53 protein-coding genes and 1 riboswitch (1 of these 54 only partly in view) are annotated in these 56,247 nt (G+C 64.3%); of the genes, 11 read left to right on the top strand and 42 right to left on the bottom strand.

The window, feature by feature from the left end; genetic code table 11:
* From PVU19_RS06050 to PVU19_RS06035, 4 genes are all read right to left on the bottom strand, one after another.
* A protein-coding gene (locus PVU19_RS06050; RefSeq protein WP_050661097.1) for a putative PEP-binding protein crosses the window boundary here: on the bottom strand, positions 1-555 show its beginning. It extends 1,986 nt beyond the left edge of the window; only the first 555 of its 2,541 coding nucleotides appear in the window; its start codon is at positions 553-555; the stop codon falls past the left edge of the window.
* Positions 556-750: 195 nt separating this feature from the next.
* Positions 751-3,021, bottom strand: coding sequence for a glycine--tRNA ligase subunit beta (glyS, locus tag PVU19_RS06045; protein ID WP_050661096.1), 2,271 nt, complete (start codon positions 3,019-3,021; stop codon positions 751-753).
* A 5-nt stretch (positions 3,022-3,026) separates the two neighbouring features.
* Complete coding sequence (locus tag PVU19_RS06040) at positions 3,027-3,551, bottom strand: DUF6446 family protein (protein ID WP_050661095.1); 525 nt, start codon at positions 3,549-3,551, stop codon at positions 3,027-3,029.
* Positions 3,551-4,480, bottom strand: coding sequence for a glycine--tRNA ligase subunit alpha (locus tag PVU19_RS06035; RefSeq protein WP_050661094.1), 930 nt, complete (start codon positions 4,478-4,480; stop codon positions 3,551-3,553). The genes PVU19_RS06040 and PVU19_RS06035 overlap by 1 nt, the downstream gene beginning before the upstream one ends.
* A 168-nt stretch (positions 4,481-4,648) precedes the next feature.
* Here PVU19_RS06035 and PVU19_RS06030 point away from each other — a divergent pair, with 168 nt between their 5' ends.
* Positions 4,649-6,418: a serine protease gene (locus PVU19_RS06030; protein WP_050661093.1), complete on the top strand. Its 1,770-nt coding sequence runs from the start codon at positions 4,649-4,651 to the stop codon at positions 6,416-6,418.
* 132 nt (positions 6,419-6,550) lie between these two features.
* A complete protein-coding gene (locus tag PVU19_RS06025; protein ID WP_050661092.1) occupies positions 6,551-6,835 on the top strand; it encodes a hypothetical protein in 285 nt (94 codons plus the stop codon).
* Positions 6,836-6,983: 148 nt separating this feature from the next.
* On the opposite strand, the gene PVU19_RS06020 is transcribed toward PVU19_RS06025, so the two are convergent.
* From PVU19_RS06020 to metZ, 6 genes are all read right to left on the bottom strand, one after another.
* Positions 6,984-8,432, bottom strand: a complete 1,449-nt coding sequence (locus PVU19_RS06020) for a TrkH family potassium uptake protein (protein WP_050661091.1) — start codon at positions 8,430-8,432, stop codon at positions 6,984-6,986.
* Between the two features lie 65 nt (positions 8,433-8,497).
* The gene (locus PVU19_RS06015) at positions 8,498-8,725 is read right to left on the bottom strand and encodes a hypothetical protein (protein ID WP_050661090.1); all 228 of its coding nucleotides are present in this window, start codon (positions 8,723-8,725) and stop codon (positions 8,498-8,500) included.
* Positions 8,726-8,900: 175 nt separating this feature from the next.
* Positions 8,901-9,125 (bottom strand): hypothetical protein, encoded by a 225-nt coding sequence (locus PVU19_RS06010; RefSeq protein ID WP_050661089.1) that lies wholly within the window; start codon positions 9,123-9,125, stop codon positions 8,901-8,903.
* Between the two features lie 126 nt (positions 9,126-9,251).
* Positions 9,252-10,001: a hypothetical protein gene (locus PVU19_RS06005; protein ID WP_274789898.1), complete on the bottom strand. Its 750-nt coding sequence runs from the start codon at positions 9,999-10,001 to the stop codon at positions 9,252-9,254.
* A 191-nt stretch (positions 10,002-10,192) separates the two neighbouring features.
* Complete coding sequence (gene folE2 / locus PVU19_RS06000; protein WP_050661087.1) at positions 10,193-11,293, bottom strand: GTP cyclohydrolase FolE2; 1,101 nt, start codon at positions 11,291-11,293, stop codon at positions 10,193-10,195.
* A gap of 123 nt (positions 11,294-11,416) precedes the next feature.
* Complete coding sequence (metZ, locus tag PVU19_RS05995; protein ID WP_050661086.1) at positions 11,417-12,601, bottom strand: O-succinylhomoserine sulfhydrylase; 1,185 nt, start codon at positions 12,599-12,601, stop codon at positions 11,417-11,419.
* Between the two features lie 57 nt (positions 12,602-12,658).
* Positions 12,659-12,737: riboswitch (SAM riboswitch) on the bottom strand.
* Positions 12,738-12,850: 113 nt separating this feature from the next.
* Here metZ and PVU19_RS05990 point away from each other — a divergent pair.
* Both PVU19_RS05990 and PVU19_RS05985 read left to right on the top strand, forming a co-directional pair.
* Positions 12,851-13,792 (top strand): alpha/beta fold hydrolase, encoded by a 942-nt coding sequence (locus PVU19_RS05990; protein WP_050661085.1) that lies wholly within the window; start codon positions 12,851-12,853, stop codon positions 13,790-13,792.
* A 29-nt stretch (positions 13,793-13,821) separates the two neighbouring features.
* Positions 13,822-14,481 carry a glutathione S-transferase N-terminal domain-containing protein gene (locus PVU19_RS05985; protein ID WP_050661084.1) on the top strand — a complete coding sequence of 220 codons (660 nt, stop codon included), beginning with the start codon at positions 13,822-13,824 and terminating at the stop codon, positions 14,479-14,481.
* 93 nt (positions 14,482-14,574) lie between these two features.
* On the opposite strand, the gene PVU19_RS05980 is transcribed toward PVU19_RS05985, so the two are convergent.
* Positions 14,575-15,183 carry an inner membrane-spanning protein YciB gene (locus PVU19_RS05980; RefSeq protein ID WP_050661083.1) on the bottom strand — a complete coding sequence of 203 codons (609 nt, stop codon included), beginning with the start codon at positions 15,181-15,183 and terminating at the stop codon, positions 14,575-14,577.
* Positions 15,184-15,224: 41 nt separating this feature from the next.
* Positions 15,225-16,127 carry an EamA family transporter gene (locus tag PVU19_RS05975; RefSeq protein ID WP_050661082.1) on the bottom strand — a complete coding sequence of 301 codons (903 nt, stop codon included), beginning with the start codon at positions 16,125-16,127 and terminating at the stop codon, positions 15,225-15,227.
* Between the two features lie 66 nt (positions 16,128-16,193).
* Here PVU19_RS05975 and PVU19_RS05970 point away from each other — a divergent pair, with 66 nt between their 5' ends.
* Complete coding sequence (locus PVU19_RS05970) at positions 16,194-16,673, top strand: MgtC/SapB family protein (protein WP_235575647.1); 480 nt, start codon at positions 16,194-16,196, stop codon at positions 16,671-16,673.
* A 24-nt stretch (positions 16,674-16,697) separates the two neighbouring features.
* Here the strand turns inward: PVU19_RS05970 and ftsY are convergent, their stop codons facing one another.
* Together ftsY and PVU19_RS05960 are read right to left on the bottom strand one after the other, a co-directional pair.
* Positions 16,698-17,909 (bottom strand): signal recognition particle-docking protein FtsY, encoded by a 1,212-nt coding sequence (gene ftsY, locus PVU19_RS05965; protein ID WP_050661081.1) that lies wholly within the window; start codon positions 17,907-17,909, stop codon positions 16,698-16,700.
* Between the two features lie 69 nt (positions 17,910-17,978).
* The gene (locus PVU19_RS05960; RefSeq protein WP_050661080.1) at positions 17,979-19,664 is read right to left on the bottom strand and encodes an NAD(P)H-dependent oxidoreductase subunit E; all 1,686 of its coding nucleotides are present in this window, start codon (positions 19,662-19,664) and stop codon (positions 17,979-17,981) included.
* Positions 19,665-19,989: 325 nt separating this feature from the next.
* Here PVU19_RS05960 and PVU19_RS05955 point away from each other — a divergent pair, with 325 nt between their 5' ends.
* Entirely contained in the window at positions 19,990-20,373 is a 384-nt protein-coding gene (locus tag PVU19_RS05955) for a hypothetical protein (protein WP_050661079.1), read from the top strand.
* A 175-nt stretch (positions 20,374-20,548) separates the two neighbouring features.
* Positions 20,549-21,943 (top strand): helix-turn-helix domain-containing protein, encoded by a 1,395-nt coding sequence (locus PVU19_RS05950; RefSeq protein ID WP_050661078.1) that lies wholly within the window; start codon positions 20,549-20,551, stop codon positions 21,941-21,943.
* Here the strand turns inward: PVU19_RS05950 and PVU19_RS05945 are convergent.
* Genes PVU19_RS05945 through gspD form a run of 3 tightly spaced genes read right to left on the bottom strand, consistent with a single transcriptional unit; the run spans position 21,940 to position 26,484 of the window.
* Positions 21,940-23,151 carry a type II secretion system F family protein gene (locus PVU19_RS05945; RefSeq protein WP_050661077.1) on the bottom strand — a complete coding sequence of 404 codons (1,212 nt, stop codon included), beginning with the start codon at positions 23,149-23,151 and terminating at the stop codon, positions 21,940-21,942. The two genes, PVU19_RS05950 and PVU19_RS05945, sit on opposite strands and share 4 nt — an antisense overlap.
* Complete coding sequence (locus PVU19_RS05940) at positions 23,148-24,602, bottom strand: GspE/PulE family protein (protein WP_050661076.1); 1,455 nt, start codon at positions 24,600-24,602, stop codon at positions 23,148-23,150. The genes PVU19_RS05945 and PVU19_RS05940 overlap by 4 nt, the downstream gene beginning before the upstream one ends.
* A gap of 1 nt (position 24,603) precedes the next feature.
* Entirely contained in the window at positions 24,604-26,484 is a 1,881-nt protein-coding gene (gspD, locus tag PVU19_RS05935) for a type II secretion system secretin GspD (RefSeq protein ID WP_235575646.1), read from the bottom strand.
* A 394-nt stretch (positions 26,485-26,878) separates the two neighbouring features.
* On the opposite strand from gspD, the gene PVU19_RS05930 reads away from it, so the two are divergent.
* On the top strand, positions 26,879-27,328 hold the full coding sequence (locus PVU19_RS05930; protein WP_050661074.1) for a tetratricopeptide repeat protein: 450 nt from the start codon (positions 26,879-26,881) through the stop codon (positions 27,326-27,328).
* Between the two features lie 22 nt (positions 27,329-27,350).
* Here the strand turns inward: PVU19_RS05930 and PVU19_RS05925 are convergent, their stop codons facing one another.
* The 8 genes from PVU19_RS05925 to gspG are packed head-to-tail and all read right to left on the bottom strand — an operon-like array spanning position 27,351 to position 32,659.
* A complete protein-coding gene (locus PVU19_RS05925; protein WP_152911562.1) occupies positions 27,351-28,115 on the bottom strand; it encodes a hypothetical protein in 765 nt (254 codons plus the stop codon).
* The gene (gene gspM / locus PVU19_RS05920; protein ID WP_050661072.1) at positions 28,115-28,630 is read right to left on the bottom strand and encodes a type II secretion system protein GspM; all 516 of its coding nucleotides are present in this window, start codon (positions 28,628-28,630) and stop codon (positions 28,115-28,117) included. Before gspM ends, PVU19_RS05925 begins: the two co-directional genes overlap by 1 nt.
* Positions 28,627-29,829 (bottom strand): type II secretion system protein GspL, encoded by a 1,203-nt coding sequence (gene gspL / locus PVU19_RS05915; RefSeq protein WP_050661071.1) that lies wholly within the window; start codon positions 29,827-29,829, stop codon positions 28,627-28,629. Before gspL ends, gspM begins: the two co-directional genes overlap by 4 nt.
* Positions 29,826-30,749, bottom strand: a complete 924-nt coding sequence (gspK, locus tag PVU19_RS05910; RefSeq protein WP_050661070.1) for a type II secretion system minor pseudopilin GspK — start codon at positions 30,747-30,749, stop codon at positions 29,826-29,828. The genes gspL and gspK overlap by 4 nt, the downstream gene beginning before the upstream one ends.
* A complete protein-coding gene (locus PVU19_RS05905; RefSeq protein WP_050661069.1) occupies positions 30,746-31,363 on the bottom strand; it encodes a type II secretion system protein GspJ in 618 nt (205 codons plus the stop codon). The genes gspK and PVU19_RS05905 overlap by 4 nt, the downstream gene beginning before the upstream one ends.
* Complete coding sequence (locus PVU19_RS05900) at positions 31,360-31,731, bottom strand: type IV pilus modification PilV family protein (protein WP_050661068.1); 372 nt, start codon at positions 31,729-31,731, stop codon at positions 31,360-31,362. The genes PVU19_RS05905 and PVU19_RS05900 overlap by 4 nt, the downstream gene beginning before the upstream one ends.
* Positions 31,728-32,216 (bottom strand): prepilin-type N-terminal cleavage/methylation domain-containing protein, encoded by a 489-nt coding sequence (locus tag PVU19_RS05895; RefSeq protein WP_082237288.1) that lies wholly within the window; start codon positions 32,214-32,216, stop codon positions 31,728-31,730. Before PVU19_RS05895 ends, PVU19_RS05900 begins: the two co-directional genes overlap by 4 nt.
* On the bottom strand, positions 32,204-32,659 hold the full coding sequence (gene gspG / locus PVU19_RS05890) for a type II secretion system major pseudopilin GspG (protein ID WP_369038140.1): 456 nt from the start codon (positions 32,657-32,659) through the stop codon (positions 32,204-32,206). The genes PVU19_RS05895 and gspG overlap by 13 nt, the downstream gene beginning before the upstream one ends.
* A gap of 126 nt (positions 32,660-32,785) precedes the next feature.
* Here gspG and PVU19_RS05885 point away from each other — a divergent pair, with 126 nt between their 5' ends.
* A complete protein-coding gene (locus PVU19_RS05885) occupies positions 32,786-33,529 on the top strand; it encodes a prepilin peptidase (RefSeq protein ID WP_050661065.1) in 744 nt (247 codons plus the stop codon).
* 62 nt (positions 33,530-33,591) lie between these two features.
* Here the strand turns inward: PVU19_RS05885 and PVU19_RS05880 are convergent, their stop codons facing one another.
* Together PVU19_RS05880 and PVU19_RS05875 are read right to left on the bottom strand one after the other, a co-directional pair.
* A complete protein-coding gene (locus PVU19_RS05880; RefSeq protein ID WP_050661064.1) occupies positions 33,592-35,280 on the bottom strand; it encodes a cytochrome c family protein in 1,689 nt (562 codons plus the stop codon).
* Positions 35,280-35,891, bottom strand: a complete 612-nt coding sequence (locus PVU19_RS05875; protein WP_160316334.1) for an SCO family protein — start codon at positions 35,889-35,891, stop codon at positions 35,280-35,282. The genes PVU19_RS05880 and PVU19_RS05875 overlap by 1 nt, the downstream gene beginning before the upstream one ends.
* On the opposite strand from PVU19_RS05875, the gene PVU19_RS05870 reads away from it, so the two are divergent.
* Positions 35,871-36,212 carry a hypothetical protein gene (locus PVU19_RS05870; protein WP_160316333.1) on the top strand — a complete coding sequence of 114 codons (342 nt, stop codon included), beginning with the start codon at positions 35,871-35,873 and terminating at the stop codon, positions 36,210-36,212. The genes PVU19_RS05875 and PVU19_RS05870 overlap by 21 nt on opposite strands.
* Here the strand turns inward: PVU19_RS05870 and PVU19_RS05865 are convergent.
* The 5 genes from PVU19_RS05865 to PVU19_RS05845 all read right to left on the bottom strand — a co-directional run bounded on the left by PVU19_RS05865 (position 36,209) and on the right by PVU19_RS05845 (position 43,357).
* Positions 36,209-38,101 carry a hypothetical protein gene (locus PVU19_RS05865; protein ID WP_274789897.1) on the bottom strand — a complete coding sequence of 631 codons (1,893 nt, stop codon included), beginning with the start codon at positions 38,099-38,101 and terminating at the stop codon, positions 36,209-36,211. The two genes, PVU19_RS05870 and PVU19_RS05865, sit on opposite strands and share 4 nt — an antisense overlap.
* 93 nt (positions 38,102-38,194) lie before the next feature.
* Entirely contained in the window at positions 38,195-38,983 is a 789-nt protein-coding gene (locus tag PVU19_RS05860) for an SCO family protein (protein WP_152911560.1), read from the bottom strand.
* A gap of 42 nt (positions 38,984-39,025) precedes the next feature.
* Complete coding sequence (locus PVU19_RS05855; protein ID WP_235575645.1) at positions 39,026-40,918, bottom strand: multicopper oxidase domain-containing protein; 1,893 nt, start codon at positions 40,916-40,918, stop codon at positions 39,026-39,028.
* A gap of 581 nt (positions 40,919-41,499) precedes the next feature.
* Positions 41,500-42,303, bottom strand: coding sequence for a hypothetical protein (locus tag PVU19_RS05850; RefSeq protein WP_050661060.1), 804 nt, complete (start codon positions 42,301-42,303; stop codon positions 41,500-41,502).
* Positions 42,304-42,463: 160 nt separating this feature from the next.
* On the bottom strand, positions 42,464-43,357 hold the full coding sequence (locus PVU19_RS05845) for a hypothetical protein (protein WP_050661059.1): 894 nt from the start codon (positions 43,355-43,357) through the stop codon (positions 42,464-42,466).
* Positions 43,358-43,609: 252 nt separating this feature from the next.
* On the opposite strand from PVU19_RS05845, the gene PVU19_RS05840 reads away from it, so the two are divergent.
* Positions 43,610-44,656 carry a DMT family transporter gene (locus PVU19_RS05840; protein ID WP_050661157.1) on the top strand — a complete coding sequence of 349 codons (1,047 nt, stop codon included), beginning with the start codon at positions 43,610-43,612 and terminating at the stop codon, positions 44,654-44,656.
* Between the two features lie 46 nt (positions 44,657-44,702).
* On the opposite strand, the gene PVU19_RS05835 is transcribed toward PVU19_RS05840, so the two are convergent.
* From PVU19_RS05835 to glpD, 10 genes are all read right to left on the bottom strand, one after another.
* The gene (locus PVU19_RS05835) at positions 44,703-45,824 is read right to left on the bottom strand and encodes a glycosyltransferase (RefSeq protein ID WP_050661058.1); all 1,122 of its coding nucleotides are present in this window, start codon (positions 45,822-45,824) and stop codon (positions 44,703-44,705) included.
* Between the two features lie 79 nt (positions 45,825-45,903).
* Positions 45,904-47,391 (bottom strand): glycerol kinase GlpK, encoded by a 1,488-nt coding sequence (gene glpK, locus PVU19_RS05830; RefSeq protein WP_050661057.1) that lies wholly within the window; start codon positions 47,389-47,391, stop codon positions 45,904-45,906.
* Between the two features lie 215 nt (positions 47,392-47,606).
* Entirely contained in the window at positions 47,607-49,325 is a 1,719-nt protein-coding gene (locus PVU19_RS05825; protein WP_050661056.1) for an ABC transporter substrate-binding protein, read from the bottom strand.
* A 44-nt stretch (positions 49,326-49,369) separates the two neighbouring features.
* A complete protein-coding gene (locus tag PVU19_RS05820) occupies positions 49,370-49,642 on the bottom strand; it encodes a DUF2160 domain-containing protein (protein ID WP_050661055.1) in 273 nt (90 codons plus the stop codon).
* Positions 49,643-49,805: 163 nt separating this feature from the next.
* Complete coding sequence (locus PVU19_RS05815) at positions 49,806-50,102, bottom strand: GIY-YIG nuclease family protein (protein WP_050661054.1); 297 nt, start codon at positions 50,100-50,102, stop codon at positions 49,806-49,808.
* Positions 50,103-50,267: 165 nt separating this feature from the next.
* On the bottom strand, positions 50,268-51,098 hold the full coding sequence (locus PVU19_RS05810) for a carbohydrate ABC transporter permease (protein WP_050661052.1): 831 nt from the start codon (positions 51,096-51,098) through the stop codon (positions 50,268-50,270).
* Between the two features lie 112 nt (positions 51,099-51,210).
* On the bottom strand, positions 51,211-52,086 hold the full coding sequence (locus PVU19_RS05805; RefSeq protein WP_050661051.1) for a carbohydrate ABC transporter permease: 876 nt from the start codon (positions 52,084-52,086) through the stop codon (positions 51,211-51,213).
* Positions 52,087-52,207: 121 nt separating this feature from the next.
* Entirely contained in the window at positions 52,208-53,302 is a 1,095-nt protein-coding gene (locus PVU19_RS05800) for an ABC transporter ATP-binding protein (protein WP_050661156.1), read from the bottom strand.
* A 10-nt stretch (positions 53,303-53,312) separates the two neighbouring features.
* Positions 53,313-54,398, bottom strand: coding sequence for an ABC transporter ATP-binding protein (locus tag PVU19_RS05795; RefSeq protein ID WP_050661050.1), 1,086 nt, complete (start codon positions 54,396-54,398; stop codon positions 53,313-53,315).
* A 16-nt stretch (positions 54,399-54,414) separates the two neighbouring features.
* Entirely contained in the window at positions 54,415-56,022 is a 1,608-nt protein-coding gene (gene glpD, locus PVU19_RS05790) for a glycerol-3-phosphate dehydrogenase (protein ID WP_050661155.1), read from the bottom strand.
* Between the last annotated feature and the right edge of the window lie 225 nt (positions 56,023-56,247).

Here is a 56,247-nt window from a genome sequence, read left to right as displayed (position 1 = left end):
GGTCGTGCCTTCCCAGGCGCGGGCCATGGAGCGCAGCACCTCGGTCAGTTGCACCGCCGGATCTTGCGGAAATTCCTCTTCGGTCTCGTCCTCGTAGGCGCGCAGGGCCTGTCCCAGCCCGATGCTCGGATCTTCGGACACGTCGTCGAAGATATCGGGGTCGAGCCGGGCCACGTGCACCGCGTAGGATTGCACGAAGCGCAGGTAGATCTCGGCCGCCGCGCGCTTGCCGATCTTGTCCGAAAGTTCGATGAATCGCGCGTCGTTGATGCCGATATTGAGCACCGCGCCCGGCCCGCCCCAATCGGGATCTTCCGAGGACGGGCGCACGCAGAGCAGCGGGGCCTCGCCGAAGGGCGCGAGCAGGGCGGCCATGTCGGGCAACTCGCCCGCCGCGATGCCATGCACCGCCTTAAACGACAGCGCGATGGTGCGCGGCACCGGCAGATCGAGCCGCGCCAGACGTTGCAGGCATTTCGCCCGTCCCCCGTGGGTGTTGGCATGCACCGGAGAGGTGGGGGTGATCAGGGTGATATCGGGGTCGTCTTGCTGCACTGCGGCACCTTTCCTTTGCCCGCACCATACGCCGCGCGGCGTGCAAGGCAAGGGAAAGGATAACGGATATGGGACAGGGGCGCTCCCGGTCATCCTCGGGCTTGACCCGAGGATCTATCGACGGGCCCACGCGACAGTCATGAGAGATCCCTGCCTGCGCGGGGATGACGCAGGTATGGAGGCGACCGGGTCGCCCTACCCCTCCACGCGGGTGAGGTCGGCGGCCTGCAGGCAGATGGTCCGGATGCGGCTGAGCAGGTTGAGGCGATTGCGGCGCAGCACCTGATTGTCGACATTGACCTGCACCGCCTCGAAAAACGCATCGACGGCGGGGCGCAGGGCGGCCATGGCGCGCATCGCCCCGGCGAAATCCTCGGTCTTGAGAGCGGTGGCAATCTGCGGCTCTGCTGTGTCGAGGGCGGCGAAGAGCGCCTTTTCCTCGTCGGTCTCGGCGAATTTCACATCCGCGCCGAAGGAATATTCGACGCCGTCTTTTTCTTCGGCCTGCGTGAGGATGTTGTTGGCCCGTTTGAAGCCCTGCAACAGGTTCTCGCCATCTTCGGTCTTGAGGAAGTCCCCGAGCGCACGGGCGCGGTGGACGAGCAGGGTGAGATCGTCATTGCCCTCCATCGCAAGACAGGCGTCGATCACGTCATGGCGGAGGCCCTCGTCCTTGAGATGGACCTTGAGGCGGTCATGGAGGAAGGCGAGGAGGGCGAGTTGGATTGTTTCAGGCGTCGATGCAATCTTGCCGATACCATTAAGAGGTGGCTCAAGGTCCACCCTACCTTCATCAAGAGCGGCTAGAATTTCTTGGTCCGTTAAGTCCTCAATGGTTCCATCAGGATAGATTTTCGCACCACCAATAACGTAATCTCGGTCGATAGGGTTATCGCAAACACCGACGGGTGTGTTTCGTACTAGCGAAATCATCAATCGTCTATATGACACGTACACCATATCGCTAAGGTTAACGCGAAGCTCGCTTTCTAGAAGCGCTCGGATAACCCCCAAAGCCGCCCGGCGCAGGGCGTAGGGGTCTTTCGAGCCGGTGGGTTTCTCGTCAATCGCCCAGAACCCCGTCAGCGTGTCGAGCTTGTCGGCGAGCGCCACGGCCACGGATACGGGCGCGCTTGGCACGGCGTCGCCCGGCCCGAGGGGCTTGTAGTGCTCTTCGCAGGCCTCGGGCACGCCGTCGTCATGGCCTGCGGCCTCGGCGTAATAGCGCCCCATCAGACCCTGCAATTCGGGGAATTCGCCGACCATTTCGGATTGCAGATCGGCCTTGGCCACGCGCGCGGCCTCGGCGGCCAGATCGGGCTTGGCGCCGACCAGCGGTGCGATCTCGCGCGCCAGCGACGCGATGCGCGCCACCCGATCAGCCTGTGATCCCAGCTTGTTGTGGAACGTGACGTCGCGCAGCCCTTCGGCCATGCCTTCGAGGCCTTTTTCCCGCACCGTGCGCAGGTCATTCTCCCAAAAGAATTTCGCGTCCGACAGCCTAGCGGCCAGCACCTTTTGGTTGCCCGCGAGGATGGTCGCGCCATGGTCCGCCGTCTCGACATTGGCGACGGTGACGAAGCGTTCGATGCGGCCGGTCTTGGGGTTGCGCACGCTAAAGAACTTCTGATGTTCCTTCATCGAGGTCTGCAACACCTCGGGCGGCAGATCGAGAAAGGCGTCGTCGATCCGTCCCATCAGCACCACGGGCCATTCCACCAGCCCCGCGACCTCGGACAAGAGCCCGCGATCCTCAACCACCTCAAACCCGGCGGCGAAGGCCTGATTTGTGGCGTCCTGCCAGATCGCCTCGGCCCGCTCGGCGGCATCCAGCACCACATGCGCGCGCTTGAGACGGGCGGCGTAATCGTCGAACGCGGTCACGGCAAAGTCATCAGGCGCCATGAAGCGGTGGCCGCGCGTTGTGTTGCCCGCGCGGATGCCGTCCACTTCGAGATCCACCACCTGCGCCTCGCCATCGTCGCTGGTCAGGATGCAGAGGATGGAATGAAGGGGCCGCACCCAGCGCAGGGAGCCCGCGCCCCAGCGCATCGACTTGGGCCATGGGAAATTGCGAATGAGCTTTTCCAGCTCCTCGGCGACGATCTCAGACGCCGGACGTCCGGGCCGGGTGAGGGTGGCGAAGTAGACCTGGCCCTTTTTCTCGTCGCGAACCTCGAGATCCTCGCGGGTCACGCCCGCGCCGCGCAGAAAGCCCTCGATGGCCTTTTCCGGCGCATCGACGCGGGGGCCCTTGCGCTCTTCGCGGGTGGTGGGGCTGGTCGCAAGCAGCCCCTGCACCGTGAGCGTCAGCCGCCGGGGCGTGGAGAACGCCGCCGCGCCCGCATAGGTCAGCCCCGCCTCGACCAGCGCATCGGTCAGGCGCGCGCGCAGGTCCTCGGCCGCCTTGGCCTGCATGCGCGCGGGGATTTCCTCGGAGAAGAGTTCGATCAGCAGGTCAGGCATGTGGGTCAGTATCCTTGCGGCGGTTCGGGGCAATCCTCGGGGGCGGGCTGGCCGTCAAACACCACCTCGCCGCAGCGGTTGATCTGGTGCCAGACATAGCCCCTGCCGTCCTCGGTGATGGCGACGATGCGGTCGATTCCGTATTGAATGTCCTTCTGGCCCAGAAAGGCCAGCGCGCGCCCGTCCTCGAGCGCCGCCCCGAGGGCCTGTGCGTCGAAACAGTCGAACCAGCCGGGGGCATTGAGCGGCTCGGCGCGCTCGAAGAGCTCATAGGTCTCGGTGAGCATCGGATGGCTCATCGTGGTGGTGAAACAGGCGCGGTAGCGGATCGGGCTGCTATCGGCGTCGATCGCCTGAAACGCATCATAGAGCACCGGTTCGGGCGCGCCGGTGACGAGCGAGGTCAGTTGCACATCGTCGTTGCCGGTGGCCGCCACCTCTTCGTAGAAGTGATAGACCTGAAGGTAATAGAGGGCCGCACCGGCCACCAATGCGGATATCAAGATCGCCCCCGCGAGAAATTTGCCCATTACGCTGCTTGTCCTCCGGCCTCTGTCTGCACGAAGGCATCGGCGCATTTCTTGGCCAGTGCCCGTACCCGACCGATATAGGCCTGCCGCTCGGTCACGGAAATGACGCCGCGCGCATCGAGCAGGTTGAAGATGTGCGACGCCTTGATGCACTGGTCATAGGCGGGATGCGCCATGATGATGCGCTTGGCGGTCTTGGGGTCCACGGCCTCTTGCGCGAGGATTGCCTCGCATTCGGCCTCGGCCTCCTCAAAGTGGCGCAGGAGGACGTCGGTGTTGGCGACGTCGAAATTCCAGCGGCTGTATTCCTCTTCGGTCTGGCGGAAGACATCTCCATAGGTCAGCGGGATGGGCGCTGCGGGATCGTTGAACGGCATCTCCATCACGTGGTCGATGCCCAGCACATACATCGCGAGACGTTCCAGCCCGTAGGTCAGCTCGCCGGACACAGGGTGGCAGTCATGCCCGCCGACCTGCTGGAAATAGGTGAATTGCGAGACTTCCATGCCGTCGCACCAGACCTCCCATCCGAGGCCCCAAGCGCCGAGCGTCGGGCTTTCCCAGTCATCTTCGACAAAGCGGATGTCATGCAGGGCCATGTCGATGCCAATGGCGCGCAGGCTGCCGAGGTAGAGATCTTGCAGGTCGGGCGGCGAGGGTTTGATCAGCACCTGGTACTGGTAATAATGCTGGAGCCTGTTGGGGTTCTCGCCGTAGCGCCCGTCGGTGGGGCGGCGCGAGGGCTGCACATAGGCCGCGGCCCAGGGTTTGGAGCCCAGAGAGCGCAGCGTGGTCGCGGGGTGGAAGGTGCCTGCGCCCACTTCCATGTCATAGGGCTGCATCACGGCGCAGCCCTGCGCGGCCCAATAGCTTTGCAGCCGCAGGATGATCTCCTGAAAGCTGCGCGGTTTGTCTGTGGCCTGCGTCATGCGGTCCCCCCGGGATAGGCACCCTGAAATTGCCGCCTTTCTCTAGGCGCGTCGCGCGGCAGGGTCAATCGCGGGGATGTGCATATTTCAGATGCATCGCCCGGCAGTTTTGTTAAAACCCCTTAGAATACTAAATGTTGAATAACCGGTCTTGACCAAGGGAATCTCATGGCGCGTATCGTCCTGGCACTTATTGCCGCAGTTCTGCTCAACCCGATCTTTGCGCATGCGCAGGGCACGCCGCTCACCGATGCCACCGGCGCACCGCTGGTCTGGGTGCAGATCGAGGCCCAGCCCAGCCTTGCCGAAGCGCAGCAGAGCGCGCGGCGCTATGCGGGGGATCTGTCGGATGTGAACGGGTTCTCGCTGGGGCGGGGGTGGTATGCGATCGCGCTCGGGCCGTACCGGCCCGACGAGGCGGAGCGCGTGCTGCAAGTCTATCGCCGCGAGGGGGTGATCGCGCGCGACAGCTATATCGCCGAGACCTCGGATTATCAGCGCCAGTTCTGGCCGATCGGGGCGAACCTGCTGGCGCAGCCGACGCTTGCCGCGCCGCAAGCCCCCGACGCGTTGCCCGATGATGTTATCGCAGCCCCTGAACCCGCCCCCGCGCCGGTGGACGAGACCCCGCGCGAGGCGCGGGCCAGCGAAAGCCTGCTCAGCCGCGAGGCGCGCGCGGAGTTGCAGGTCGCGCTCAAATGGGCCGGGGTCTATGGCGGGGCCATCGACGCGGCCTTTGGCCAAGGCACGCGCGGGGCCATGGCGCGCTGGCAGAATGAGAACGGCTTTGACGCCACCGGCATCCTGACGACCCGGCAGCGGGCCGAGTTGCTCGCGCAGTACAACGCCGTCTTCGACGGGCTTGGCCTGGAACGCGTGGCCGACAACGGCGCGGGCATCGCAATGACGCTGCCGACCGAGGTTGTGGAGTTCGACCGCTACGAGCCACCTTTCGCGCATTACAGCCCGGTGGGTGATCTCGATGCGCGCGTGCTGCTGATCAGCCAGAGCGGCGATCGCAACACCATGGCCGGGCTATACGACATCATGCAGACGCTGGAAATCGTGCCCGAGACCGGGCCGCGCGGGCTTGAGGCCGATAGCTTCACCCTGATTGGCGAGGGTGCGCTGCGGATATCGCACACGCAGGTCTGGCACCGCGACGGCGAGATCAAGGGTTTTACCCTGATCTGGCCGGCCGGCGACGAGGAGCGCCGCAATCGCCTGATCCAGGAAATGCAGGACAGTTTCGAATGGCTGTCCGGCACGCTCGACCCGACCGAGGGCGCGCAATCGGAGCAGCGTATCGACCTGATCGCCGGGCTTGAAGTTCGCAAGCCGCGTCTGACGCGCTCGGGGTTCTATGTCGATGCGGGCGGCGCAGTCCTGACCACGGCGGACGCCGTGCAGCAATGCGGCCGGATCACCATCGACGAGAGCTACACGGCAACCGTGACGCTGATTGACGACGCCCTCGGGGTGGCGGTGCTGCAGCCGCAAGAAACCCTTGCCCCGATGCGGGTCGCCACCTTTCAGGAGCTGACACCGCGCCTGATGTCCGAGATCGCGGTCGCAGGCTATTCCTACGGCGGTGTGCTTGGGGGGCCTACCGTGACCTTCGGGCAAGTCTCCGACCTCAAGGGGCTGCATGGCGAGAGCCACCTCAAGCGCCTGGCACTCGCCTCGCTTGATGGCGATGCGGGCGGCCCCGTGCTCGATGCCGGGGGGGCCGTGCTGGGCATGCTGCTGCCGCATGAGTTGGACGGGCGCAGCCTGCCCGACGGGGTCAGCTTTGCCGCCACCAACGGGGCCTTGCAGGACGTGCTGGCGCGCGGTGGAATCTCCCCGCGCAAGACGTCTCAGGTCGACACGCTCACGCCCGAATCCCTGACCGACCATGCAAGCGCGATGACCGTTCTTGTGAGCTGTTGGGAATAATTCTCTCTAAACGCCGTTTTCCTGACACGAACCCGACCTGCACCTGCCGCGCAAGGCAGGTGCAATCGGGGTCACGCTGCGCCGCCAATTCGCATGGCCGGTGCAGCCTCAGTCAGAAAAACGGAGTATGAGATGAAAAAGACACTGTTCGCGACCGCAGTCGCCCTGACCACCCTCGCCACCGCCGTCACCGCGCAGACCGCGCAGGGCTATGGCTACACCACCGCGATCAAGGGCGGGACCAGCACGGTCATGCCGCCCGCCAGCCATGCGGGCCAGTGGTGGACCCATCCCAGTGGCTGCGAATATTCGCGCACCGGGCGGCCCGGCGAGGTGGTGTGGTACCTGATCATCAACACCTCGCGCCCCGAATGCCCCACCTATATCGCGACCAAGGGGGGAGCGGACGTGTATTGAGGCGGTTGGGTGATCGCGGGGGCGGTTGGCCTGTTGCTGTCGTTGCCGTGAGCCGCGCGAAACGCACCGAAGGTGCCGCGCGATCGCCGGGCCGTCCCGCGGCACCTTCTGGCGGGGTGCTATGTCCGCCCCAGGCCAAAACCTACCCTCAGTTGCGCCAGAAGGCCGGCACCAGCAGGACGATTACCGCCAGGACCTCCAACCGGCCCATCAGCATCGCGAGGATCATCAGCGCCTTGGCCGCGTCGGGAAACGCCGCAACCGCCCCCGTCGCGCCCACGGTCTCGCCGAACGCCGGGCCGACGTTGAAAATCGCCGTCCAGGCGGCGGTCACCGATTCCATCAGCGGCAGGCCGGTCATCTCCAGCGCCACCGAGAAAAAGCCGAGCGACAGGATGTAGCAGGTAAAGAGCAGCATCACCGATTGCAGCACCTCGTCCTCGACGCGCCGTCCCTCATGGCGCAGGACCATGACGCTGGAGGGGTGAAAGATCCGCCGCGCCTGCTGGCCGAGCGCGCGCAACATGAGCTGGTAGCGGAAAATCTTGATCGCGCAGCCCGTAGAGCCGGTGCAGCCGCCAATGGCCCCCACGGCGATCAGGATGACGAAGGGAAAATTTCCCCAGGCTGTGAGATCGCCATCGGTATAGCCGGTGCCGGAAAAGATCGACACGACATTGAACAACCGCAGCCGCAGGCTTTCCTCGTCGAAACGGCCATTCATCGCGAAATCATAGGCCAGCACAAGCACCACGGCGTAAAATATCCAGCGCAGATAGGTCTGCACCTGCGTGTCATGCAGGATCGGGCGGATATGCCCCTGCACCCCCTGCATCATCCGCACGAAGGGCAGGGTCGCGAGGATCATGAAGATCACGCAGGCATATTGCGGCGCACCGGGAAAGGCGGCGAAGGAGGCGTCCTTGCTCGAAAACCCGCCGGTGGAGACGGTGGTCAGCGCATGCACTGTCGCCTCAAAGGCGCCCATCCCCAGCACCAGATAGGTCAGCGTGCAGATCAGCGTGAGGCCGAGATAGACGTTGAGCACCCCCTTGGAGATGTCGATGGTGCGCGGCAGCGCCTTGCCGAACGTGTCGAACCCTTCGGAGCGAAAGAACTGCATGCCGCCCACCCGCATTTCGGGCAGGAACACCAGCGCCACGATCACGATCCCGAGGCCGCCCAGCCATTGCAGGATGCCGCGCCAGAGCAAGAGCCCCTTAGGCAGGTCATCCAGCCCCGCGATCACCGTCGTGCCTGTGGTCGTGACACCCGACATCGATTCGAAGAACGCGTCGATGAAATGCAGGTCGGTCTCGCCCAGCATGAAGGGCAGCGCGCCGAATAGCGGCAACATCACCCAGACCAGCGTGGTCAGCAGAAACGCCTGCTGAATGGTCAGCCCCTTGCCCACGGAATTCTTGCACGCGAGCGCCACGAGTGCGCCCATCATGCAGGTCACGATCATGCTCTCGGCGAAGACGGGCCAGTGCTCGCGCCCCTCGGCGATATCCACGAGCAGCGGCAACGCCATGGTCGCGCCCATGGCGGTGAGCATCAGGCCAACAAGGTATCCGACGGGACGCACATCAAACATGACGCGCAGAGTTGGCGTTGCTTCGCGAAACTGTCAAGCGTGATAGAGACGCCTGTCGCGCGACCTCAGTCCGGCAACAGGTCTTCGAAGACGAAAGCCGGGATATCGGCACGGCATAATCCCATCGCGGCCAGTTCCGAATCGCTCAGGCTGTGCATTCGGGCCACGCTCAGCAGGCGCTGTCGGGTCAGCATATAGGCATTCATGCCCGCTGCGCGCTCTGCCATGAAAAGATCCAGATCACGCCGCCATGTCGGCGGCAGAAATCGGGTCGTCAGGTCGGTCTCGGCCATTGGGTCCCCTTTCCTTGGATCGAACGGGTCCCCTCCCTGAGATCAGCATACCGCATCGCGGTGCGAAATGCGCGCGGGCGTATCCGGTATGCGCGAGGTGTTGCTGCAATGCAGCATGACAAAGGCCCCGACAGCGAGACGCCGACGGAGCCCGAACAGGTCTGCGTTTTACAGGTCAGGCGTAGAACAGATCCTTGAAGACGTGATACGCGATCTGGTCGCGGCGAATGCCCATGCGGTCGAGTTCCGCATCGCTCTTCGCTTCGAGCGCCTCAATCTGGTCACGCCGGGATTGAACCCGTGCCTGCGCGTTGATCCCGCGCTCGAGTGCCGCGATGAACCGCTTCCAGACGCCATTTTGCGGCGCTGCTGCGGTGATGTTGGTGGTGATATTCGCCATTTGGAAACCTCACAGTCTAAGTGATCCGTTTCCTCCCTATGACGAAGTTAGGTCAGCGCCGTTGACATGACTAGCGCCAAATTGGAATGGCCGGGTTGCGCCTGACGCATCCCGGCCTGCAACATGTTATTCTGCATCAACTTTCTTGGACGTGTCCGGCATCGCAGGCGGGTTCGAGGGCGCGCGCGGACGCTTGGCCGGGGCCGGTGTCGCCGCCTGTTCGGGCGTTTTGGTTTCGGGCGCGGGTTTGGCTGCAGGCGCGGGTGCGGCTGGCTTGGCCGGAGCTGGTTGCGCGGCTTTCGCCGGTGCGGGCTTGGCCGGGGCGGGCTGCGCAGCTTTCGCCGGTGCGGGCTTGGCCGGTGCGGGCTTGGCCGGGGCGGGCTGCGCAGCTTTCGCCGGTGCGGGCTTGGCCGGGGCGGGCTTGGCCGGAGCCGGTTGCGAAGCTTTCGCCGGTGCGGGCTGCGCTTCTTTTTTCGGTGCAGGCTTCGGGGCCGATTGCGCGGCTTTCACCGGTGCGGCGGCTTTGGCAGGCTTTGCAGCCGACTTGGGTGCTGCAGGTTTCGGCGCAGCAGCCTCGGGCTTTTTCGCCGCAGGCGTGGCCTTGGGCGCAGCGGAGGCAGGCGCCGCAGTTTTTTCTGCGGTTTTGGGCGCGGGTGCCTCTGCCTTGGCGACCGGCTTGGCGGCTTTCGGCTTGGGCGCGGGTTTGGGTGCGGGTTTCGCACTGACCGAACGCGATTTCTTGAGCATGGAAAACGAACTTGCCTGCAACGCGGCCTCGCCAAAGACCTGCGCAACACGCAGATTGCTTTCGATCATGTAGCCGGTCAGCCGAATCCCGGCGGCAGAGAGTTTGAGCGGCAGATCGGGTGCAAGCATGGTCGGTATCCTTTTCATCGAGATGCGTCCCTGCTGTATCGCAGGCAGGTGACATGAGTGTAACGCGCGCACGATGCTGCGTTGCAGCAATTTGACCAAAGGTCAAATCACAAAAGCGCCTTTGCGCAGATATCCGCTGAAAATTCGGCCTGAACGCCCGAAAACCGGGCATTCAGCGCATATCAGGCCTGTCAGCCGCCGTGAACCAGAGTTTGGAACAGACGCGGATCAAGGCTCTGGGCGGCGAATGTCTCGCCCTCGGTCAGGACGCTGACGGCATCATGGCTGTGCAGGCTTTCCTGATGGCTGGCCACGACGCGGAAATCGCCGATGCGCGGGTCAGCCAGAAGCTGTTCGCAAAAGAGCCGCGCGGCATCCTCGACGAAGATCGCGTTGGCGGCGTTCAACTCGGCGAAGGCCTGTTCGTCCTCGCGCTTGACCATGACCTGCGTTTCGGTGGGCACGGCGCGGCGGGCGAGTTCGATGAGATCCTCGAACCAGAGGCAGTCGCCCTCGATCAGTTCCACCGAAATGCGCGCGACCGAGCGCTGCGAATGCGGCGTCGCCAACTGCCCGCGCGTGGCGCGCGCATGCTCGCTCAGTTCCAGCGAACAGGGGCAGGTCGAGGAATAGACGAAATCGAGATGCATGAACTTGCGCTTGACGCCAGCCTGTTCGACCAACTCAAGCGCGATGTCGTAATACTGATAGCCCTCAAGGCCCGAGCGCAGGGATTGCACCTTCATCGGGTAGGAAATCCGCATCTGGAGACGGGCGTCGAGGCTGTCGAGATCGGTGATGTAGTCGGCCAATGCCGCCTCCATCACTTCGAAGCTGAAGGTCTTTTCCGCGTGCTTGTAAAAGCTGCGCATGATCCGGGACATGTTGATGCCCTTCTTGCCCGCCTCGAGGCTGACGGTGCCGGTGACCGAGGTCTCCAGCGTCAGATCGCCGTTGTCGCGGGCGTGAAAGCGGATCGGCAGGCGGAAATTGGAGATGCCCACATGCTGCAACTGCTGCTTGGTGCCGCGGATGAGCGAGGCCGGGCCATTCTGCAGGTCGGGCAACGACGCGCGATAGGCGTCGGTCACCTCGAAGCCTTCGGGATAGGTGCGCGACAGGGCCGGGTAGTTCGACATCTCAGCGTCGGGCAGCAGCCGCGCGATCGCGGGATCGAGATCGGCCACCTCTTCGGGGCTTGCCGCCCGCGCCCAATCGCGCAGCACATCAAGCGCCGCTTTCGCCGCGTCGCGGTCAGGCGTCGGGTTCATCTCGGACGGATGCATGTTCATGGCAAAGGCTCCCTCTCCGCGCCGCCAATCCCTTACATAAGGCATTGCCGCGGGAATTGCTATTATCGGAGGATTTACGACAAAAGCGGCACGGCGGATCATTCTTATCCCGTTGTTTTCGCTTTATCCACTCGCGTCGAGCGCGCGGGTGAGATCTTCGATCAGGTCGTCTGCATCCTCCAGCCCCACGCTCAGGCGCACCAGGCCGGGCGTGATTCCAAGCTGCGCCTTGGTCGCGTCGGGCAGGCGTTGATGGGTCGTGGTGGCGGGATGGGTCGCGATGGACTTGGCATCGCCCAGGTTGTTCGAGATCAGGACGATATCTAGCGCATTGAGAAACCGGAACGCGGCCTCCTGCCCGCCCGCAAGATCGAGCGCCAGCACCGTGCCGCCCTGCCCCATCTGCGCCGTGACCAGATCATGCTGCGCGTGGCTGGGATGGCCGGGATAGATCACGCGGGCGAGGCGCGCATCGCCCTGCAACGCATTGGCGATCTGCAATGCGGTCTCGGCCTGCGCGCGCACCCGCAGATCAACCGTCTCGAGGCCCTTGAGCATGATCCAGGCGGTAAACGGCGACATCGAGCCGCCGGTATGCTTCATGTAAGGTTCCACCGTGCCGCGAATGAACTCGCGCGTGCCGAGGATCACGCCGCCAAGCGCGCGCCCCTGCCCGTCGATATGCTTGGTCGCGGAATAGATCACCACATCCGCCCCCTGCTCGACCGCGCGCGAAAACACCGGCGTGGCAAAGACGTTGTCGACGAGGACCAATGCGCCGACAGCATGGGCCAGTTCGGCCACCGCGTGGATATCGACCACGGCGAGCGTCGGGTTGGAAATCGTCTCGAAGAAGACCGCCTTGGTGTCGGCGCGAATCGCCGCGCGCCACGCGTCGATGTCGGTGCCATCGACAAAGGTGACCTCGACGCCGAAGCGCGTCAGCACCTCTTCCAGCACATAGAGACAGGAGCCGAAGAGCGCCCGCGCCGAGACCACGTGATCGCCTGCGCGCAGCATAGACGTCAGCGCGCCCGACACCGCCGCCATGCCGCTTGCGGTGGCAAATCCGTCCTCGGTGCCTTCGAGACCGGCGATGCGGTCCTCGAACATCGCCACGGTCGGGTTGCCGTATCGGGCATAGATGAACTCGTCGTCACCGGCCTTGATGAACCGCGCCTCGGCCGCCTCGGCACTGTCGTAGACAAAGCCCTGCGTGAGAAAGATCGCCTCGCTCACCTCGTTATACTGGCTGCGCCGCGTGCCGCCATGCACCAGCCTGGTGCGTTTCTTCCAACTGTCGCTCATGTTTCGTCCTCCGGGCGCAGTCGCCCACAAAAAAAGCCCCGACGCGGCCAAGCGAAAGGGGGCTTTCTCCTGACCTCTTTAGCGGATGTGTTTAACGTGGCCCGCAATCCGGTAACAAATCGCCACGCGTGCCGATTACTCCTGCGGGCGGGTTTCGTCAACACTGTCACGCAGGTTTAACGCAAACGTCACCGTGGCTTCGTATGTCGTCCCTACATCCCATCCACAAGATATAGTGGGGTCAGGGATATGCCGCTCATTCATGTCAATGCCGGGCGAGATGGCCCCGATCTGCATGATCAGCCGGGTCCGATCGGTCAGTACCTGCCGGACCTGCTGGCCGGGGACGGTCCGGTGATCCTCATGCTGCATGGCTACAAATATGCCCCCGGCCATGCGCGCGAATGCCCGCATCGGCATATTCTCTCGGCCGCGCCGCAACGCGAGTGCTTCAAGGTGGTCAGCTGGCCGCGCGGTCTGGGTTTCGGCGAGGATCGGGCGGATGAAGGGCTGGGGATCGGGTTCGGCTGGAATGCGCGCGGCACGCTCTGGCAGGCCTATGCCGAGGCCGCGCATGCAGGCGAACGGCTGGCGCAGCTGGTTCGTTTGATCCGCAGCCACGCGCCGCATCGCCCGATCCATGCCGTCGCCCATTCGCTGGGCGCGCGCGTTCTGCTCTGTGCGCTGCCGCACCTGCCCGAGGGGGCGCTCAGGCGGCTCATCCTGCTGGCGGGGGCGGAGTTCGCGGGCCGCGCTGCCGAGGCGCTCGCGACGCCCGCCGGGCGCAGCGCCGAGGTGATCAATGTCACCAGCCGCGAGAACGATTTCTACGACTTCCTGCTCGAATGCCTGATCCCCGCGCCCGCGCGCGGTGACCGCAGCCTCGGGCTGGCGTTGCCGGGCGGGCCCAAAGTGCTCAACCTGCAAATGGATCACCCCGAGACGCTGAGCGCGCTGCGCCGCGCCGGGTTCGAGGTTGGTGATCCCACGGCGCGCATCTGCCATTGGTCGCCCTATACCCGCCCCGGCGTGTTCCCGATGTATCGCAGGCTGTTGCGCGAGGCCGACACGCTCCCGCTTGGGCAACTGCGCGCCGCGCTGCCCGAACATCCCGCGCCGCGCTGGTCGCGCCTGCTGCCGCTGCCGGAGTTCCGCCTGCCCTTGCCATCGGGACGAAAACTGTCATCCTGAGTGGCTGACAGCCCCGACAGGAGGACGCCATGCAGGCCCCGATCAACCTTTATTACTGGCCCACGCCGAACGGCTGGAAGGCCTCCATCGCGCTTGAGGAGATGGGGCTGCCCTATCGGTGTCGGCTGATCAATATCGGTGCGGGCGAACAGCACGCCCCCGAATTTCTGGCCGTGTCGCCCAATAACCGCATTCCGGCGATCACCGATCCCGAGGGGCCGGACGGCCGACCGGTCAACGTCTTCGAGTCCGGCGCGATCCTGCAATATCTGGCGCGCAAGACCGGGCGGTTTTACGGCAAGACGGCGCGCGACCGCATCGCGGTCGAGGAATGGCTCATGTGGCAGATGGGCGGTGTTGGGCCGATGGCCGGACAGGCGCATCATTTCCTGAAATTCGCCAAGGACGACATACCCTACGCCAAGGACCGCTACCGCGCCGAGGTGGCACGGCTTTATGGCGTGCTGGATCGGCGGCTGGCCGAGACCGAGTATGTGGCGGGCGATTTCTATTCCATTGCCGACATGGCGCTCTGGGGGTGGTGTTCGCTCTGGGAAGGGCAGCAACAGACGCTCGACGACAAGCCGCATTTCGCCCGCTGGCTGGATACGGTCGGAGCACGCGAAGGCGTGCAACGGGGCCGCGCGCTCCATGCTGACAAACGACGCGATCCGACGGCGAAGAAGTGAGGGGGCGGGGCGTCATTGGCATGGAGCGGAGATTGGATTGAGGCACCTGCGCGATGCGCGGCTCACTTCAATATCCGCGTGAGGCCACCGCTCTCACGCCCCCTTGTCGTCTTCTTCGGTGCCGTGATCGCGAAACAGGCTGCCTTGCGTCATGAAGAACACGAAGATCGCCGCCGTCAGGCCGAAGGTCTTGAAATAGACCCAGATTTCCTCGGTCTGCGTGCGCCAGATCGCCTCGTTCAACACCGCAAGACCGAAGAAAAACAGCATCAACCGCCGCGTCAGGATCATCCAGCCCTGATCTGTCAGCGGCATCACCCCCTCCATCACCACCTGTAGCCAGGATTGCCCGCGCAGAAGGCCGATCCCCAAAACCCCGCCGAACAGCAGGTAGATCATCGTCGGCTTCATCTTGAAAAAGCGCGGATCGTTGAACCACACGCTGAGCCCGCCGAAGACGACGATCAGCACGGCGGTGACGATCTGCATCCGCGACAGGTGGCCCGTCAGCTTCCACAAGAGCGCCATCGAGATCAGAAAGATCGGGATGAACCCGGCGGTGACGACGATGAATCCGTCATAGTCGACCCCACCAATCGTGAACACACGGTCCTTGAGCCACAGATAGGCGGCGAAAAAGACCAGCAGGGGCCCGAACTCCAGAACCGGCTTGGCCCATTTGGGCGGGGTTTTCTCGGTCATCGCACTCGCCTTGCCTGTTATGGAACCCGCTTGTCGCGCGTTCATCCGCCGAATTCAACTATGACCGCCCCGGTGGCAATCAACCCCATGAGCGCAATCCGCCGCGGCCCCACGGTTTCCTTGAGCACCAGCCAGCCGATGAGGGCGGCGAAGACCGTCGAAGTCTCGCGCAGCACCGCCGCCTCGCCCACCTTGTCGAGCCGCGTGGCCAGCATGATCGAGCCAAAGGAAAAGAACGCCACCAGCCCGCCCGCCACGCCGCGCAATGCCAGCGGGCCAATCGCGGGGCGCGCCACCATGTTGCGCCACCGCAGCCCGGCAATCGGCAGGATGCTCATCCCGTCGAGAAAGAAGAACCACGCCAGAAAGGTGAAGGGATCGGCCGCCGCGCGGATGCCGTAGGCGTCATAGGTGGTATAGAGCGCCACGAAGAGCCCCGTCGCCACCGCAAGGCCAAGCGCCAGCGGCATCGTCTCGCGATCCAGTGTCAGCGTGCGCAGGTTGTAGACCGCAAGGCCGTAGATGCCACAGAGCAGCACCGCCACGCCCGTCCATTGCACCGGCGTGAAAAGCTCGCCGAAAATGAGCCAAGCCCCGATCACGGTAAAGAGCGGCCCTGTGCCGCGCACCACCGGATAGACGACCGTGTAGGCGCCCTTGGTGTAGGCCATCGCCTGCAGGATCTTGTAGCCGATGTGAATCAGCACCGCGCCTGCAAAAATCGGCCACATATGCGGCTCGGGCCATGGCACGACTAGAATGGCGAAGGGCGCCGCCATGATGCAGTAACTGAGGTCGATCGCCCCCCGGCTCAGCCACGGATCATGCCGCCCCTTTTGCAACGCGCCAAAGACCGCGTGCAGGAAGGCTGCGGCCAGCGCCAGCACCATGGCAAGGTGACGGCCCGCCTCGGTGCCTTCCAGCGAGATCAGCCAGTCGCTCATGCAACCCGCCTCGCATCATCGCGACGGATCATGCTAGGATCACGGTCAAAACCAAGGAAGGACGGCATGGAACAGCACGTGATGGAGACCATTATCGACGAGCTTTCGGGCACGTTCGGTGCCGTTCCACCGCTCATCGCAGGCACCCGACTGGTCGCGGCGCTCTTGCCCGGTGCGGTGATCGGGGCCGAGCGTGAAAGCAAGCAGAAACCGGCGGGCCTGCGCACGCATATGCTGGTGTCGATGGCGGCCTGCCTGTTCATTCTGGTCAGCCAGCAACTCGCCGCCCTGCCCTTCGGGGCCCAGGAAGCGATGCGCGTCGACCCGCTGCGCCTGATCGAGGCGGTGACCGCCGGGGTCGCCTTTCTCGCCGCCGGAACCATTTTCACCTCGGGCGGCCAAGTGCACAATATCACCACGGGCGCGTCCATGTGGATGGCAGGCGCGATCGGTCTGGCCTGCGGCTCGGGGCAGATGCCCTTGGCCGCGATGGCGACGGGGATCGTTCTGCTTGTGCTCTACGTGATCCGGCTGGCCGAAAAATAGCAGGCCCTCGGACCGGTCGAACTGTCATCGCGCGTCGAGACCGGTCAGCGCGGCGGCGAACTCCTCGGGATCAAAAGGCGCCAGATCGTCGATCTGTTCACCCACACCGATGGCGTGGATCGGCAGGCCGAACTTGTCGGCAAGCGCCACCAGAACACCGCCCCGCGCGGTGCCGTCGAGCTTGGTCATCACGAGGCCCGAGACATCGGCGAGCTTCTGGAAAATCTCAACCTGGCTCAATGCGTTCTGCCCGGTCGTGGCATCGAGCACCAGCAGCGTGTTATGCGGCGCGTCGGGGTCCTTCTTGCGAATCACGCGCACGATCTTGGAGAGTTCTTCCATCAGGTCGGCCCGGTTCTGCAAACGGCCCGCCGTGTCGATCATCAAAAGGTCCGCGCCATCGGCCTCGGCCTTGGTCATGGCGTCAAAGGCAAGGCTTGCGGGGTCCGAGCCCTCGGGTGCGGTCAGCACCGGCACGCCCGCGCGGTCGCCCCAGATCTGCAACTGCTCGACAGCCGCCGCGCGAAACGTGTCGCCCGCCGCGATCACCACCGATTTTCCGGCGGCCTTGAACTGGCTCGCAAGCTTGCCGATGGTCGTGGTCTTGCCCGACCCGTTGACGCCGACCACCAGAACCACCTGCGGACGCTTGGCGTAGATCGGCATGGGGCGCGCCACCGGCTCCATGATGCGGGCGATCTCATGCGCCAGCAACTCCTTGATTTCCTGCGAGGACAGCCGCTTGCCCATCCGCCCCTCGGCCATGTTGGCGGTCACGCGCATCGCGGTCTCGACGCCCATATCGGCGGTGATCAGCAGCTCTTCGAGGCTTTCGAGCATGTCATCGTCGAGCGCGCGGCGGGTGACGACCCGCTCTTCTCCGCGCCCCAGAAGCCGACCGAGAAAGCCCGCGCGCGGGGCAGCGGCGGGCAGGTCATCAGGGATTTCCATGGGCGCGGGGGTGGCGATCGCCTCGGGGGGTGGTTGCGGCACCTCTTGCGGCCGCTCCACGGGTTGTTCCACCGGGGTCGGCGGCGGGGTCTCATCGGGTTGCGGCGGGACAACGGGCGGCTCTGGTTGCGGCTCGGGCTCGGGCCGGGGAGGCGTCGGGGTCTCCGGCTCGGGGCTTGGCGGGGTCTCCGGCTCGCCGCCGTCTTCGACAATGGCCTCCAGCCCCTCGTCCAGCTTGGACGAGGATTTGAACAGCCGTTCCTTGAGTTTCGAGAAAAACGCCATGCGCCCTCCGATCCGCGTGTCACCCCTGACCTAATGCGGATCGGCGGGATATGGAAGACGGTGCCTGCCTCAGATTTCGTCGGCGAAATGCTTCATGGTCAGGCGAATCGGGTTCGGTGCCGCCTGCCCCAGACCACAGATCGAGGCATCGGCCATCGCCGTGCACAGCTCTGCCAGCAGCGGTTGGTCCCAGGTGTCGGCCTGCATCAGCTTGACCGCCTTTTCACAGCCGACCCGGCAGGGCGTGCATTGCCCGCAGCTTTCATCCTCGAAAAACCGCAGCATGTTGAGCGCCGCATCGCGGGCGCGGTCGTGATCCGACAAGACCACCACGGCGGCCGAGCCGATAAAGGTGCCATGCGGCTGCAACGTGTCGAAATCGAGCGGCACGTCATCCATCGAGGCAGGCAAGAGGCCCGAAGACGGCCCGCCCGGCTGATAAGCCTTCAGCGTATGACCGTCGAGCATACCGCCCGCCGCTTCGATGATGTCGGTGATGGTCGAGCCGGCCGGCAGCAGGTGGACGCCAGGATTTTTCAAGCGCCCGGAGACCGAGTAGGAGCGCAGCCCCTTGCGCCCGTTCTTTTCGACGCCGGACAGGATCTCGCCACCCTCGCGCAGCACGCGCGTGACCCAGTAGAGCGTCTCGACGTTGTTGACGAGCGTGGGGCGGTTGTAGACCCCGACCTGTGCGACGAATGGCGGGCGGTGACGCGGTAATCCGCGCTTGCCCTCGATCGATTCGATCATCGCCGATTCCTCGCCGCAGATATAGGCGCCCGCGCCGCGACGCAGTTCGATATATCGCTCGGCGACGATGTCCGCATCCTCCAATGCCTTGATCTCACGGCGCAGGATTTCCAGCACGGCGGGGTATTCATCGCGCATGTAGATAAAGCAGCGCTCGGCCTCGACCGCCCATGCGGCAATCAGCATGCCCTCTAGAAAGACATGCGGTTCGCGTTCGAGGTAATAGCGGTCCTTGAATGTGCCAGGCTCGCCCTCATCGCCGTTCACGGCCAGATAGCGCGGGCCCTTTTCGGCGCGCACGAAGCCCCATTTTTTTCCCGACGGAAAGCCCGCCCCGCCAAGCCCGCGCAGCCCCGAATCAAGCAGTGTCTGCTGCACGGTCTCGAAATCGCCGCCCGTGCGCAATTCGGCGAGCGTGGTGTAGCCGCCGGATGAGGTATAGGCCGCAAAGTCTTGATATTCCGGCAGATGTGCGTGGGTGTCGTCCGCCACAATCGCCGCCTGCACCTTTTCGGGCGTGGCGTTGTCGATGTGGTTATGGCCGAGTTCCAGCACCGGCGCGGTATCGCAGCGGCCCATGCAGGGCGCGCGCAGCACGCGCACTTGCGCCGGGTCCATGCCGTCTTCCAGCGCCGACTTGAGCGCTTGCGCGCCCGCCATTTCGCAGCTGAGCGAATCGCAGACCCGGATGGTCAGCGCGGGCGGCGGTGTCTCGCCTTCTTTCACCACGTCGAAATGCGCGTAGAAGGTCGCGACCTCATAAACCTCGGCCTGCGCGATGCGCAATTCCTCGGCCAATGCGCGCAGATGCGCGGCAGACAGATGGCCGTATTCGTCCTGAATGAGATGCAGATATTCGATCAGCAGATCGCGCCGCCGCGGCCCGTCACCCAACAGCGCGCGCACCTCGTCCCATGCCTGATCCTCAAGCTGGCGGCCCTTGGGCGTGCGCCGCCCCTTGCCCTTGCCCGATTTCCAGACGCCTTTGCGCTCATCCAGTGCCATGCGGTCATCCTCGCTTTGCCTTGCGCGACATCTAACGCCCGCCGGAATGCCCTGCGGGATCAAAAACGACATTTACCCCGCCAGATGCGTTCCGGCGTCCGAATATCACGAAATCCCGCCGGTCTTGCTCTCTGCGCGCCGCAAATGCGAGGCCAACATGCCAGACCATAACCGCAAGACAACCGAGCCAAGGGTATGCCCCTCCACGTTGCCAATGGTCGCCGGATGCGACCCGACACCGTCGCCACGATCGGGATGGGCGCCGCAGGCTGGCGCAGGCAGGTTCCCTCTGGCGAGGCGCCGCACGATCTGGCAAGCTGACGGCATGCGAGCCCTGATCCTCATTGCCGCCCTCGGCACCTCGGCCCATGCGCAGATGAGCGCCGAAGACTTCGACGCCTATACGCGCGGCCACACCTTCTATTACGGCGCAGGCGGGCAGGCCTATGGCGGCGAGGAATATCTCGACAATCGCCGGGTGCGCTGGTCGTTTCTCGATGGTGAATGCCAGGAGGGGTATTGGTACGAGCAAGACGATCTGATCTGTTTCGTCTACGAGAATCGGCCCGATCCGCAGTGCTGGAGTTTCGAGCGTACGGGCAGCGGGTTGATCGCCCGCTTCTCTGGTGAAACCGCGATGTCGGAGCTTTACGAGGTCGAAAGATCCAGTGAGCCGCTGATGTGCCTGGGGCCAAAGATCGGCGTGTGACTTTAGATTTATATCTTAAAACCTGAGTTTATCCACGATATACTCGCCCATAGTTTTCATAATCGAACATTTTTACCGTGGCGCGGAAAGTTCATGCTCAGGTGTGTTTTGCTTGCCCAAATGACTTTGCAAACCTACTTTGTGACATAGCTAATCTGCAAAAATCGGGGCATTCATGGCCACTCAGAAACTCTATGCCGGAGCCAAGCTGCGCGAGACGCGGCAACGGCTCAACCTCACGCAAAAGGATTTCGCGGCCAAGCTGGGCGTGTCCCTGCCCTATCTCAACCAGATGGAGAACAACAACCGCCCGGTCTCGACCACGGTGGTTCTGGCGCTGGCGCAGGAATTCGGCTTTGACGTCACCGAACTCAGCACCGGTGATGCCGAACGTCTGGTCAGCGACATGCGCGAGGCGCTGGCCGATCCGGTGTTCGGCGATCCGCCGCCGCTGGCCGATCTGCGGCTGACTGCCTCGAATGCCCCGGCGCTGGCGCGCGCCTTTCTCGAACTGCACAGCGCCTATCGCCAGACGCATGAACGGCTGGCCTCGCTCGACGAGGCGTTGGGGCGCGAGGATGCGCGCGGCCAGACCAGCGCCTGGGACGAGGTGCGCGATTTCTTTCACTATTGCGACAACTATATCGACGCGGTCGATCATGCGGCCGAACGCTTTGCCGAGGGGGGCGCGCGCGCCGAGATCGACACAGTGGCGCTGCGCCGCCTCAAGGAGATCGGCGTCACTGTGACCGAGGCGGATACCCCCACCCTGCGCCATTACGACCGGTCCACCGGGCTGCTGACACTCTCGACCCGTGCCGCGCCCGAGACCCGGCGCTTTCAGCTACTTCTGCAACTCGCACTTCTGACGCAGGATCAACTGCTGGAGGCGACGCTCGATTTCGCCCGCTTTCAGTCCGAGGGCGCGCGGGCTATCGCCAAGATCGGCCTCGCCAATTATTTCGCCGGGGCGGCGCTCATGCCCTACGGTCGGTTTCTGGCGGCAGCCCAAGAGGTGCGCCACGATCTGGAGATCCTCGCCATGCGGTTTGGCGCGTCGGTCGAGCAGGTCTGTCACCGGCTTTCGACCCTGCAACGTCCCGGGGCCAAGGGCATCCCGTTCTTCTTTGTCCGGGTCGATCAGGCGGGCACGATCACCAAGCGCCATTCCGCCACGCGGCTGCAATTCGCGCGCTTCGGCGGGGCCTGCCCCTTGTGGAACGTGCATCGCGCGTTCGAGACGCCGGGCCGCTTTCTGCGGCAACTGGCCGAGACGCCGGACGGGGTGCGCTATATCAGCCTGGCCTGCGATGTCAGCAAACCGGGGGGCAGTTTTGGCGCGCCGGTGCGCCGGTTTGCCATAGCTTTGGGGTGCGAGGTCAAGCATGCGGGCGATCTGGTCTATGGCGACGATCTCGACGTGACCAATGCCCGCGCGTTCGAGCCCATCGGGATTTCCTGTCGCATCTGCGAGCGCACGGAATGTCACCAACGCTCGGTGCCGCCCTTGGAACGACGGCTACAGGTCACGCCGGACGAGCGCGGGGTGCTGCCCTACCGCGTCGGTTAACCGACAGCGGATTGCAGATCGAAGATCGGCAGCAGGATCGCAAGCACGATCACCAGTACAAGCCCGCCCACCACCATCATCAGGAGCGGGTCAATGAGCGCCGAGACGCGCTTGCGCTCATTGGTGAGCCATGTCTCGACCAGCACCGCCGCGCGTTCGGTCATCCGACCAAGACGCGCGGATTTCTCACCGGCATCAACGAGTTGGCGGCAAACGGGGGGAATGAGGCTCATCCGCACCAGCCCCTGGCTCAGGCTTTCGCCCGAGCGCACGGCCTCTGCAAGATCAAGCGCCTCGTCGCGAAAGCGGCGGATGACCAGCACGTCGCTTGCCGAGGTGACGGCATCGACCACCGTCTGACGGCTGGAAATCACCAGCGCCAGCGTGCGCAGGTATTGCGCCGCCGCCGACAGCCGCAAGAGCCGCCCGATCACCGGCAGGCGCAGCGCCATGCCGTGCCAGCGGTCGCGCACTGCGGGCACGCGAAGTGCGAAGATCAGGCCGAAAATGCTGCCTACCACGCCGACGCCAAGCGCGATCCAATGCGCCTGCACCCAATCGCTTACCCCCATGACGAATTGCGTGAGGGGCGGCAATTCGCGCCCCGTCACCGCGAACATCGCGGCAATCTCGGGCGCGACATTGACCATCAGGATGCCGCAGACCAGCAGCGACACGGCGGCCACGAAAGCGGGATAAATCAACGCCGTGGCCAGTTGCGCGCGGTCCGAACCGACGCTTTCGAGATAGTCCGCCAGCCCCTCGAAGACCGCCGCCACATCGCCCGAGGTCTCGCCCGCGCGCACCGCCGCGATGAAGAAGCGTGGAAAGCCAGCATTCGCCATGTCGAGCGAGGTCGAGAGTGGCTGGCCGTCCATCAGCGCTGCCTTGGCCTCGGCTGCCGCCGCCTCGATCACCGGCGAGGTGCCCGACGAGCGGATCGTCTCGAGCGCCATTTCAGCAGAGAGATCGGACGACAAGAGCACCGCCATCTGCCGGGTGAAAACCGCGCGCATATCGGCATTGAGCCTTGTGCGCCGCGAGCGCGTCAGCGTGATCCCCCCGCCCTGCCGCTTGGCGGTGATGTCTTCGGCAAAGAGGCCCTGCCCGCGCAGGATATCGGCGGCCTGTGCCTCGCTCTCGGCCACCAGCGTGCCGCGTTTCTTCGCGCCTTGCGCGGTAAACGCGGTGTAGCTGAACGCCCTCACAGCGCGTCGCCCACCACGCGCAGCGCCTCGGCAAGGCTCGTCTTGCCTGCGGCCACCTGATAGAGCGACTGGCCGAAAAGCGTCTGATCGGGGGCCACGGCGACGCGCTTCATCTCGGTCTCGGACGACCCTGCATCAATCGCGGCGCGCAAGTCCTCGGACACGTCGAGGATCTCGAACACGCCCACGCGCCCCGCATAGCCGGTATTGTTGCACAGATCACAGCCGCGCGCCTCGTAGTGCTGCGCGGGCAGGTCGACCCCGGCCATCTGGAAGTGCCGCACCGCGTCGTCAACGGGCGCCACCGGCGCGCGGCACGAGGTACAGAGCTTGCGCAAGAGCCGCTGCGCGATCACGCCGCGCAGGGTCGAGGCGATGAGGAAATCGTCAAGCCCAAGGTCGCGCAGGCGCACCACCGCGCCCACCGACCCGTTGGCGTGCAGCGACGAGAACACCAGATGCCCGGTGAGCGACGCCTGTGCAGCCACGCTTGCCGTCTCGTGGTCGCGGATTTCGCCGACAAGGATGATGTCGGGGTCTTGTCGCAATGCCGCGCGCAGCCCGGCGGCAAAGGTCATGCCGATTTCGGCGTTGATCTGGCTCTGGCTGATGCCGGGCAGGTCATATTCGATCGGGTCTTCGGTGGTCAGGATGTTGCGGATTTCGTCATTGGCGAGTTGCAACAGTGAGTAGAGCGTCGTGGTCTTGCCCGAGCCGGTGGGTCCGGTGGCGAGGATGATGCCGTTGGGCCGCTCGGCCATGCGGTGCAGAACCGCCTCCTGATCGGGGCGCAGCCCAAGCTGTTCGAGCGGCATCAGACCCGCCGACCGGTCGAGCACCCGCATCACCACCCGCTCGCCGTAATTGCCCGGCAGGGTCGAGACGCGCACATCGATGGCCCGCCCGCCGAGGCGCAGCGCGATATGGCCGTCCTGCGGAAGGCGGGTTTCGGAAATATCGAGCCCCGCCATGACCTTGAGCCGCGAGACCACGCGGCGCACCGGCAGATCCTTGCGGTCGAGCACCGATTGCAACATGCCATCGACGCGCATCCGCGCCCTCAGGCCGGTCTCATGCGGCTCGACATGCAGGTCGGACGCCCCTGAGCGCACGGCCCGGCGCAAAAGCTGGTTCACAAGCTGAATGACCGGGGCCTCTTCGCCGTCTTCCAGTAGGTCGCGCGGGCCGCGCCCGCCGCCCGATCCCTCTTCAAGATCGAAAGTAAAGCCGTCCTCGTCGCTCTCGGTGCCGCTGCCATCCTGATAGAGCGCCGCCAGTCGCGCGTCGAATGCCTCGCTTTCGACGCGTTGCAGCGCGAGCGGTCCGCCCGCGCGCCGCCGCGCCTCGCGCAGGCCGAGCGCGGTGGCATTCGGCCCGGCCAGAAGCCGCCCGCCTTCGACCAACACCTGCGCATCGCGGGCCATCGTGAAGGGCAGAAGCGGCGTGGTCATGTCAGCGATCCGAAAAACTCAGCCGTGACGGCAATGGCGGAAAACGCCGCTCGCGCGCGGCCCTGTCGATGAAATCCGCATCGAACGGCTGATCGAGATTGGCCCCGTCGAAGGGAAAACTGGAATCCGGCACGCGCGGGTAGGTGCCATCGTCGGCGGGTGCGATCAGTTCGCTTGCGCGCTTGGCCTCACGGGCCAGCCTGCGGCTCAGTGCGCGGGCCTCTTCGTCGGTCGACAGGATGCGTGGCCGCAGCATGATCAGCAGGATGCGCTGATTTCGCGAGACCGAGCGGCCTTTGAACAAGCGGCCAAGCAAGGGCAGTTCGCTCAGCCCCGGGACCCGCTGATTGACCGAGCCTGATCCGTTCTCCAACAGGCCGCCCAGCATGATCACATTGCCGTCGCGGACCAGCACATTGGTCGAAAGCTCTCGTTTGGCGGTAATTTCACTTCCGGCGGCAGAGGCGGAATTGGTCAGGTTCGAGACCTCCTGCCGCAGTTCCAGCCGCACGGTCCTGTCGCGCGTGATCTGCGGCGTGACGGTCAGGGTCAGACCCACATCCTGCCGCTGGATGGTCTGGAACGGCTGGTTCGGCACGGCGCTGTCACCCACGGTCGAAAAGCTGCCGGTCACGAAGGGCACGTTCTGTGCCACGATGATTTCTGCCTCGCGATTGTTCAGCGTCAGGATCGACGGGGTCGAGAGCAGCTTGGTCGAGGTTTCGGAGGCAAGAGCGGCAAGAAACCCTCCGATGCCGCTCTGATCAAAGGCGGCGATGCTGCCGCCGGTGCCGCCGCCTGTCGGTGGCGCACCGCTGAGGACCGTCGTCACGAGGCTGGTCAGGGTCGGCCGGCCCTGCAACGAGAACTCGACCCCGCCCACCGTGGCATCCTCGATCACGCCGCCGAACTGAAACGACAGATCGGAAAAGCTCTCAACCGAAAGCTCGAAGATCACCGCCTCGATCAGCACCTGATCGGGCCGTTGATCCAGCCCCCGGATCGCGGCCACGATGGAGCGGATGCGCTCTGGCGGGGCGGTGATGATCAGCGCATTCTGCTGACGCTCCGCGACGATGGTGATGCCGCTGGCCGTGGTCGGGGCCGCCGCCCCGTCCCCTCCGGCAGAGGCCGCCTGCCCGCCAAAGCTCTGGCGGATGACATCCGCGAGATCCTCGGCATCGGCATAATTGAGGCGCACCACCTCGGTCGAGACGCTGCGCTGCGGCTTGTCCAACTCGGCCACGACATTGCGCACGCGGTCCCGGAATTCCGGTGTGCCCGACACGATAAGCGCGTTCGAGCGTGGATCAGCCGACAGGCTGGAGCCTTGAGGAGTGATCGACAACGCATTGATAACGCCCAGCATTTCAGCAGCCTTGCCGTTGCGCAGCGGGATCGTCTCGATCGAATTCCGGCTCGGCGTGTCAAGTCGGTCGACAAGGTTGGAGATGCGCTGGAAATTCTCGCGACGGTCCGACAGGATCATCAGCCCCGACTCCGGCACCACCGACAGCACCGCCTCACCGGGAAGCAGCGGGCGGATCACCTCGGCAATCTCTTCAACCGGGCTGTTGCGCACGACGATCACCCGGGTCTCGAAATCGCCGCCCAATCGGGAGCGCGCGTCACCGGGGGCCAGTTCGCGCGCGACGTCGATGGGCACGATACGGTCGGTCATGTCGCCTTCGACAATCGTCAGACGGTTGAGTTCGAGCACGTTGAGGAAAATCTCGTAAATCGCCGAGGGCGATACCTGGTTCGGCGCGACAACCGTCACGCTGCCCTGTACCCGATCATCGAGGATGAAATTGCGGCCTGTCGATTGCGCGACGATCTGCACGAAATCCCGCAGGCTCGCATCGCGCAAATCCAGCGACATCTGCGCGTGCGACGGCAATGGACATGCCATCCACAGAACTGTCACGAGCGCGAGTAATCCAGAAAATCTCATTGTTATAATTCAGGAATATCACCGGGTGATACCGCCTGCCTGTTTTATCTGCCTGCCTCGATCCGCCCGGCGTCGAGGGCCGAAGCTTGTGCTTTACATAATATCCGATTTGACGCGACGTTTCTATCGTAATCCTCGCGCGGCGCAGGAATGTCTCAAAGGTGTATTTTTTGGCTCTGGCCGGGATTTTTCGTGGCCCGTCCTATCGCCCGCATGATAGGGTTTGACCAAACGTAAAGAATTGGTCTTGTAGATGCACCTCTCAACCAAACTATTGATTGCAATTGTCTTTTCAATTCCTCTTGCGGCCTGTGAACCCGGCGTGGTCAGCAAGGGCACGGAATTCCAGCGCAAGTACAGCACCGCGCGCAAGGCGCTTGAGGCGGGCAATTACGACAGCGCCATCAAAAACTATGCGGCGCTCATCCCCAATGCCGGGCCATTGGAGCCCCGGTTGCGGCTGGAATATGCCCATGCGCTGCTGCGCGCGGGCCGGTATGACGAGGCGGCACAGGTCGCAGGCGCGCTCGCCTCGGGGCGGCAGGGCAGCGAGCGCGCGGCGGCCCTCGCGGTGCAGGGCACGGCGCTGCATGAAAGCGCGCTTGCGGACATGCGCGCGGGCACGGCAGGGCGGAGCACGGTCGCAAAACTGCGCGCCGCCGATGCCGCGCTCAAGGAGATGCTCGCGCTTGATGCCGACATGGACCCGCTTGGCGCTATGGCCAGCCGCCGCAGCGACATTCGCAGGGAAATCGCGCAGTTGGGCGGGTAAGACAGACGCGGGCTGTACCCGGTCAGAACACTGGCCAGCCACCCAGACTGTCGATATCGCGCGTCAAGCGCCATCCGGCCCCCTCGGGTTCGGCCACACGGTCCAGCACGCGCCGCGCCTCTTGCGATAACCCGTTGACCTCTGTGACCCGCAGTTCAAGCCGTGCGCCGGGCCGGCCCAATGCGCCCTCCACCCGGCCCTCGGCCCGTAGCATTGCGCCCTCGACCGAGAACGGCATGCGCCAGCCACCCGCCTGATCGCTTGTCAGGATCGCCTCGCCAGAGCCGATCTCCACCGGGCCGAACCGTCCGCCTGTCATCTCGATCTGCGCCGCGAGCGACTGCAACTGACGCTCCGGCAGCCCGATTTGGGCGCGCAGGCCCTCGACGCGCAAGAGCCCGGTTTGCACCGCCCCGCCGATGATCGCAGGCAGATCGGCCAGCCCCAGATCCCCGGACACGTCGCGCAGGGCCACGCGGTCGCGCGACCACGGCAGGCGCATCTCTCCGCGCGCGTCCAAACCTGCACCGTTCAGCCGGATGGACCAGACGATACCCGCCCTCTCCACCCGGTCAAAGCGCCAGCGCAGATCCGTCGGCCCCGGCAGGACACCGAGGCTCAATCCGCGCGCCTGCCCCTGCCAGAGCGTGGCGCCCCCGTCGATCGGGGCTGTCCAGACAGGCGTAATCTGCGGTGCCAGAAGGCGCAGGTGGCTCATCCGTCCCTCGCTCAGAACCGCGAGGCCCAGACCGGTGAGCAGCCCCAGAAGGATCAGCACAAACCGCATCATCGGATCGGCACCAATCGCAGATCGGCGGCCACGACATCCTCGCGCTTGCCCCGCTCGAAGGTGAACCCGGCCAACTCGTACCCCCAGCTATCGGCCTGCGCGCCCAGCCATTCGGCGAGAACGGTAAAGCGCACCTCGTCGAAGCGCAGGGTGATCCCGCCATCCGCGCTATTGGCCAACTCGCTCGCCGCCGTTCGCAGATCGGCCTCGCGCAGGCTGGCCTCGATGCCGCTGATACCGATGGGATCGGTCGCGTGGGCCGTTGCGCGGCCCTCGCCCGCGTCCCGCCGGAGCGTGGCATAGGTCACCGCCTGATCGGCCACCCAAAGTTCGGTTGCGCGGGCCTCGGCCACCGCATCGCGCGCCGCCGCGCGCTGCTCGGTCAAGGGCAGGGCCACGCCGTAGATCAGGCCCACGGGCAGCACGACCAAGGCAAGCACCGCCAGAAGCCAGCGTTCCCGGCGGCTCAGCCCGAGAAGAAACCCGACCAGACGGTCCATCATCCCGCTCATCTGCGCGCGCCCCCCTGGGTCACGGCCATGGCAAGCACGGCCTCGACGCCTGCGTTCTCGCGTGTCACCGATTGGGCCACGCGCGCCTCGGTTCCCGCGGCCCTGAGCGCAGTCACCAGCGCATCGAGCGCGGCGAAATCCGCGATCTGCAGGTCCATCACCAAGCCCGCCCCCGGCTGATAGCTGACCCGTGTGATAGTCAGGTCATGGTCGCCCAGCACCATGCCCGCCTGCCGCAGCACGTCGAGCGGGCGGGCCTCGGTGTCGGCCTCTGCCTCGGCGCCGCGCGCGCGGTCGGTCACCTGGCTGACCTGCGTGCGGATATCGAGGATGGGGCCGGTGGGGATCATCACGTCGCGCAGGATGCGCTCGGCATTCTGGCGGTAGGCAAGGCTTTGGTCGCGCAGCGCCGCCATATCCATCAGGATCGCGCCGATCCAGCCGGCAAACCCCAGCACCCCCAGCGCGACCGGCAGGCGAAGCCGCCGCAGGCTGCGATGCATCTCGGCCCGCTCCGCCCCCGGATCACGCGCCAGATCGAGCGCCAGTTCGCCATGTGCGAAGCGGCGCGGGGGCTCGACGCCGTGTTCCGCCAATTCGCCCGCGTCATGGCAGATCGGCAGCGACCGTGCGGCAAGCCATGCCTCGACATCAGACTGCGCGCCACCCTGCCACAGAACTGCGCGGGGTGGTGCAGTCTCGAACGCATCCTGCAACAGGGCCAGCGCCAGATCGGGTTCGGCAGAAAACCCGTCCTCGAGCCCGAGCCGGGCGCGCATGCGCGCGTTATCCGCCTCGATCACCCAGAGGTCCGGCGCGGCGGGCAAGGCGAGAAAATCGGGCAGGATCGCACGGCAGAGCGCCCCTGCCGGGGCCACGGCCCGCGCCCAATCCTCGCGCGCCGTCGCCTGAGCGACCAGCATCCGCTGCCACATCTCGGAGGTCGGGCCCAGCCGCGCGGGGCGCGCATCGAGGCCGGTTTCGCTGCCGCCATAGGCGTCGCGCAATTGCCGTCGCGCCACCCGTTCGCGCGCCGCCCCCTTGAGTGCCCCCGGCAGATCAAGCGGGATCAGAGGCACCGCCTCGCCCGACACCACGGCAACGAAGGGCCGCACGGGATACGCCCCGCCCGCGTTGAGGTCATGAACCGGCAGGGGGGCCGCTGCATCGCGGGATTTTCGCGGTTTCAAAAGGCTCATGGTCGGGCCGCCCGTCGATATTCGATTTTCGTGGCCCCGGTCAGGCCCGAGCGTTCGACCGTCAGAATGCGGCTTTGGACGCGCCCGTCAAGCCTTAGCTCGAAGGTCACTTCGAACCAGTTGCTCGCCACGGTGAACCCGCCATCGGGCACCTGCGCCTGCGCGATGGCCTGCGGGTGGATCAGATCTTCCGCGCGGGTGGTGAAATCGCTGCGCGTCTCGAACGGCAGCCGGGCACGCTCTGCGACGAAACGCGCGATTCCCGCCGGGTTGGCGGTGGGCAAAACCGCGCCCAGAACCTCTGCCGAGGCGGTGTTGACGTTGAGGCCGGTGCCCGGGGGCAGGACCGCGACGTGGAGCAAAAGGCGCGCATAATGCACCTCGGTCATGCCGCGCACGAGGCGCAGTTCCTCGACCCGGTCCATCGGTTCGCGGCGCGGCCGCACCGGCACATCGCGCGACGCGTAATCCGCCACGCGCACCGGCCCGCGCGTCTGCACATAGCCTGCAATCTCGGGGCCCAGATCGACCGGCAGGCCAAGCGCGCGCAACAACCGCTCGAACGACTGCGCCGCCGCAATATCCGATGGCACGCTCAGGCTGTTGATGTTGAACCGGCCCTGCAGGTCGCGGATTGCGCCCCGCAGCAGGCCGCGGTCGATGCTGGCGTCGAACGGTTCGCGCGCCCAGGCCTCCTGCAGGTGGTCGAGGTTTTGATCGCGCTCCCAATCGGCGCGCAGCACCGGGTCGATGAGAAACTCGGCGGCATCGAGATGCAGCGCCGCCTGCTGGCTGATCTGCAGATCCTCGACCCGGACGCGGCTGGTTTCGGCGCGCAGCATCAGCCCCGCCGCCACCGCCGAAATCGCGGCGACCATGATCAGCGCGTTCAAAAGCGCGATGCCGCGATCCCCCTTCATGGCCAAGCCACCATCACGCGCAAGGGGCCATAACGCTCGGAGTCGATCCGCACCTCCACCGCCTTGGGCAATGTGGTGCGCGCCAACGGCTCGGGCTGCCCCCAGCCGTCGATCCACCCCTCCTCCGCCCCGGCATAGGAGCGGATCTGAAACCCCGCGATCCGGTCGAAAATCTCGGTCTCGGACGCGCGCGCCTGCACCGAGGCGGGCCGCAGCACCGGCCAGACCTGTCGGAGCAATCGGTCCCCCTGTCGGTCATGGCGCCAGATCACCCGCTCTTCACCTGCCAAGGATGCTTCGGGCAGCACCGCGCGACCCGCCGTGGTGAGGGCAAGCCACCCATCCTCGGCGCTCTGGTCCAGCAGGGGCGGTTCCGGGTCGGGCGTGCCCGGTGGCCAGAACGCAGCGCCCGAAGCGGATTTGAGATCGGCGCGCAAAAGCGTCAGCCCACGGGCCAGCGCCGCGGCCTCTTCATCGGCCACGGTCAGCCGGTCGCGGGCGCGCATCATGCCGCTGAGCGCCTGCAACCCCATCACCGCGACAAGCGCGAAGATCGCCATCACCGCGACCAGTTCCAGCAGCGTCAGGCCGCGCTCAGGCGAAGGGCGGCTCATGGGATCACCTCGGTCTTGGCGATCACCGCGATGCGGCCGCCGGGTTGCCCGTCTGTGCGCGCCACGATCGTGGCCTCGGTGAAGCCTGCGCGCGTCACCTCTTCGGAGATGTCGAGCGACCAGTCAAACGGGCCATAGCGCACGCTGCGCGACAGGTTCACTGCCTCGCGTGCACCCAGAAGGCGGTATTCCTCGGCCCGGTTGAGGGCGACCTGCATCGCCATCACCCGCGCCGCCTCGCCGCCAAGCGCGCGGCCCGCGTGATCGGCGCTGCGCAGCGCCGCGATGGTGCCGATGGCGAGCACGAAAACCGCGATCACCAGTTCCAGCAGGGTCACCCCCCGTGTGGCGGTGTCGCGCGCGCTCATATCCCCTCGCAATCGAGACCCGCAAACCCGGTGGACCGGCACCGGCTCAGCCGCTCATTGGCGATGAACGTGACCTCGAACGGGGTCACCTGCCCGTCGGGCAGGAACAGCAGATCGGGCACCGGATCGCGCGGCACCTCGCGCGGGAAGATCGGGCCGTTGGCGCGCTCGAACCGCACCTCGCCGCGGAATTTCTGCACGATGCCAACGGCTTGCCATCCCTCAGCCTCTGCTTCGGGCGATGCAGGAGCGAGCGTCTGCCACCCTTCGGGCACGATCACGATCCCCTGCGCGGACTGTCCCAGAATGGCTCGGTCGCGCAGCCGCACATAGGCGGCGGCAAAGCGGGTCACATCCGCCTCGGCGCTGTCGCGGGTGCTGACCGCAAAGGTCGCGCTGATCGAGAGCGTGGCGATCACGGCGACCACCACCACCATTTCCAACAAGGTGAATCCCGCTTCGCCGCCCTGTGTTATTCGTCCCATGACCCGATATCCGCATCCACGCCCTCGCCACCGGATACGCCATCCGCGCCAAGCGTGAAGATGTCGAATTCCCCATGCACTCCGGGTTGCAGATATTGATAATCATTGCCCCAGGGATCCTTGGGCAGCCGGTCGATATACCCGTTCTGCGCGTAATTTTGCGGCACCGGTTCGGTGCTCGGGGCCTCGACCAGGGCCCGCAGGCTCTGCTCGGTCGTGGGATAGCGGAAATTGTCCAGTTTATAGAGCTTCACCGCCCCCGACAGCACCGACAGATCGGACTGCACCCGCGCCACCCGCGCCTGATCGGGACGGTCGATGATGCGCGGCATCACGACCAGCGCCAGGATCGACATGATCACCACCACGACCATCAATTCCAGCAAGGAAAAACCAGCCTCGCCATGCGCGGCGCGGCGCGATCGGGACCGGGGGCGTGACATATTGATTTGCATGGTAAAATTTGTCCGTAAAAGCGTGTAGACTACAGCCAGAATCATAGAGCATGGACAGGCCCGTGACAATCGAAGCCTTGGCCCCTAATCCGTTTTTCACAGCCCGGACCCGCAATGCCTGACACCGCGCCGCTCGCCTTTTTCCTGATCCTGAGCGGGGCCGCCATCGGCTCGTTTCTGGCCGCATGGGCGGACCGGTTGCCGCATGGCGAGAGCATCGTCGATGCGCCATCGCGCTGTCGCGACTGTGGCATGCAGATCGCCTGGCGCGACCTGGTGCCGGTGGTGTCGTGGCTCGCGCGCTCGGGGCGGTGTCGCGGATGCGGGGCGGCGATCCCCCGCCGCCTGTTTTACGCTGAAATCATCGGGATGGGCCTTGCGATCCTCGCGGTATGGATCGCGGCGACCCCTACTGACATGGTGCTTGGCGCGCTCTGGCTGTGGTGTCTCTTTGGCCTCGTGCTGTGTGATCTGTCAGATTTTCGCCTGCCGGATGCGCTGACCGGCCTGCTGGTCCTGACCGGTGGGGCCATGGCCTGGGCCGATCCAGCGCGTGGGCTTGACGATGCCCTGATCGGGGCGGGCATCGGGGCGGGGGCGTTCCTTGCCATCCGCCTCGCCTATCAGCTGGTGCGACGGCGCGAGGGGCTGGGGCTTGGTGATGTCAAGCTGATGGCCGGGATCGGGGCCGGGCTGGGCTGGGCGGCGTTGCCGATGGTGGCGCTGATTGCGGCACTCGGTGCCATGGCGATGGCCGGGCTGCGCGCGTTGCGCGGCAACCGCGCCGAGGGCAGCACCGAAATCCCCTTTGGCGCATATCTCGCGGGGGCGGCCGCGCTGGTCTGGCTCTGGCTTTGAAAAGCCGCGGGCGGCAGGTTGCCCCACCGCCCGCTACGTACCACAGGCCCATTACTCAAAACCTAGGGTACGATCCACTCGCTGACGACGCGATAACCGACACGCTTGTCGGGTGCCAATTCGGCAATGAACGCGCCCTTCGAGGCAAATCTCTGGCCCGGGCCCAAGGCAAGCTCGGGATGGGTTCCCGGGTTTAACTCGTTCTCGGCTTCATGCTCAATGATCTCGATCATGTAATCACGATAAAAATCGTTGATAACATGCATCAATCCAAACTCGGCCATCGTCAGTGCATAATAGGTTTGCAACTGGATGCGCGGGTGGGTGACATCCAGCCGCCGCGAATGCATCCAGCCGCGAATCCGGAACTTGCGCGGGTGGTAGGAGTCGGGCGCGTCGTAGGGCCAGACCAGCCGGGTGCGCGCGATCATGTCGGGCGAGAACGCCTTGACCGCGCTTGTCTGCGTGGCGGAGGGCAGGAAAATCCGCGCCGCAGCGGGCGTGGCATCGGCCAGAACGGCGACCGCTTCGGCGGCATCCTGTGGCCAGATCACCAGGGTCTCGGCATCGCCATGCTTGGCCAGTGCCACGCGCAGCCCGGCCTCGTCCTCATAGGTGACGGTCTCGATCGCGGTGTCGCCGAACACCATCGCCATCGTCTCTTCAAAGGCCTGCGCGGGCCGCGTGCCTTGCGGGCCGGTGCCATGGATCTGCACGATGCGCGACGGCGGTGCCTGCTGATCACCGAGATACAGGCCAAGCGCCTCGGCCTCGAGCACGAGACCACGGTTGAAATAGACCGAATAGCCATACCGGCCCTCGCCGGGCGTGGGCAGTTCTGCGTTGGGGAAGATGCAGGGCAGACGATTGTCGTCGCAGAAGGTGCCGATCTCGTCCCAGGGCCCTTCGACCAGCCCGCTGATCGTGGCGAACACCGGCTGTTCGGCGTATTTCGCCTCGAGCTGGGCGCGCCATGTCTCGGGCGGGCCGTCCAGCCGCCAGACATGCAACTGCCAGTAGCGATAGGCCGAGATGAAGTTCGAGCGGTAGTTCGGCGAGAAGGTCGGGTTATGGGTGTCGCCCTCGGTGTCCTTGTTCAGCCATTCGAAGAACAATTCCATCGTGCGCAGCATCGCATCCGCCTCGGCGGGGTCGGCATCGGGGCCGATGATCGTGGCGAAATGGATATCGCGCGCGGTCACGCCGGGGTCGATCTCGTCGGACAGCGTCTTGAGATAGGCCGAGAGGTTCGCCACATCCGCAGCACTCAGATCATAGCGCGGCATGATCGGGTCAAGCTCGTGTCCGCCTGCATCGAAACCGTCACGCAGCGCCCGCGCCAGAAGCACGTCGTCATAGGCGGGCCGCATGCGCGGCTGCCGGACGCGGGCCCAGAAACCGGGGGGCTGCACCTCCTGGTAGAGATCCTTGAAAATGCGGTTGCGGTTCGGGGTCTTGGTCTGGAACAGAACCGAGCCGATGATCGGCGGCACGTAGTTGCCACCCTCCGACGTGCCGAAGCCGCTCGGGCGGTGGCAGTTGACGCAGGAAAACTGCGCGCCCGTCACCTGCACATCGCCCTGGGTCACACCGGTGACCGGCTGGCCGTCCGCCCCGATCCCCTCCCAGTAGAGCGTGCGGCCAAGCTCTGCGTCACCCGCCTGCCCTGCCCCGGCCAGAACCGGGGCGGCGACCAGCACCACCGACAGCGCCGCGGCCCGCAGCGCATCCTTCATCGACAGTCGACGCATCAGTTCACCTCGGGGCGCAGCAGGGCGGCATATTCCTCGGCCAGTTCCTCGGACCCGAGCAAACCTTCGAGCCGGAGCCACGGGGTGTCCTTGCCCTGTCGCAGGAAGGTGAGCGGGCGGTGATACATCTTGTTCTCGCCCTTGTAGACCGCATCGAAGGCCCGAACGACGGTGAAGATATCGTCGAACTGCCCGGTCAGCATGACCCAGTTGTCGCGCGCGGCGTGCAACTGCGCATACTCGCGCAGGCGGCGCGGCGTGTCGTATTCCGGGTCGATCGAGATCGACACCATCATGTAGCTGTCGTCGATCGCCGCCAGATCCTCTTGCGTCTGACCGAAGGTCGCGCTCATCACCGGGCAGATCGTGGCGCAGCTGGTGAAGATGAAGTTCAGCACCACCGGCCCGTCATAGTCCATCAACTCCGCGAAATTCACCTTTTGCGCGGTTTGATTGCGCAGGGTGACGGCGGGCATCACGTAGTCATTCGCGCTGCGCTTGTAATGAAACCCGTCGGGGCGCATTGCCGCCTCGAAGGTGTTTGCGTCGTCCATCCCGAGATGCTCGGGCATGCGATGATCCATCGCGGCGTGATCCTCGCCCTGCGACATGTCGTGACCGGCGTGTTCGCCGTGGCCTGCATGCGCGTCATGGCCGGAATGTTCATCCTGTTTGGCGTGACCGGCAGCGTGGTCATGGCCTGCGCTGTCCTGCGCGGCGTGATCATGATCGGCATGATCATGGCCCGGGTGATCGGCAACCGCAGGCGCGGCAAGGGCAAAAAACGACACCGCCGCCAGGCCGAAGCGGGCGGAACGGGAAACGGATTTGAAGAGCGTCATGTCGAGTCTCCGAATGAGCGAGTAATGTCTCGAATGAAGAGAGGCCCCGGCGGCACATGCGCCGCCGGAACCGGGTTTTCAGGTCTTTAGTGGACCGACCAAACCGCCGTGTCGTGGTGCAGCGCATCGAACTGATACATCCGCAGACGGCGCGAGGGCTCGTAGGTGAAGGTCACTTCGACATTATGTTCGCCGACGCCATCGGTGTTGACGTAGTCGGTCATCTCCTGCTGCATGCCACCCCAGGCGAACCGGTGACCAAGACCGGCATAGCGGCCCGGGGTCCAGCCAAGCTGGCTGACCGGTGTCGGCGAGGCCTCTGCTGGAGGTGTCGCAGGCGGCACCGGGATCGGGCCCTGACCCGCGACGTGGATCCAGAAGTAGTTGCGCCCGAAGGTGAAGAGCGGACCAGCGCCCCCGACCGGCAGCGTGTTGTGGAAGGTGTTTTCCCACCCGCGCAGACCGCCGAAGTCCACCAGGACATAGGCATGCGGGTAGTAATCGCCATTCAGAAGCTGAACGTTGACCACGTCGCCACGGTTGTCCCAGACGATGTCCTTCATCCGCACCTCGGCATCACCGTCATGACCCTTGAGCTGGCCATACATGGTGTTGTTGAGGAACAGTACGGTCATGTCTGCATCCTCGGCCATCTCATAGCCGGTCGGAAGCAGATTGCGGTTGCTCCAGTCGTAGAAGGCCTGACGGATCAGCTCCATCTGCGCCTGAATGGTCGAGCCGTTGAGACCGTAGAAGTACCGACGGTAGCCACGACCGGTATCGAGATCAGCCATCTCGCGGAACATCCGCCACATGCGCTTGGCCGGGGCCGTGTCGCCGATCATGCCGATCGCGTTGAGCTTGGCCTCCTCGTTGGCGCGCGGGTTTTCCCCGAAGACCGCGATTTCGGCAAAGTTGCGCGGACGCGGGTTGCCATCGGCATCCACACCCAGCGGCACAAGCACGTTTTCCGTGACCTGCACGCGCGGCGGGTGGTTACGCCAGCCCCAGTGATAGCTGAGGTTCCAGAAGCGTGCCGGCGGCATCTTCATGTTGAGCGTGTATTCCAGCCCCTCTTCCATCGGAAAGAACGTCTGGTCCATGCCGATATTGGGAAGACGCGGCAACACGGTGCCACCCTGGGTCAGATCGGGCCCGCCCTCTTCAGTGAAATTCAACTCCCTGGGATCGTCGAAGAACATCGTGTAGGGTGCGAAATCCTCGTGACCACGGTTGAGGATCTTGACGATATACTTGATCGTCCATTCCTCATCGTTGACGACGGTCGGGTCGACATAGGCGGTGTCGCCCTCGATATGCGTGTCATACCAGATCTGTGTCATCGTGACCGACTTGGTCTCGGGATCGACCGACTTGGTCTTGAGCCCGCCGAGATAGTGCAAGAGCGGGAAGCCCTCGTATTCACGATCCCGGAAACGGCCGCGCAGGTCGTTGCCCTCGATGATATCCACCGCGTGCCCTGCCAGGCGGCGCAGCTGACCGGGGTTCACCCGGCGCGGATATTCATAGCAGAACTGATAGCCACGGAAGCTCCGGCAGATCTTATACGGCTCCGAAATCGCCTCGATCCGATCCATGATCCAGTCGAGATCATCGGTCGGCGAGGTCTTGTCGATCGTGCGGGTCACCGGTGTGTCATGCAGGTTATAGGGATTTTCCGGCGTCGACGGCAGCGTGTTCGGGATCTCGTTACCCCGGCACGTCTTGGCGTTCTCATAGATCGTCGGCAGCATGTTCGGCGGGTTCGGCGAAAAGCTGTCGCCCTCCGGGAACACGGCTGTGCCACCTGCCGTCGTCAGGAAGGTTGTCGAGCCGTCCGGACTCGTGGTGCGGGTCTCGAAAGGCACCCAAGGTTGCTGTTCGCCGGCGCCATGGCCGCCTTTCAGGCAGAACTGGTTGAGGTTGACGGGCTGTGCAAGGGCAGGCCCCGCCCACAGGCCGATGACAGGCCCTGCCACCACCGCGGCCAATCTTAAGGATTTACGAAACATTTCAGTGTCTCCGTTTCAAATACTGTGCTGGTCACCCGGTTGCCCGGGGCCAGAGGTCGGTCAGACCTCGCGATTGTGGTTGCGCGGGTCCTTCAGGTCGAAGACACGCGGTCCGGCACGGCGGAGCTTTTGCCCCGGTTCGTGCGCGGGTCGCGGCATGACCCAAGTCACCCGTTCGGCGGCATCGTCAGGACGGATGTCAAAGGGGAACGTCCCCCACAGACCCGCCTTGCCGTTGCCGTAAAAGACCACATCGACCTTGCGCTTGCCGGGCAGTGTCGCATGGCTCATGCGATACATGCGGAAGGCCAGATCGGCACAGTGTTGCGGCGTCCCGGTCAGAAAATGCCAGCCCTCGGGCGCGTTCAATTCGCGCGCATAGGCTGCCATCCGGCTGGGCGTGTCATGCTCGGGGTCACGAGTGATCGAATACACGAACACATCCCGCCCGACCTTGTCGCCCAGTTCCTGCACGACCTTCGCCATATGGCGGGTGATCGGCAGGTGCTGCTCGTCCCGCAGGCTCATGAAGTGCATCATCACGACCTTGTTCTCGACAAAGCCCTCGTAGAAGGACATTCCGAGACCGTCCTGATTGACCATCATCACGTTCGGGAATGAATCCCGCGCGCTCTGGTCGATGACACCGCCACTGTCGATCGGATTACACAGAATTGGCGTGTCGTTGGGGTTGACCCCTGCCGCTGCTTCTCGCAACCGGGCGCGGGCCTCAGAGGCTGCTGCTGCTGCACGCTCCTGCGAGTTGCCGGGCGTGGTGTAGAACCCCGCCGTTGCACCCGCAGCCGCCGCGACAGGCAGGCTCGCCATGAATTGACGTCTGTTAGTCATGTCTTTTCCTCTCGTCTTTCAGAGAATTCCTGTACGGCGTGCTCAGTCACCCTGACCCGGCTCAACGATGTCCCAGCGGATCATCATGGCATGGTCTTCGTGGACGACGTTGTGACAGTGCATCACGTGCTTGCCGAAGAAATCGCGCCAGCGGCTGAAGAAAGTGATTTCATCACCGGGCCCTAGCGAGACCACGTCCTTGCGGGAGGTTTCGACCGCGCTCGGCGGACGTCCGTTAACCTCAAGGATCTGGAACTCTTCGAAGTGAGTGTGCACAGGGTGTGCCCAGGCGTTGCCCTCGTTGCGGAAGGTCCAGATCTCGGCAGAACCCTGCTCGATCTTGGCATCCACACGGTTGGGATCCATCAGGCGACCGTTCACCGTCCACAGCCCGTTGTCGTAGTCGAAGACGAACAGGCGCTTGCGGCGCACTTCCGACATGCGGATCTTGGGCAATTCACGCATACGCGCAGGGATACGCGACGGATCGCGCTTCTTGCGGCCCTTGGCACGGAACTCGAGGACAGGCATCATGTTTTCCACGTCCAGCGTGTAGCCCGTCGGGCCTGCACCATCGTCGCGGATCTCAAGGTCGTTCAGAACTTGGATCTTGTCGCCATCCTTGTACTTCGAGAAGTCAACGATCACGTCGAAACGATTGGCCACCCAGAGGTTGAAAGAGGGCTCGACCAGAGGGGACTCCAGCAGGTTGCCGTCATTCGACAGGATGATCCAGTCATCGAAATACGGCGCACCGCCATTCGCAGGCACAACGTACAAGCGCGGGCGATAGAGCCGCGACGGACCACCGTTGAGGAAGCGGAAGCGATACTTGCGCCGATCCACGTCAAGATAGGGGGTGATGATCCGGTTGACCGTGATGTGATCGCCGGTCATGCCTTGCGTGGTGTATTGCAGGCGGTTGGAGTCGAACGTGTCCGGCGTCCCTTGCGAGTTGCCGACCTCGACGGGTTCGGGGCGCTCTTCGGGGTTGGGCTGATCGCCATCGGGCAGGAAGAAATCCCACCGTGCCTGACCATCCGCAGTGAACTGCACGTCATGCAGGATCAGCGGGATGTCGTACTTGCCAGAAGGCAGACGGAACGCACGCGGGTTGCGATCACGCTCGTTGTTGGAATCCCGCTCATCGAACAGCAGGTAGAAGCCCGAGAAGCCCGCATAGACGTTGGTCGCCGTGAAATCGAGCCGGTGATCGTGATACCACAGGGTGTTCATGATCTCGGTGTTGAACGGGCTCCAGCCATTCGGCGATCCAGCCGGGAAGTTGGCATAGTGGTGATCCCAGAATTCACCAGGATTGAAGAAATCCTGCGGGATACCGTCCGATTCAGACGCGGTATGCGCGTTGTGCAGGTGAACCGTCGGCGACGGCAGCGCGAACTGCACATTGCCCGCGCCAACCGGCGGCAGCAGGTTGTTGCGGCGCAAGAAGACCGGCTCGCCGTAATAGGCGTGATAGGTCTCGCCCGGGGTGATACCATTGAAACCCCAGTGCCAGGACCCCACATCGGGGTCACCATCGCGGCCAACGACGTTTTCAGTGCCGTCGCCATAGGGGGGCTGCCAGTGATATTTCCACCGGAATTCGGTCATCACTTCTTCGTAATGCTTCTGCGGCGGGAAATCGTCGAACCGCTGATGGCGCGCGGGCTCGATCGGCGGATCGTAGGTGTTGGGGTCGATCGGCTGCGCGACCGGAATGATGTTGAGCGGGGCCGTGAACGGCTCCACGGGGGGGCTTGGGTCGGTCACGATACTGGGTTGGAACGTATCGGGGAAAACCAGCCCGTCCTGCGTCAGTCCCTCTGCGGCGCTGTCCGGCCACTGTTCGATCTCGACCGCGCCTGCCTGTGATGCAACGGCCGTTGCACCAGCGGCACCGAAGCCGAGCTTCAATGCGTCTCTTCGTTTCATGCTTTGTCCTCCAGCAGATAAAGCGTATGAACTATGTATTTGATGGCGCCACACATACCGCCACCGCCCTCGTGCCAAGCATGCCACGAGTAAGAAAGGTCAAAGACCCCGCAATCTAACCGACCCGGAGGGCCGACTATTATCTTGATCGAGCAACATGCTCGAGAGTTTGGAGAACAGGCCGGAAGAATGAGTAATGTGTGGCCCGCACGGATCAGTGACCCGCTGATTTTTGTCTAATTGGTAAGAGCAATAGCCCCCTGTTTTCGTGCTTGCGCACGTAGCGTCTGATTTTTCTTCGTCCCAGTCGCAGTACTGTTTAACAAAACCCTCAAAGAAAACCCTGCATCTGGTGGGCGGATTACAGCATATAACTCCTTATATAACAACGATAACATTATCGTGATCGGGTCGTAATAGTGCTTGGCCCTCTTCCTTACCTAGAACCGGCTGACGTAAGGCCTTGAAAAATAGTATGCTTACCCGATTGGATAGGTATCGAGAACAATCCAATTTTTTTTCGATACAACGGCTTAGCGCATGATTGTTGCACGTCAAGAGCCGCGACCGCGCGCCGCATTCTATCCACGCCCGGTGATCCGGACCGTAATCGTCCGTCTTTGCCCCGCCCGGAGAATCTCGACCGCGAATTCATCCGCCTCGGCGAGAATCGCGCGCGCGTTCTCAAGGGTCTCGGGATCGGACACCGAATAGCCGTTGACCCGCAGCACGACATCCCCGCGTTGCAGCCCGATCAGGTCATAAAGCTGCCCCTCGCGCACCCACAGGATTTCCGGCACCAGATCACCGCGTCCACCGTTGGGCGCAATCATCCGGATACTGCCCGCCCGTCCCAGAACCCGACGCATGTCGCGCCCGGCAAAGGTGCTTGCGGGCAGTTCGGTCTCGGTTTCCACCGAGCCGTTTTCGACGAGGCGGTTGAACATCTCCTCGCGGGTTTCTTCAAAGGCGATGAGCACGGGCGCGCCGTCGCGTTCCAGACGCACGCCCTCGCCCTCGATTTCCAGCACCGTTTCGCCACCGATCAGCCGGTCCCCCTTGCGCACGATCTGATCACCGTCCGAGGCCGACAGGATCGCCCAGCCCGCCGCGCCATCCGCCACCAGCCCGATCAGGCGATAGCTCTCGATCTTCTTGGCCGGAGTTTGCGCCTTTGGCGGGTCCGGAACGTAGGGATCGAAGACCGCAGGCCAGTCCTCGGGTATCGGATCGCTTGCCGCGTTCTCCACCGCCGCGAGGGCCGCACCGATCTGCACCGGCGCCGAGGGTGCCACGCGCTGACCGACGAGGGTAAGCGCCAGCTGACCCCCGCCATAGCCCAGCCCCATAGCCGCGATCAGCAGCAAGACACCCTGACCGCGCATCAGCTCAGCCCCGCATCTCGGGGCGCGGGCCGGACCGGCCCGGCAGTCGCACGGGAAAACGGATCGGGCATGTGTTCAGCTGTCTCATCTGACGGGTCATTCAAATCAACGTGGATCAACGCCCAGAGCATAGACCAGAGCGGCGGGGCACGGCAACTCTCTAGAACGCGTCCGGCAAAGGTGCCACGCTCAGCGGCAGGCGCCATGTGGCGGGATCGGTGCGCTCCCCCTCGGGCCGCGCGAGCAGAACCTGCGCGTGGAAATGCCCAGTGGTCTCGGTCCCGTCTGTTTGGTGCCCTGCGGCCTGCGCGTTCGCGATTGCGCGCGCCTGCTCCTCGGAGCTCTCGAAGCGGCGATGCACGAAGGGCGGCAGGGGCAGAACCTCCTGCACCATGCCATGCGCGCGCAGCACCTCTGCCGCCGCCGCGCGCTCATTGCCGCGAATGGGCGAGGTCATCAGCCACGGCTTGACCGGCCCACAGGCCGCCAGCATGCGATCGAGCGCGCGCGGCATGAGCTGCGCGACCGAGCCGCATTCGACGATCAGGTCCGCGTGCGACAACTCAAGCGCGAGCGCGTCTGACGGATGATTGGTCTCCAGATCCTCGGCAAAGGCCGCCTCGAACAGCCCGACCTGCGCGCCATAGGCCACCGCATTGGGCATCACGTCGAGCCCGGCAAAGCGAATCGTCCCGTCGCGTCTGCGCCGCTCCGCGAGCCAGTTACGATCCCAATCCATCACCTGCTGCGGCGTTGCGGCCTCGAACTGCGGCGCGCGGTAGCGGCGCAGCACCTCCTCCAGCGTCACGTCATGGCCCATGAGCAGACTGACAATCCCGTAACTGCTTGCGAAATCGAACACCCTCGGCGCATCTATCCCGCGCAGTCGCATCACCTCATCCAGCCCCGCGCGGAACGCCGCCACCGCATGATGCTGATTGCGATAGCCCAGCGCATCCATCATCCGGAAATAGGCGCGGCAATCGGGCTGATCGTAGGTTTCATCGAAAATCGTGACGAAATCGGTGGTCGGCGTCTCTTTGGGCGGGTTCATCGGCGTGGCATCTCTCTGGCTCCGGCGCGGGCGGCACCGGGGCCAACCTTGCCCCGCAACGGGCATTTTACAAGAGCAATCACGCTGGCCCTCACGCGGGCGCACGCAACCGTGAGACGAGAGCGCGCGCCGGTAACAATATTACGCGCCGCTTTCCGCAACGTGAACCGGCGTGTGGCCACATGGCTTGCGCAAATCACTGATTGGGCGCACGCTGACCGCAGCCAAACCATTTTCATCAGGATGGCAGCGATGAGCCAGAGTTCCGCCCAGACCATGCCCGACAACTCCCGCGTTCTGATGGGGGCGGGCCTCGCGTGGCTGGCGGTGTTCATCTTCGCCGCCGGCAATTCCATCGTGTCGCTGCTCGCCGAGATCGGCATGCGGAACCAGGTGATGGGGCGCAATGTCATCACCTATTGCAACCTGCTCTTCGTCGGCTCGCTGATGTCGCTGGTGCCGATGAGCTTCATGTTCTGGCGCGAATGGACGATGGAGAACCTGCGCAGGCTGACGCGCAAGCACTGGATGATCCTGACGCTTTCGGCATTCTTGTCCTCAGCGCTGACGCCGGGGCTGTTCTTTTATGCGCTGGAAAAGACCACCGTGACCAATGTCGTCCTGATGGGCCGGATCGAGCCGCCGCTCTTTCTGCTCGCGACATGGCTGTTCCTGCGCGAGGAGTTCGAGCCCTGGGCCTTCGTTGCCGGTCTGGTGGCGCTTTGCGGTGCGGTCCTGATGCTGTGGCTCAACGGCGGCGGCGCGTTCGAGCTGGGCAAGGGCGAGATCGGCGCACTGCTGGCAACGCTTTCGTATATCGCCTCGACGCTGGTGGCGCGCACCGGGCTGCGCGGCATCCCCCTGGGGATCTACGCGATCTACCGCACCGTGGTGGGCACCATCTTTTACTTCTTCCTCGCGATCTACCTGTTCGGCCCGGACCATTTCCAGGACGTGTTTCACCCGCTGGTTTGGGAATATGTCTGGATCTACGCGCTTATCGTGGTGATCGGCGGACAGTTCGCCTGGGCGCTCGGGCTGAAATACGCGCGTTCGGGCGATGTGTCGCTGGCCACCTCGTTCTCGCCGCTGGCCGCGATCCTCATCGCCATGGTGCTCCTGGGTGAGGACCCCGGGCCCGGCCTCATTCCCGGCGGCGCGATCATCCTGCTGGCCATCGGGCTGGGGCAATACGGGCGTCTGCGCTCGCGCCGCACGCGGGAGGATTGTTCAACGGTGGCCCCCGCCCGCACTCGTGCGATGGAGCATGAGGGCGAGGTGAACTTCAAGGGCGCGTGAGACACGCAGGACAATGTCATCCTCGGGCTTGACCCGAGGATGACGGCTACTGCGCCACGTCACCCTCGACGCGGAACACCTCGCGCGGGGCAACCTGCGCCGACCCGTCCAGCCGTTCCAATGCCGCGCGCTTGATCTCTGCCCCTTCGGCAATGTCGACGGAGATATCGCCAAGGCGCTCCCCCTCGCCCGGCATCCGCCACAGCGCCACCGGCAAGGCCGTGGCATGGCGCGCCGCGCATGACCGGGCCACCGTAAGGGCCGCCCCTTCCCCGCCAATCACCGTCAACCGCGCCGCATGCGCGGAGGGTGCAACGCCGGGCAGATCGTCCAGCGTCACGATCCGCGCCGTGGGATAAGGCGCAACCGCCTCCGACAGAATGTCCAGTCCCGGCCCCTCGCCCAAGGCAAACGTCACCCGCGCCCCGGCCATCAGCTTGCGCGCCGCGTGGCCTAGGGCCGTACGAAGGACCGTCTCGGGCCGCTCGGCCACCACGACCACCTCGCCCAGCAGATCAAGCGGTTGACGCGACAGGAAGAACGCCATGATCTGCTCGGCCATGCCGTTGTAATGGCTCACATCGCGCGCATCATGGACGATCCGCCCGATATCGACCTCGGCCACCTCGGCGCCCGACGCATGCACTCGCAGCATCACGTCGAGATCCACGGCATAATCGCCGACCAATTCGCCATGCGCGATGCGCGACTTGTCAAAGAGGTAGATGCCGGTATTGGGCGCGCGCAGGTGACCCAGCCCCGGAAAGATCTGCGCCAGCGCCGGGCGCACCAGCAGGCGGGTCATCGGCATGTTGTCCTTGGGGTCGTTCCACGCGCCCTTGATCAGCCCCACGCCGGGCGCGCGCGCGCGGATCATGTTGGAAAAGAGCGCGGTGTCGAACTTGTCGAGATCGGCATCGACCTTCATCACCCAGTCATGTCGCGCCGCCCCGATGCCGGTGCGCACCGCGTGGCCCATGCCGGGGCGCGTCTCGGTCACCACCTGCGCGCCCGCGCCAGCCGCCTCGGCGGCAGTGGCATCGGTCGAGGCATTGTCGATCACCACGACCTCGGCGATCCCGGCCATGTCGCGCAACACCCGGACCACGCGCGCGATGGTCTGCGCCTCGTTGCGGGCGGGCACGATGACGGAAATCGGGTCTGGCATGGGCACTCCTGCGCGCGGTGTCGCATGACTTTAGGCGCAGCGTCAGGGCTGCACAACGGGGTGCCGGATCACGCCTGTGTCAAAAGGCCAGCGTCGCCTCGACCGCGCGTTTCCAGGCATCGGTTTTGGTCTTGCGCTCCGCCGCCTCCATCTTTGGGAGGAATTGCCGCTCCAGCGCCCATGTCTCGGCAAATTCGGCCTGCCCGGGATAAAGCCCGATCTGCATACCCGCCAGCCATGCCGCCCCGAGCGCCGTTGTCTCCAGCACCTCGGGCCGGTCCACCGGCGCGTCGATGATATCCGACAGGAACTGCATCGCCCAATCGCTGGCACTCATTCCTCCGTCTACTCGCAGAACCGCATCCGCGCCATGCCCGGCCCAGTCGTCGCGCATCGCCTGCAACAGGTCACGGGTCTGAAAGCCCACGCTTTCAAGCGCCGCGCGCGCAAACTCCTCGGGCCGGGAATTGCGCGTGAGGCCAAAGATCGCCCCACGGCACTCGGGCTGCCAATAGGGCGCGCCGAGGCCGGTGAAGGCGGGCACGAGGATGACGTTCTGATTGGGATCGGCCTTTTCCGCCAGGGGCTGCGTCTCGCTTGCATGGCGGATCATCTTGAGCCCGTCGCGCAGCCATTGCACCACCGCGCCCGCCACGAAGATCGAGCCTTCCAGCGCATAGGTCGGCTGGCCGTCCAACTGATAGGCGATCGTCGTCAGCAGGCGGTTTTTCGACACCACCGGCGTCGTCCCGGTATTTAAGAGCGCGAAACACCCCGTGCCATAGGTCGATTTCAGCATGCCCGGCTGAAAACAGGCCTGCCCCACGGTCGCGGCCTGCTGATCGCCCGCGACGCCGCGAATGGGGATTTCGCGACCAAAGAGATCGGCGCGCGCATGGCCGTAGTCATCGGCGCTGTCGCGCACCTCCGGCAGCATCTGCATGGGGATGCCGAGGAGGTCGCAGATCGTCTCGCTCCACCGGCCCTTGCGGATATCGTAAAGCAGCGTGCGCGCGGCATTGGTGGCGTCGGTGGCATGGACGCGGCCGCCGGTCAGCTTCCAGATGAGGAATGAATCCACCGTGCCAAACAGCAGATCCCCCGCCGCCGCCTTCTCGCGCGCGCCTTCAACGTTCTCCAGTATCCAGCGCAGTTTCGTGCCCGAGAAATATGGATCGAGCAACAGCCCTGTGCGCTCGGTCACCATCGGCTCGTGGCCGGCCTCGCGCAGCTGCCCGCAATAGTCAGCGGTGCGCCGATCCTGCCAGACAATGGCGCGGTGAACGGCCTGCCCGGTATGGCGGTCCCAGACCACCGTGGTCTCGCGCTGATTGGTGATGCCTATGGCGGCGACATCGGCGATATTCAGCCCCGCCTTTTCGATCACGGCGCGGCAGGTGCCCGCCGTGGTCGACCACAGGTCCGTCGCCTCATGCTCGACCCAGCCCGATTGCGGGAAATGCTGGTCGAATTCTTCCTGAGCCACGGCCCTGATCCGCATCTCCGCATCGAACAGGATCGCGCGGCTCGACGTGGTGCCCTGGTCGATGGCGAGGATATGGGTCATGGGCGGGCTCCCGTATTAGTGCCTGTCATCCTCGGGCTTGACCCGAGGGTCTCTCTGTCACACGTCATCCTCGGGCGTGACCCGAGGATCTCCCCGTCCCCGTCATCCTCGGGCTTGACCCGAGGATCTCCCGGCCAGCAGATCATCCGGTCAAGCCGGATGATGACGTATCAATGGGCCACCGGGGCGCGCCGAACGCGCCCCGATGCGTGTCGTTACTGCCAGGACTTGATCAGCTCATCGTAGGCGATGGTGACCGGCTCTTCGTCCTCGTTCTCCAGCGCCGCCTTGGGGGCACCGGGCTGGCTCAGCCAATATTCGGGGTCACGCTCTTCGTTGAGCTTGGGCCCGATATCGCCCTGAATGCCCGCACGTTCCAGACGCTGGAGCACCCGCTCCTGATCCTCGCACAGACCGTCGAGCGCCTCTTTCGGGGTCTTGGCCCCCGACATGGCGTCGCCGATATTCTGCCACCACAGCTGCGCCAGCTTGGGGTAGTCCGGCACGTTGGTGCCCGTGGGCGACCACTGCACGCGGGCAGGCGAGCGGTAGAACTCGACCAGACCGCCCAGCTTGTCGGCGCGCTCGGTAAAGCTGTCGTGCTGGATCGTCGACTCGCGGATGAAGGTCAGGCCGGTATGGGCCTTCTTCACGTCCACCGTCTTGGAGGTGACGAACTGCGCATAGAGCCAGGCTGCCTTGGCGCGGTCCACGGGCGTGGATTTCATCAGGGTCCAGCTGCCTGCATCCTGATAGCCCACCTTCATGCCGTCCTCCCAGTAGACACCGTGCGGGCTGGGGGCCATGCGCCACTTGGGCGTGCCGTCCTCGTTCATCACCGGCAGGTCGGGCTTGACCGAGGCTGCGGTGAACGCCGTGTACCAGAACATCTGCTGCGCGACATTGCCCTGCGCGGGGATCGGGCCCGCCTCGGAGAAGGTCATGCCAGCCGCCGCCGGGGGCGAATACTTCTCAAGCCATTCGATCGCCTTGGTCACGGCATAGACGGCCGCCGGGCTGTTCGTCGCCCCGCCCCGCGCCACGCAGGACCCGACAGGCTGCGAGTTCTCGTTGACGCGAATGCCCCATTCGTCGACCGGCAGACCGTTGGGCTCGCCCACGTCTCCCATCCCGGCCATCGACATCCACGCGTCGGTGTAGCGCCAGCCGAGCGACGGATCCTTCTTGCCATAATCCATGTTGCCAAAGACCTCGGTCTCGACACCCATATGGCTCAGGTCGCGCCCGGTGAAGAACTCGGCGATATCCTCATAGGCCGACCAGTTGACCGGTACGCCCAGATCATAGCCATAGGCCTCCTTGAAATCCGCCTGGTTCTTTTCGTCGTTGAACCAGTCATAACGGAACCAGTAGAGGTTCGCGAATTGCTGGGTCGGCAACTGGTAGACCTTGCCATCGGGGCCGGTGGTGAACGACAGGCCGATGAAGTCGTCGATATCGAGCGTCGGGCTGGTCACATCCGCGCCCTCGCCCGCCATCCAGTCGGTCAGGTTGCGCACCTGCTGATAGCGCCAATGGGTGCCGATGAGGTCACTGTCGTTGACATAGCCGTCATAGATGTTCTCACCCGACTGCATCTGCGTCTGCAGCTTTTCGACCACGTCCCCTTCGCCGATCAGGTCATGGGTGACCTCGATGCCGGTGATCGCGGTAAAGGCCGGGGCCAGCACCTTGGATTCGTAGCTATGGGTGTCGATGGTTTCCGACACCACCTTGATCTCCATGCCCGCAAACGGCTGCGCCGCGTCGATGAACCATTGCATCTCGGCTTCCTGCTCGGCGCGGGAAAGCGACGAGAGATCACCGATCTCCTCGTCGAGGAAGGCCGTCGCGGCCTCCATATCCGCGAAGGCGGGCCCGGCCATCAGGCCCAGCGTCACCAGCGCGGTGGTTGTTTTCATTCGCAAGTTCATTGATTTTCCTCCCTATCAGAACTCTTGAAGTGGATGATGCCTGTCTAGACCCAGCGGAACACCGCCGCAGCATAGATCAGGCAGACGATCAGCGCATAGGGTTGGTTCGCGCCGACAAGTCCGAGCCAGGCCAGATTGATAAAGGCCGAGCCCAGAAGCGTGATGAAGAGACGATCGCCGCGCGTCGTCTCGATCCTGAGTATCCCCACACGCGGGGTCTCGGGGAATTTGAGGGCGAGCACCGTGAAGGTGATCAGCAGCCCCGCGATCGTCAGGAAAAAGATCGCCGTGGGCCAGGTCCATGCCATCCATGCCATCAGTCTGGCCTCCCTCTTGTGCAAACCGTCATCGTCCGGCTTGACCGGACGATCTCTTTGACCAGAGATCCTCGGGTCAGGCCCGAGGATGACGTGTATCCCGGGCGCGTGTCATCCTCGGACTTGATCCGAGGATCTCTTGAAAGATCGTGCGTCGCAACAGTCACGCCCCGCAGATATCCTGCCACAGGTCCCGCCAGCCGGGATTGTCCCGCTCGACCAGCGAGATTTTCCAATCGCGTGTCCAGCGTTTCAGCGCCTTTTCGCGCCGGATCGCCTCGCAAAACTCGAAATGCGTCTCGAACCAGATGAGGCGGGTGAGATTGTAACGGTCGGTAAAGCCCGGCAAGGCGTGGGTCCGGTGCTGCCAGACCCGATGCGTAAGGTCCCCGGTCATGCCGATGTAAAGCGACCCGCGCGGTTTGTTGGTGACGATATAGACGGCGGGTTGTCGCATCATGGCTTGGGTCGCACTGGGCTTGGCCAGAGATCCTCGGGTCAGGCCCGAGGATGACGCGGGCAAAGGGGCCACCGTCATCGTCCGGCTCGACCGGACGATCTCTACGGCCAGGGATCCTCGGGTCAGACCCGAGGATGACATGGGAATGGTTAACAAACCGTTCCATCACACCCTCCCCAACGCGAAACCCTTCGCGATGTAGTTCCGCACGAAATAGATCACCAAGGCCCCCGGCACGATGGTCAGCACCCCCGCCGCCGCGAGCACGCCCCAGTCCAAACCGCTCGCCGACACCGTCCGCGTCATCGTCGCGGCAATCGGCTTGGCGTCGACGCTGGTCAGCGTGCGGCTGAGCAGCAGTTCCACCCATGAGAACATGAAGCAGAAGAACGCCGCCACGCCCACGCCGCTTGCGATCAGCGGCATGAAGATCTTCACGAAGAAGCGCGGGAAGGAATAGCCGTCGATATAGGCGGTTTCGTCAATCTCCTTGGGCACGCCGCGCATGAAGCCTTCGAGGATCCACACCGCCAGCGGCACGTTGAAGAGCGTATGCGCCAGCGCCACCGCGATATGCGTGTCGAATAGACCCACCGAGGAATACAGCTGAAAGAACGGCAGCGCGAAGACGGCGGGCGGGGCCATGCGATTGGTCAGCAGCCAGAAGAACAGATGCTTGTCGCCGAGGAAATTGTACCGGCTGAACGCATAGGCCGCAGGCAGCGCCACCGCCACCGACAGGAGCGTGTTCATCGTCACGTAGATGATCGAATTGACATAACCCATGTACCAGCTCGAATCCGTCAGGATCGTCACGTAGTTCTGGAATGTCAGGTTCTGCGGCCAAAGCGAGAACGTGCCGAGGATCTCGTCATTGGTCTTGAGACTCATGTTGATGAGCCAGTAGATCGGCAGCATCAGGAACAAGAGATACAGCAGCATCACCCAGTTGATCCGGGGCAGGCTGCGGGCGCGCGTTGTGGTTGCAGTGCTCATCGGCTCAAGCCCTCCCGCGCCCTGTCATCCTCTGGCTTGACCAGAGGATCTCTTGCCCCGCAGATCCTCGGGTCGAGCCCGAGGATGACGACTGCCTTGGCGAGACCAGACATCACTTGCCCTCCCGTTTGTCGAGGTTGACCATGACGGTGTAGAACACCCATGAAATCAGAAGGATCACGAGGAAATACATGATCGAGAAGGCTGCCGCCGGGCCAAGATCGAACTGCCCCAGCGCCATCTTCACCAGATCAATCGACAGGAAGGTCGTCGCATTGCCGGGGCCCCCGCCAGTGACCACGAACGGCTCTGTATAGATCATGAAACTGTCCATGAAGCGCAACAGGATGGCGATCATCAGCACGCCCATCATCTTGGGCAACTCAATATAGCGAAACACCGCCCAGCGGCTCGCCTGATCGATCTTGGCGGCCTGATAATAGGCGTCGGGGATGGATTGCAGCCCGGCATAGGCCAGCAGGGCCACCAGCGAGGTCCAATGCCAGACATCCATCACGATCAGCGTCACCCAGGCATCGAGCGCATCCTGCGTATAGTTGTAATCAACCCCGATCGCGTCCAGCGTATAGCCCAGAAGCCCGATATCGACGCGGCCAAAGATCTGCCAGATCGTGCCCACCACGTTCCACGGGATGAGCAGCGGCAGAGACATCAGCACCAGGCACAGCGACGCCCACGCACCCCGCTTGGGCATGTTGAGCGCGACGAAGACGCCAAGTGGGATCTCTATGGCGAGGATGGTCGCGGAAAAGATCGCCTGCCGCCGCAGGGCGTTCCACATCCGGTCATCCTCAAGCAGTTCGCGGAACCACATCAGCTTGTCATCGAGCGGGTAAAACTCTCCGGCGAAGGCATCCTGAATGGAATAGTTCACCACCGTCATCAGCGGAATGACGGCAGAGAACGCCACCAGAATGAGGACCGGCAGCACAAGAAACCACGCTTTTTGATTGACCGTCTTGTCCATCACGCGGCCTCTCTTTTTTGGCTTTGACTAAAGTATCCGTCATCCTCGGGCTCGACCCGAGGATCTCCCGGCCAGCAGATCATCCGGTCAAGCCGGATGATGACGGTTGCGCGCGTGCCCGTCATGCCGCCACCCCCTTGCGCGACAATGGGGCCACGCGCCAGTCGTCGGAATAGACATTCACCGCCGCCGGATCGAACACCACGCGGCTCAGGTCGGCGGGCACCTCCGCGCCTTCGGGGGCGATGGCATTGACCGCCTGCCCTTCAAAATCGCAGCGGATGATCTTGTGGCGGCCCACATCCTCGACCCGCTTGAGGCGCACGGCAAGGCCGCCCGCACCCTCGGCCATCGTCACGAATTCCGGCCTCACCCCGATCTGCACACGGCCCTCGGGCCGTCCGTAGTCGGCGCCGAGCGGAATTTCCGTGCCGCCCACGATTGCCGTCGCGCCTTCCACCCGCGCATCGAGCAGGTTCATCCCCGGTGACCCGATGAAATACCCCACAAAGGTATGCTCGGGTCGCTCGAACAGTTCTTCGGGCGTGCCCACCTGCACCACCCGCCCGTCATGCATCACCACCACCTTGTCGGCGAAGGTCAACGCCTCGGTCTGATCGTGGGTGACATAGATCATCGTATGGCCGAACTCGTGATGCAGCGCCTTCAATTGCGTCCGCAACTCCCATTTCATATGCGGGTCGATCACCGTCAGCGGCTCGTCGAACAACAGCGCGTTGACATCCTCGCGCACCATGCCGCGGCCAAGGCTGATCTTCTGCTTGGCATCTGCCGTCAGCCCGCGCGCCTTGCGGCCCAGAACATCCTCCATCCCGATCATTTTCGCGATGGCCTGCACCCGCTCGGCCACATAGGCCGGTTTGGCCCCGCGATTGCGCAGTGGAAAGGCCAGGTTGTCGCGCACGCTCATGGTGTCGTAGACCACCGGAAACTGGAACACCTGCGCGATATTGCGCTCTGCGGTGACCTGCCCCGTCACGTCCTGATCGTTGAACAGGATGCGCCCCCGCGAGGGGTGCAACAGCCCGGAAATGATGTTCAGGAGAGTGGACTTGCCACAGCCCGACGCGCCCAAAAGCGCATAGGCCTCGCCATCGCCCCAGACGTGGTTCAGTTCCTTGAGCGCATAATCGTCCTCGCCGCCGGGATTGGGCAGGTAGCTATGCGCCAGATTGTCGAGCGTGATCTTTGCCATTCTCTCCCCCTCAGGCGGCTTGCGCATAGGGCGCCGGGGCCACCAGCGCGCCATGGGTTTCGAACACATAGACATGCGCGGGATCGAGATAGACCCGCAAATCGCTGCCCGGCTCAAGGTTGCGCACACCGTGGATCAACCCGACCCAGCGTTCACCATGATGATCGAGATGCACGAAGGTTTCCGACCCGGTGATCTCGGTCACGCTCAGCGTGGTATCGAACGCCATCACCTCGCCATGTGCCTCCAGCTCCAGATGATTGGGCCGGAACCCGGCGATATAGTCGCCATCCGCCAGATCAGCCATGCCGCCGATGGCAGCGGCACTCTGCCCGTCGCCGAAACTGATCCGCGCGCCGGATTTGGTCACCGGCAGGAAATTCATCGGCGGGTCGCTGAAGACACGCGCGGTGGTGGCGTCCTGCGGCTGACGATAGACCAGCGGCGTGGGACCGAACTGCGTGACGCGCCCCTCCCACAGCGTGGCGGTGTTGCCGCCCAGAAGCAGCGCCTCTTCCGGCTCGGTCGTGGCATAGACAAAGATGCTGCCCGCCTCCTCGAAGATCTTCGGGATCTCGGCGCGCAACTCCTCGCGCAGCTTGTAATCGAGATTGGCCAGCGGCTCATCCAGCAGCACCAGACCGGCATCTTTCACGAGCGCCCGCGCCAGTGCGCAGCGCTGCTGCTGCCCGCCCGACAGTTCCAGCGGCTTGCGGTCGAGCATTGGCGACAATTGCATCAGATCAGCGGTCTTGCGCACCGCCGCGTCGATCTCGGCCCTGGACTTGCCCATCAGCTTCATCGGTGACGCAATGTTGTCATAAACGGTCATCGACGGGTAATTGATGAACTGCTGATAGACCATCGCCACCTTGCGATCCTGCACGCGCATGCCGGTCACGTCCTGCCCCTGCCACAGGATCCGGCCCGTGGTGGGCGCATCAAGCCCCGCCATCAGCCGCATGATCGAGGTCTTGCCCGAGAGCGTCGGCCCAAGCAGCACGTTCATCGTGCCCGCCTCGAGCGTCAGATCGGTCGGGTGAATATGCACCCGCCCGTTGACCCGTTTCGACACCCCCTCCAATGTCAGCGTCATTGCCTCTTGTCCCCGCTCATCCCTTGGCGGCACGCGGAGCGGCATCGGTCGCGCCCTGCTCGTGCCGCATCCACTCATCCAGCGCCGCAATCTGCTCCGGGCGCATCTTCAGCCCCAGCCGCGTGCGCCGCCAGACCACATCCGCCGCCTCGCGCGCATATTCCCGGCGCATCTGCCAGCGCACCTCGGCCCCGGTCAGCGTCGCGCCAAAATCGGGGCCAAGATCCGCCGCCGATTGCGCATCGCCCAAAATCTCCCACGCCTCGGTGCCATAGGCGCGCACCAGCCGCCGCGCCCAGTCCGGGCCGAGGAACGGATAGGCCGCCTGCAAATCCTTCACCAGCCGGTCGAACCCGTCAACGGCGAAATCCCCGCCGGGCAGGGCCACACCCGCCGTCCAGTCCTGTCCAGCCTTGGGGAAAAACGGCGTGATCTTGGCCAGCGCCGCCTCGGCCAGCTTGCGATAGGTGGTGATCTTGCCGCCGAACACGTTGAGCAGCGGCGCGCCTTGCCCCTCGCTCAATGACAGCACGTAATCGCGTGTCGCCGCCGTCGCCGATTTCGCCCCGTCATCATAGAGCGGCCGCACGCCCGAATAGCTCCAGACAATGTCGTCGCGCGTCACCGGGCGCTCGAAATACTGGCTGGCGAAATTGCACAGATACTCGGCCTCGTCCGGTGTGCATTCGGGGGGTGCATTCGCGTCCGTATGCTCGGCATCGGTGGTGCCGATCAGCGTGAACTCCCCCTCGTAGGGAATCGCAAAGATGATCCGCCCGTCGCCGCCCTGAAAGAAATAGCACTTGTCGTGATCATAGAGCTTGCGGGTCACGATATGGCTGCCGCGCACCAGCCGCACGCCTTCCGAGGAGTTGAGCCGCAGCGTATTGGAAATCACGTCCTTGACCCAGGGACCGCCCGCATTGACCAGCGCGCGCGCCTGCACCACGTCCGTCGCACCGCTCTCCTGGTCCTCCAGCGCCACCGTCCACAGATCACCCTTGCGCTCGGCGCTGCGCACCTTGGTGCGCACCCGAATGCGCGCACCCCGCGCCTCGGCATCGCGGGCGTTGAGCACGACAAGGCGGCTATCCTCGATCCAGCAATCGGAATACTCGAACGCCTGCGCAAACTTGTCCTTGAGCGGCGTGCCCTCGGGCGCGTTCGTGAGATCTAGTGTCTTGGTCGCGGGCAGGATCTTGCGCCCGCCCAAATGGTCATAAAGAAACAGCCCCAGCCGAATGAGCCACGCCGGTCGCCGCCCCTTCATCCAGGGCATCACGAGGCTCAGGATGCGCGAGGTCGGCGTTTCCGCCTCGAACCGCATGTCGCGGTGATAGGGCAGCACGAAACGCATCGGCCAGCTGATATGCGGCATCGCGCGCAGCAGCGTCTCACGCTCAATCAGCGCCTCGCGCACCAGCCGGATCTCGAAATATTCCAGATAACGCAGCCCGCCGTGAAACAGCTTGGTCGAGGCCGAAGAGGTTGCCGAGGCCAGATCGTTCATCTCGGCCAGCTCGACCGACAGACCGCGCCCCGCCGCATCGCGCGCGATGCCACAGCCGTTTATGCCGCCGCCAATGACGAACAGATCAACGATGTTGTCCTCGCGGCTTTCCACGCGCCCCTCCTCCAAAGGTGTGAGCGGAAACGAACCATTTTTCGCGGCGTATCGTCAAGAAATAATGTTCGTTTATTTTCTTTTTAATTCGCATCCGCTGATTTCATTAGGAAAATCCTCAGAGATCCCACATTCTGACCGGCCGAAGCGCGCGTCATTGTATCTGACGCAACGTCAAACGCGCAGACAACCGTCCGATTCGGGCACATATGCTGCAATGCGGCG

The organism is Roseovarius tolerans (assembly GCF_028885395.1).
Taxonomy (GTDB): domain Bacteria; phylum Pseudomonadota; class Alphaproteobacteria; order Rhodobacterales; family Rhodobacteraceae; genus Roseovarius; species Roseovarius tolerans.
The sequence above is the reverse complement of the archived record's forward strand: the minus strand, read 5'-3'. Positions and strand labels throughout refer to the sequence as shown.

Excerpts from the sequence above, each read along its gene's own strand:
- PVU19_RS05960 (WP_050661080.1), bottom strand. The coding sequence starts at position 19,664 with ATGGCACTGGATGAGCGCAAAGGCGTCTGGAAATCGGGCAAGGGCAAG.
- PVU19_RS06030 (WP_050661093.1), top strand. The coding sequence starts at position 4,649 with ATGGCGCGTATCGTCCTGGCACTTATTGCCGCAGTTCTGCTCAACCCG.
- PVU19_RS05905 (WP_050661069.1), bottom strand. The coding sequence starts at position 31,363 with ATGAGCCGCCCTTCGCCTGAGCGCGGCCTGACGCTGCTGGAACTGGTC.
- PVU19_RS05900 (WP_050661068.1), bottom strand. The coding sequence starts at position 31,731 with ATGAGCGCGCGCGACACCGCCACACGGGGGGTGACCCTGCTGGAACTG.
- PVU19_RS05885 (WP_050661065.1), top strand. The coding sequence starts at position 32,786 with ATGCCTGACACCGCGCCGCTCGCCTTTTTCCTGATCCTGAGCGGGGCC.
- PVU19_RS06005 (WP_274789898.1), bottom strand. The coding sequence starts at position 10,001 with ATGCTTGCACCCGATCTGCCGCTCAAACTCTCTGCCGCCGGGATTCGG.
- PVU19_RS05985 (WP_050661084.1), top strand. The coding sequence starts at position 13,822 with ATGCAGGCCCCGATCAACCTTTATTACTGGCCCACGCCGAACGGCTGG.
- glyS (WP_050661096.1), bottom strand. The coding sequence starts at position 3,021 with ATGCCTGACCTGCTGATCGAACTCTTCTCCGAGGAAATCCCCGCGCGC.
- PVU19_RS05800 (WP_050661156.1), bottom strand. The coding sequence starts at position 53,302 with ATGGCAAAGATCACGCTCGACAATCTGGCGCATAGCTACCTGCCCAAT.
- PVU19_RS06040 (WP_050661095.1), bottom strand. The coding sequence starts at position 3,551 with ATGGGCAAATTTCTCGCGGGGGCGATCTTGATATCCGCATTGGTGGCC.
- PVU19_RS05835 (WP_050661058.1), bottom strand. The coding sequence starts at position 45,824 with ATGCCAGACCCGATTTCCGTCATCGTGCCCGCCCGCAACGAGGCGCAG.
- PVU19_RS05795 (WP_050661050.1), bottom strand. The coding sequence starts at position 54,398 with ATGACGCTGACATTGGAGGGGGTGTCGAAACGGGTCAACGGGCGGGTG.
- PVU19_RS05955 (WP_050661079.1), top strand. The coding sequence starts at position 19,990 with ATGCGAGCCCTGATCCTCATTGCCGCCCTCGGCACCTCGGCCCATGCG.
- PVU19_RS06015 (WP_050661090.1), bottom strand. The coding sequence starts at position 8,725 with ATGGCCGAGACCGACCTGACGACCCGATTTCTGCCGCCGACATGGCGG.
- PVU19_RS05970 (WP_235575647.1), top strand. The coding sequence starts at position 16,194 with ATGGAACAGCACGTGATGGAGACCATTATCGACGAGCTTTCGGGCACG.
- PVU19_RS05990 (WP_050661085.1), top strand. The coding sequence starts at position 12,851 with ATGCCGCTCATTCATGTCAATGCCGGGCGAGATGGCCCCGATCTGCAT.
- folE2 (WP_050661087.1), bottom strand. The coding sequence starts at position 11,293 with ATGAACATGCATCCGTCCGAGATGAACCCGACGCCTGACCGCGACGCG.
- PVU19_RS05815 (WP_050661054.1), bottom strand. The coding sequence starts at position 50,102 with ATGATGCGACAACCCGCCGTCTATATCGTCACCAACAAACCGCGCGGG.
- PVU19_RS06025 (WP_050661092.1), top strand. The coding sequence starts at position 6,551 with ATGAAAAAGACACTGTTCGCGACCGCAGTCGCCCTGACCACCCTCGCC.
- PVU19_RS05880 (WP_050661064.1), bottom strand. The coding sequence starts at position 35,280 with ATGCGTCGACTGTCGATGAAGGATGCGCTGCGGGCCGCGGCGCTGTCG.
- PVU19_RS05940 (WP_050661076.1), bottom strand. The coding sequence starts at position 24,602 with ATGACCACGCCGCTTCTGCCCTTCACGATGGCCCGCGATGCGCAGGTG.
- PVU19_RS06020 (WP_050661091.1), bottom strand. The coding sequence starts at position 8,432 with ATGTTTGATGTGCGTCCCGTCGGATACCTTGTTGGCCTGATGCTCACC.
- PVU19_RS05950 (WP_050661078.1), top strand. The coding sequence starts at position 20,549 with ATGGCCACTCAGAAACTCTATGCCGGAGCCAAGCTGCGCGAGACGCGG.
- gspG (WP_369038140.1), bottom strand. The coding sequence starts at position 32,659 with ATGTCACGCCCCCGGTCCCGATCGCGCCGCGCCGCGCATGGCGAGGCT.
- gspK (WP_050661070.1), bottom strand. The coding sequence starts at position 30,749 with ATGAAGGGGGATCGCGGCATCGCGCTTTTGAACGCGCTGATCATGGTC.
- PVU19_RS05975 (WP_050661082.1), bottom strand. The coding sequence starts at position 16,127 with ATGAGCGACTGGCTGATCTCGCTGGAAGGCACCGAGGCGGGCCGTCAC.
- PVU19_RS05840 (WP_050661157.1), top strand. The coding sequence starts at position 43,610 with ATGAGCCAGAGTTCCGCCCAGACCATGCCCGACAACTCCCGCGTTCTG.
- PVU19_RS05810 (WP_050661052.1), bottom strand. The coding sequence starts at position 51,098 with ATGAGCACTGCAACCACAACGCGCGCCCGCAGCCTGCCCCGGATCAAC.
- PVU19_RS05850 (WP_050661060.1), bottom strand. The coding sequence starts at position 42,303 with ATGCGCGGTCAGGGTGTCTTGCTGCTGATCGCGGCTATGGGGCTGGGC.
- gspL (WP_050661071.1), bottom strand. The coding sequence starts at position 29,829 with ATGAGCCTTTTGAAACCGCGAAAATCCCGCGATGCAGCGGCCCCCCTG.
- PVU19_RS05820 (WP_050661055.1), bottom strand. The coding sequence starts at position 49,642 with ATGGCATGGATGGCATGGACCTGGCCCACGGCGATCTTTTTCCTGACG.
- PVU19_RS05980 (WP_050661083.1), bottom strand. The coding sequence starts at position 15,183 with ATGACCGAGAAAACCCCGCCCAAATGGGCCAAGCCGGTTCTGGAGTTC.
- PVU19_RS06035 (WP_050661094.1), bottom strand. The coding sequence starts at position 4,480 with ATGACGCAGGCCACAGACAAACCGCGCAGCTTTCAGGAGATCATCCTG.
- PVU19_RS05875 (WP_160316334.1), bottom strand. The coding sequence starts at position 35,891 with ATGTCGCAGGGCGAGGATCACGCCGCGATGGATCATCGCATGCCCGAG.
- gspD (WP_235575646.1), bottom strand. The coding sequence starts at position 26,484 with ATGTCGCTGGATTTGCGCGATGCGAGCCTGCGGGATTTCGTGCAGATC.
- PVU19_RS05845 (WP_050661059.1), bottom strand. The coding sequence starts at position 43,357 with ATGAACCCGCCCAAAGAGACGCCGACCACCGATTTCGTCACGATTTTC.
- PVU19_RS05805 (WP_050661051.1), bottom strand. The coding sequence starts at position 52,086 with ATGGACAAGACGGTCAATCAAAAAGCGTGGTTTCTTGTGCTGCCGGTC.
- PVU19_RS05825 (WP_050661056.1), bottom strand. The coding sequence starts at position 49,325 with ATGAACTTGCGAATGAAAACAACCACCGCGCTGGTGACGCTGGGCCTG.
- PVU19_RS05895 (WP_082237288.1), bottom strand. The coding sequence starts at position 32,216 with ATGGGACGAATAACACAGGGCGGCGAAGCGGGATTCACCTTGTTGGAA.
- PVU19_RS05925 (WP_152911562.1), bottom strand. The coding sequence starts at position 28,115 with ATGCGGTTTGTGCTGATCCTTCTGGGGCTGCTCACCGGTCTGGGCCTC.
- glpK (WP_050661057.1), bottom strand. The coding sequence starts at position 47,391 with ATGACCCATATCCTCGCCATCGACCAGGGCACCACGTCGAGCCGCGCG.
- ftsY (WP_050661081.1), bottom strand. The coding sequence starts at position 17,909 with ATGGCGTTTTTCTCGAAACTCAAGGAACGGCTGTTCAAATCCTCGTCC.
- gspM (WP_050661072.1), bottom strand. The coding sequence starts at position 28,630 with ATGAGCGGGATGATGGACCGTCTGGTCGGGTTTCTTCTCGGGCTGAGC.
- PVU19_RS06010 (WP_050661089.1), bottom strand. The coding sequence starts at position 9,125 with ATGGCGAATATCACCACCAACATCACCGCAGCAGCGCCGCAAAATGGC.
- PVU19_RS05855 (WP_235575645.1), bottom strand. The coding sequence starts at position 40,918 with ATGAAACGAAGAGACGCATTGAAGCTCGGCTTCGGTGCCGCTGGTGCA.
- metZ (WP_050661086.1), bottom strand. The coding sequence starts at position 12,601 with ATGAGCGACAGTTGGAAGAAACGCACCAGGCTGGTGCATGGCGGCACG.
- PVU19_RS05860 (WP_152911560.1), bottom strand. The coding sequence starts at position 38,983 with ATGACTAACAGACGTCAATTCATGGCGAGCCTGCCTGTCGCGGCGGCT.